Source organism: Pedobacter frigidisoli (assembly GCF_032678525.1).
Taxonomy (GTDB): domain Bacteria; phylum Bacteroidota; class Bacteroidia; order Sphingobacteriales; family Sphingobacteriaceae; genus Pedobacter; species Pedobacter frigidisoli_A.
Map to the genome: position 1 here is coordinate 115,343 of NZ_JAVTSE010000009.1, position 57,671 is coordinate 173,013.

Genomic DNA, 57,671 nt, shown 5'->3' on the forward strand with positions numbered 1-57,671 from the left:
CCCGAAGAGGAATATCAAACCTAAAGCGCCCTGAATGTTCAGGGCGCTTTTTCATTTTCTGCCAAAAGAAAATTAAGCCAACTCAAATGATGATTTCTTATTTATCATTCTATCTTTGAAAAAAATAAATTGTATCCATATGAAATGCGTATTTAAAGCCATTGTTTTCGCTGGTTTATTTTTCCTTACCCTTAATGCAACTGCTCAGAATAAACTCATCAGTCTTGATAAATTAATCAATAAAACTGATCCGGCCTGGCCGTTGGTACAAAAGTGGGTTGAGGCGGCAAAAAATAAGGTTGAGGTCTTGCCTGTTGATACTGCAAAAGCAAATGAAGTATTGTACAATGCGCAAATGACTACCTATGCCACCCTAGGGTCGGTAATTTACAACACCGGAGGGATAATGGTAGATAATGGCTGGATACGCATCCTGGGATCCGGCAGCGAAAGGTTGAACAGAAATATCGCCGAATGGAACAAAGGCAAAACGATAAAAGAATACGGAGACAATGTACCCTACCTCCTCATTGCTGATGATGCCGTTGGCGGATTTTTCGCAATTAACTACGGTGGTTTAGGCCCAGATATCAAAAATGTTTATTATCTAGAACCCAATACGCTTACCTGGCAGCCCATGGGTGCCGGCTATGGGGAGTTCCTGATTTTCTGCTTTGACAGCGACCTGTCTAAATTTTATAAGGGCCTGCGCTGGAACAACTGGAATCAGTTCATAGGCAATCTCGATGGGACCAAAACGTATAGCTTCCGCCCCTACCTGTGGCAGGAAGGTACGGATATCGATAAATGTACCAGAAAACTTGTAGGTATAGAGGAAATGTATCGCTTCAACGTCATGAAGTCTAAGGAAATAAACGCCGATAAAGGCATCAAGAAGGAGTTACCAGGGCAGTAATCGTCAGGGTTCAGCGCAGTAATCGTCAGGGTTAGTCCGCAGTCACTACGCAGTATGAGCGTACTTTGCCTGTATTTTCTTCGGTAACTTGGCCAGTACCATCGCACGTGAACCTGCAACAAGTGCCTTTAACTCCTTGTCATTTAAAACCTCCACACTGGCAACCTGTATCCACTGGCGTTTAGCCAGGTGATAGGCTTGTTGTATTCCGTCTCTCGCAGTTAGTGCATCGAAGTCATCTGGGTTACATTTGATAGAGAACCGGCTTCCCTCTTCAATGGCGATGATCACGTAAATCTTTTCTTCAATCATAAAGCATAAATGGTCCCACTTCATGCCTTCTGTTGTTCCGGGAAGACTTAAACAATATTCTCTGAATGATTCAATATCCATAAGCAGATTCTGGGGCCTAAGGCAACAGATTTATATGTTCAAAATTTTAGATAAACTCACCACGAAAATAATAATTTTGCCTCAGAAAATCTTTTTATATTAAAAAACCTGTACATGAATATTATCACACCAACTGCCGATGGCTCCAACACGCTCTATAATGAAACCATAGGCGAACATTACCATAGCAAGCACGGTGCGCTACAGGAAAGCAAACATGTTTTTATTGAGGCGGGTCTGAAATTTGCCTCCGCAGGGAAATCAGAAATAGCGGTATTGGAAGTAGGCTTTGGAACTGGTCTAAACTTCATCCTGAGCAATGAATTTGCTGCCAGCCAGCACATTAAATTAGCTTACACCAGCATTGAAGCTTTTCCCTTAAGTTTGGAGTTAATCAATCAAACAGGTTATGATGCCTATGTACCTGTTGGCATATGGAGCGATTTCACCTCTAAATATGAAGAAAGCTTAAATTCAGTGCAAACACTATCACCATTTTGCCAACTCGAAATCCCACATACCACCCTGGCACAATTTACAACAAACAAAACATTTGATGTAATTTATTATGACGCTTTTTCAGTGCAGCACCAGCCCGAGATGTGGAGCGATGAAATTATTGCCCATGCATGCAGTTTCCTGAAACCCCGAGGCACTTTTGTAACCTACGCCATAACAGGCAAATTGAAGCGCGCGGTGAAGGCCTGTGGTTTTAGTATTGAAAAACTTCCCGGAGCACCAGGGAAAAGGGAAATGCTGAGAGCACTGAAGATGCAGGAACAAACGGAAGATTTCCAAATCCTGAATCCATAACCCGCTCCTAAAGCATGACAATTACGCGACCGAATCTTAAAACTACAATATCCTTCATTTGTTAAGCTTATATTAAAATTCATATCATGGAAAAGAGAATATTAGGCAAAACAGATTTAAATATTGCACCCATTGTTTTTGGAGGAAACGTGTTCGGTTGGACCATCGATGAACAAAAATCATTTGAAATATTAGATCATTTCGTTGAAAGTGGTTTCAATTTTATTGATACGGCAGATGTGTATTCGCGTTGGGTACCAGGGAATAAAGGTGGAGAATCAGAAACAATTATCGGCAACTGGCTAAAAAAGAACAATAAACGCCGTGACTTGATCATTGCAACTAAAGTTGGGTCTGATATGGGTAGTGGAAAGTCATTGAAAAAAGACTACATCATTAATCAGGTGGAACACTCTTTATCACGCCTGCAAACCGATTACATCGATTTATACTTCTCTCATTTTGATGATGAAACCACACCAGTTGAAGAAACCCTGAGCGCTTACGAAACCTTAATCAAAGAGGGAAAGGTACGCTGGATAGGTGCATCAAACTTTTCGGCCGAAAGACTTAAAGAATCTTTACTGCACTCGGCTACAAATAACCTCCCCAGATACGAAGTTTACCAGCCAGGCTACAATTTGTTCGACCGTCAGGAATTTGAACAGGATCATGAGAAAATCTGCGTTGAACACGGACTGGGCGTGGTCACTTATTATTCCCTGGCAAGCGGATTCTTAACCGGAAAATACCGCAACGAGGATGATTTAAACAAAAGTCAGCGCGGCGGAGGAGTGAAGAAATTCCTGAATGACAGAGGTTTCAAAATTTTAAGTGCTTTGGATCAGGTTGCTGAAACACATAGCGTAGAACAAGCTTCGGTAGCCCTGTCCTGGTTAATCAACCACCCTTCAGTAACCGCGCCAATAGCCAGTGTTACCGACTTAAGCCAGCTGAAATCTTTTACCGAGGCCGCAAACCTGGATTTGTCACCAGCAGACATTTCACTTTTAAACGAAGCAAGCAGCTATTAAAAAATAATCCCCTATATTTAAGTGCCCGATTAATGAAACAATTACTCGGGCATTTTGTATTAAACAGGATTTAACAAACTATGAAAGAAAAACTATCTTTTCTCCCAAAACTCGCCCTCGTTCTTTTCTGCTTAATAAGTTTAACCTACATCGCCATTTTAGGCCAGTCTTTACTTGCGCCTTTATTATTTTCCTTCCTGATGGCGATTCTGCTGTTGCCTGTAGGTAACTTTTTAGAACAACGTTTTAAGTTTAAGAGAAGCCTCTCCACAATCGTGTCAGTCATCGTGATGATCGTAATGATTGGTGGTATTACATACTTCTTCGGCAATCAGTTAAGTGATTTGTGGGCAGACTGGCCTTTACTTAAAGATAAAGCCAATACGTCCTATCACGATCTTCAGCACTGGATATCTAAAACATTTCATGTAAACTCCGAAAAGCAACTCGCCTACCTTAATGATAGCACAGAAAAAGCTTTGGCAACCAGTGCCGCCATTGTCGCAACCACATTAGCAACCCTTTCCTCCACCCTGCTCTTTTTAGGATTTACACTATTATTTACCTTTTTCATTCTCAACTACCGTAGGGTATTATTCACTTTCCTGACATCGGTTTTTAAAGAAGAACATAAGGAGAAGGTTACTGAAATTGTAAGCCAGATTCAGTACATCATCAAAAAATATATCATCGGTCTGTTCCTGCAGATGCTTATTGTTACTGTGCTGATGATCACTGTTCTGAGTTTGTTAGGGGTTAAATATGCGGTACTTCTTGGCCTAGTAGCCGGAATTTTTAACGTGGTTCCTTATCTGGGTATCTTCTTCGCGCTTCTGGTCAGTTGTCTCATCACATTCGCAACCGCGGGAGCTGGTAAAGTCCTTTTGGTTTTAATCGCCTTTGTTGGCGTGCATGCCGTAGATGGAAATGTCCTGATGCCGCTGGTGGTAGGCTCAAAAGTCAAAATCAATGCCTTGTTTGCATTCATTGGCATTGTAGTGGGCGAAATGATCTGGGGCATCTCCGGAATGTTCCTTTGCATTCCCTACCTGGCTATGCTAAAAATCATTTTTGATCGCGTAGATACATTGAAGCCATGGGGGATTTTAATGGGCGAAGAGCACAAACCTGAAAAAAAGAAACGCGTTTACCGCATTACCAAAAAGATTCGATTAGAAGAGAAAGATTAAAATCTTATAATTTTACCAGATGAAACCCCTGTTCGTGTTATTGATCGTTTACGTGGCCTTGCTTGCTTTTGGCAGCCATACTGCGTTTGACAAAGGAAACATCTTTGCTGGCAATATTGCTATGGCGGTGATGTTGCTCTTTACAGCTATAGGTCACTTCAAATTTAAAACCTCAATGGCAGCGATGATCCCACTCTTTATACCTGCTAAAGTGCAGATTGTAATTCTTACAGGTGTGCTGGAAATCCTTTTTGCCATTGGTTTAGGCTTGGAAAGCACACGATTCTATACGGGTATTGCATTAATTATATTCTTTATAGCCATTTTGCCAGCTAATATTTACGCAGCAAAGCATCAGATCAATTATGAAGATTTATATAAACCGGGCCCGGGAATTAAATATTTATGGTTCAGAATTCCTTTTCAATTTTTCTTAATCGCCTGGGTTTGGTACTTTAGCATCCGATAAATCACATAATATGCCCAATAACCCCATTCCAGCTGTTGCAAACAACCCGGCAGATGCTTTTAATCGTTTGCTCACTGTTTTAGATACGCTACGCACACAATGTCCCTGGGATAAAAAACAGACCATGGAAACATTGCGCCACTTAACGATTGAAGAAACGTACGAACTAAGCGACGCCATTCTGGAGGGTGATATGAACGAAATTAAAAAGGAACTGGGCGATGTGATGATGCACCTGGTGTTTTACTCCAGAATTGCATCTGAAACAAATGATTTTAACATCGTTGATGTATTGAACGGAGTTTGCGATAAGCTGGTAAACAGGCATCCCCACATTTATGGCGATATTGAAGTACAAAATGAAGAGGATGTAAAACGAAACTGGGAACAAATTAAGTTAAAAGAAGGAAATAAATCGGTACTTGCCGGCGTCCCCTCCTCACTGCCCGCCTTGGTTAAAGCATCCCGGATTCAGGAAAAAGCACGTGGTGTGGGTTTCGACTGGGAAGACAAAAACCAGGTATGGGAAAAAGTTGAGGAAGAACTTCAGGAATTCAAAGCCGAATTTAACGTAACAGACAATACCGCAATCGATGTAGAAAAAGCTGAATCAGAATTTGGCGATGTGCTTTTCTCACTCATCAACTATGCACGCTTTATCAATATCAACCCTGAAAATGCTTTAGAAAAAACCAACAAAAAATTCATCAAACGTTTCCAGTACCTGGAAAATAAAGCCAAAGAAAGTGGCAAAGCACTGGCCGAAATGACACTGGCCGAAATGGATATTTATTGGAATGAGGCCAAGAAATTATAACTATGAGCGCAGCAGATAACAATGAACAGGCACCAAAAAACCTGATCAGCATCATTACTTTCAACGTTACGGCTACTCAGACCATTGATGGGGGTATTATTCCCTGGGTTAATATTGGCAAGGCAAATGAAGAAATCCTAAACCTCATTGATGCCGAAGAAATTGTCATTCCGGAACATGAAATTACTGTTGCTGTAGATTATCCCTTAAGCAACCCTACAAACTTTAAGCTCTATTCCTCCATCGGTTTTTCAAGAAAGTTGTTCCTGATAGAACTCAGGGAAAAATTCATAACTTTTGCGAAATCAGAAGAATTCGACATCAATACACTTGATCTGGTGGCATTGGATGTGTATAAGACTGAATCTGGTAGAATAGAGATTATCCTGGATATTGATTTGTAGGAAAAGCTGACCAACTAATAGAATACCCCATCTACATAATACCATTTCCCATCCTCCAGCCTGAAGTTCGATTTTTCATGCAACACCTCGGGACGATAGTGTTTACCCAAATAGTAGGCTTTAAACTCTATGGTATCGAAATCGGCAGTAACAATTTCCAGCTTCAACCATTTAGTATTTTTCGCACTTTTTAAATAAGCCTCTTTCGAATTTCCCTTTCTCTTGCTCAAATGTGTAGTGTCAGCTAAATAATCTGCATCCGCCACCACAAAGGCCGAATATCTCGAGCGCATCAATGCGAGTGCCGTAGGTGCTGTTTTCATTTTTAAATGGTAGGGTTGGCAACAGCTTTCATATTGTAAACCACTTCCGCATGGACAATTCATCGTATTGTAGATTAATTCTCTTTAAAATGATAAGAACTGTTCATTTTCCTACCTGCTTCAAAAGTATCTTAAATCATCTTAACATCATCAATAAATTTGTATTTAAGCACAGGCTTGGCTTTTAACCAGATTACAAAAATATTTTCCGTAAAATTGTGCTCAAAAAAATGAGGTATTTCTTTCACATTGCTTATCAGGGTCAACATTTTAGTGGATGGCAAAAACAACCTAACGTCAAAAGCGTACAGGAAGTCATCGAACAAACACTCTTCAGAATTCTTAAAACACCTACACCAGTTTTTGGTTGTGGCCGAACGGATGCACATGTCCATGCCAGCCAGTTTTTCTTCCATGCCGATATAGCACAGGAACTTGACTTCGATCTGCTTTACATCCTCAATAAAGCGCTTCCCTATAACATCTCAGTTTTTGATATCATTAAAATGGAAGGCAAACCTCATTCCCGTTTTGATGCTGTTCAACGTAGATACGATTATTTCGTACACACGCGAAAAGACCCGTTTTTAAGCAACCAGAGTTCCTTTTATCAGCTGGATAATCTCGATTTCGAAAAGATGAATACAGTGGTCAAACTGCTGCCTCAATATAAAGATTACCGGGCTTTTTGCACCCATCCCGATAAATATGAGCATACTATCTGTAATGTCATGGATGCCCGTTTATACCTTAATGCTAAAAGAGACCGGTTTAGATTTCACATTGCCAGCAACCGCTTTCTCGGCAAAATGATCCGCATTACAATGGGAAAAATACTGATGGTAGGCAAAGGTGAACTCAGTATTGATGAGTTTGAAAGCGAGCTGATTAATCTCAAAGCCACTAAACTATCTTTACCCGCACATCCTACAGGTTTATATCTCTCCAAAGTAACTTACCCCTATTTAAACCTCGAGCCGGGAACGGAAATTATTCCGGTAGTACAAGGCGCAGAGTGGGAATTGCTGTAGCCAGATTAAAAAATTGAGCCAAACCGGCAGATTAGAAAATTACTTAAATCTGATTGCCTTCAATGGAGATACTTTACTGATCAGAAACGAAGGAATAATTAAAACCAGCAAACATACAATCACAGTAATCAGATTCAGTCCTATAATATCGGTTACATGAAATTCAATCGGAGCGTATGCCAGAAAATAAGAGGTTTGGTTTAGTTTAAATATATGGGTCGACTGCTGAAACAAGCCCAATCCTATCCCTAAAATATTTCCGAGCAACAGTCCAATACCAATCAAATAAGCCGCATTAAAGAGAAATATCTTCATAATACTCCAGTTACTGGCTCCAAAAGATTTGAGCATTCCAATCATGTTTGTACGCTCCAAAATCATAATCAGTAAGGCTGTAACCATATTAATAACACCAACAATCAACATCAAAATCAAAATCACCCTCGTATTCACATCCAAAAGCCCCAGCCAGGTAAAGATATTAGGAAAGTTTTCTTCAATCGAATACGACCTCAGGTTCCGCGGAAGCTGCTCGTAAATCCCATCGGCCACAACTTTCAACCGGTTAAAATTTTTAGTCCTAATTTCAATTCCACCAATCTGATCAGGCTTCCAGTCATTCAGTCTTTTAATGATATTTATATTGCCCAAAACGAAGCCTTTATCGATATCCTCTACTCCGATATCATAAATGCCCACTATCTTAAACTTCCGTGGACGCAATTGGTTCTGGACAAAATACATGATAAAATCATCTCCCGTTTTTAGCTTCAGGCGATTTGCAGTATACTGGGAGATCAAAAGCTCCTGCATTGCTGCTACACTGTCCCTGAAGTCGATTATCGTTCCGCTGATGATGTGCTGCTTAATGTAATCCCATTTGTAGGTTTTGTCAATCCCTTTGAAATTAATACCCTCAATCTCGTTATTTGCAGATAAGATCGCCGGTTTGGTAGCAAATGGGTAATAATATTCGATATTTTGATTATGCTGAAGCTGCTTTTTGGTATCAGCATCAAGTACAAATGGCGAATGCTCAAAAGAATTGTTTAAATCGTATCGCGTAATCTGAACATCGCCCAGATACCCGCGCGCCTTATCCTGAATTTCTGTTTTAAATCCTTTGATGATGGCTATCGTCAAAATCATCACTGCCAGGCTCAGCATTACGCCCGCAATCGCAATACGCACAATGAGCTTTGAAAAAGTTCGTTCTGATTTTATGGCAATCCGCCCCGCTATGAAATATTCGAAATTCAATTTATAAAATTTGTTCTAGCAAAAATGCTCAAATCCTTTTTAAAAATGGCATTTTTGATGATAAATAAGCACCCGTAAAATAATCAATAGGCTAATAACAACAAGCAAAAAAATGCTAAATTGTTTAAGCTTTAATCCAAAGATTAAAATCTTCAAATATGAGAACAACCTTCAGCTTTTTGTTTACCAGTTTAATCGCTCTGAGCGCATGTGGACAGCCTAAACCTATTGAACAGGAATTAGGCAGGGGAATAAATGGTAAAACACATAAAACCGCGATCAGAACCATGCCGCTTCCGTCTTCTGTCAAAACCGGGGCCGAGCAAACTGAAAATTACCTGCCCTTATTAAAAGGCAAACGCATTGGTATGGTAGTTAACCCCACCTCCGTGATTGGTGATCAGACTTCGGTTGATAGTCTGCTGAAAAGGGGCGTTAAAATCCAGAAAATATTCGGACCAGAGCATGGCTTCAGAGGCAATGCAAGCGCAGGTGTATCTGTAAAAGATGATGTAGATATCAAAACCGGGATTAAAGCCATATCGCTATATGGAAAACACAGCACACCAACAACTGAAGATTTAGCCGATATTGATTTAATGGTTTTCGATATACAGGATGTAGGCGTTCGTTTTTATACCTATATCAATACTTTACAGCACGTAATGGAAGCCTGCGCCGCAAACAATAAAGAACTCCTGATATTAGATCGACCCAACCCTAATGGCTATCTCATTGATGGACCAATACTCGACCCTAAGTTTAAATCTGGAATCGGTATTCAACCCATCCCCATTGCCCACGGACTAACAGTTGGAGAATATGCGCAAATGCTGAACGGCGAAGGTTGGCTAAAGGATAAAGTGAAGTGCAAAATCACCATCATTAAAAATGCGGGTTACAACCATGATATGGAGTATACCTTACCTGTAAAACCATCGCCAAATCTAAATACTCAGCAGGCAATATTACTCTATCCCTCCACCTGCCTTTTCGAGGGCACTTATTTGAACCATGGCCGTGGAACCATGTTTCCATTTACAGTTGTTGGTGCACCTTACCTCAAAGAAAAATTCGCATTTAACTTTACCCCAAAAAGCATTAAAGGCATGTCTGAAACGCCATTGTTTCAGGATCAGGTGTGTTATGGATTGGATTTAAGACAATATGATGTTAGTGCACTCAGAAAATCTAAACAGGTAAATATTTCCTGGCTCATTGAGCTCTATAATGCATCACCAAGAAAGGAAGACTTTTTTAATACCAAGCTAAGTAAAGAGATGGGAACAATTGAAAGACTGGTTGGTGTGGCAGATTTCAGGCAGCAGGTTATTGAAGGAAAGAGCGAAAAGGAAATCAGGGCCAGCTGGGAACCGGGACTAAGCGCTTACAAAACGATGCGTAAAAAGTATCTGATTTATGATTAGTGAAACAACTTTAAAGCTTATGGTGTTCTGTTAAAGAGTTGGGAACTGACATTCAAATTCACTAATTCATTCATTTACTAATTCAATAAACAAAAATGATGAGCGGACCGAAAGAAAAAAGCGATAAACCTGGAAGCAATTATCAGGAGGAAGTACCAAAAGGCAGGAAACCTGTAGATCACCAGACCGTACGTAAGCCGGGAGACAGTACCCCTAATAAGGCGCCTAAAACAAATAACCCTGCACAACAGCGTGAAACAGAAGAACAGCCCGTTCAACCGATTAAAAAGGCGCCCAAAGAATAAATACTTACCAAAGCAGTCAACATCAATTGACTGCTTTGGTACATTAGCTTGTTTTGCTGTTTGCCTTCAGAAAAGATAACAGCACCTTTTCATCGTGATCCAGATTGATCTTTCCTAAAGTCTTAGCATTGTTCATTTTATTAAGATACTTACCCAACTCGTCATTCTCATACGCGGTTAGCAACAAAGGGTAAACATATGAGCTTTTACAAACGGCCCTGGTGTTCCCTAGCTTTTTTGCGACACAATCTAGCACAGACACAATAGCCTTTTTAGAGTTAAGATTAAAGTCTTTATCATTGCTACATTTGGCAAACTGCCTCAACGCTTCAAGCGTACCGCCCCAGGTTCTGAAATCTTTGGCTGTAAAATCATCACCGGTAATTTCTTTAATATAATTGTTGATCTTTCCGGAGTCAATGCCCCTGTGCTCTTTACCGTTAGTGTAGTACTGAAACAGTTCCTGACCTGGAATGTCCCTGCATTTCTTCACCAGCTTGGCCAGCGACCGGTCATTTAGCTCCAGCTGCTGCTTAACTCCTTTTTTCCCAATAAAATCCATCAGGATTTTGCTGCCATTTATCTTCACATGTTTGTCGCGCAGCGTCGTTAAACCGAAGGAACCGTAAAGCTGCTTGTAACTTTCATTACCCACTCTAATCAGGGTTTTCTGTAAAACGTCTACAGAAATAGCCAGTACCTTACGCTCATCCAATTCTTTTCTACGAAGGTCTTTTGCCAGGTTTTTCCTCGCCACTGGTAGCGCTCTTCCAAATTCCAGCAACTTGAAATATTTATCCTCCGAACGGCGGCTGGTCCATTTAGGATGATATTTATACTGTTTTCTCCCCGCAGCATCGGTACCCGTAACCTGCAGGTAGGCATTCGGCTTGTTTGCAATCCATACATTTTGCCATGCCGGAGGAATTACCAGTGACTTGATTCGGCTCAGGTGTTTTTCATCCGATATCCGAGCTCCGTTTTTATCCTCATAATGAAATTTCCCGGCTTTACCTTTCCGGTAAATACCAGGCATGGCATCAGTTACATATACCAATCCACTCTCTTTTACAACATCTTTGCCTTGTACCATTTTTACCTGTAACTATGGGGTTATTTTAGTTATTTTGTAAAACCTTAACGCCCCTGTTCACGTTAATTTTAGAAACACAACATAATATTTATGAAAATAGTTTTTATGGGTACGCCCGATTTCGCTGTTGCTTCTTTAGATGCCCTGGTACAAGCCAACTTTGATGTAGTAGCTGTAGTTACTGCACCGGATAAACCAGCGGGAAGGGGACAAAAAATGAATGAAAGCGCGGTAAAAAAATATGCTGTAGAAAAGGGAATCCCGGTTTTACAACCTGAAAAACTTAAAAACCCTGAATTTATCGAAGCGTTAAAGGCTTATCACGCTGACCTGCAGGTGGTAGTAGCATTTAGAATGCTGCCTGAATTGGTTTGGAATATGCCCCCGAAAGGAACAATTAACCTGCACGGTTCTTTATTACCTCAATATCGCGGTGCTGCACCGATAAATCACGCCATCATTAACGGAGAAAAAGAAAGCGGCGTAACTACCTTTTTCCTGAAACATGAAATAGATACCGGTGATATCATTCTAAGCGATACTGTTGCAATAGGAGACGACGAAACTGCAGGAGAGCTACACGATAAACTAATGGCCATCGGAGCCAGCCTGATTGTAAAAACTTTAAAAGCCATTGAAGCCGGAGAGGTAAAGGAGCAACCGCAGCAGCAAAGCAACGACCTGAAGCATGCACCCAAAATTTTCAAAGACGATTGTAAAATCGATTGGAACAACGATTCTCCAACCATTCATAACCTGATAAGAGGCCTGAGTCCTTACCCAACCGCTTTTACGATTTTGAACGATAAAACCTTGAAAATTTTCAAGGCTGAAATAGAAGATAAAGAATCGGCAATTGTAGCTGGTGGATTCTTAACAGATGGTAAAACCTATTTGAAATTTGCCACCAAAAATGGCTTCATCAAATTGCTCGATATTCAATATGAAGGAAAAAAGAGAATGCCAATCGCAGATTTTCTAAGAGGAATGAGGCTTTAATAACTCTGCCTGCACGGTAAGTTTATATTTGATTGAAGTGTAGTGACTCATTCAGCTAAAGATGATTCAACTTTTCAATCAAATATTTAGACACTTCATTGAAATAGCGCTTTCGCCCGTAACCCATTACCCACTGAATTCCCTGCGTGGCATTGGTAATAAAAACCTCCTCGGCTTCCTTCAATATCTCCGGATTAATTTGTGCTTCAATCAGGGCAATATCATTCATTTTTGCAATCTGCATAATCGCCGTTCTCATCACGCCACTTACACATCCTTCAGTCAATGCCGGTGTGTAAATCTGGTTATTGTAAACCACAAATACGTTGGCACTGATGCTTTCACATAAAAACCCACTCTGATTTAATATCATGGCTTCATCCAGTCTGTTCTGACTTTTAAATATTCCTGCCATCACATACAACAGGGCATTAGAAGTTTTGAAATTCGAAAGCTTGTTAATCGGCTTGGTAATTTCATCGTAAACATCAATAATCAATCCTTTATTGTTGAGCTGATACTGGGCATCTTTCAACGCAAAGCCTTCCAGAATATAACTGCCTTTATTTGTTTCAGGAGTATAAACACCACTCCCCTGCCGGTATACCGATAAGCGGAAGCGGGCATTCCCATTCCAACGGTTCTTTTTTGCCAGATCTGATGTTTTCTGGCGGATGAAATAATCATCCATCAGCGAGTGCCCGTCAATCTTCAGCGCTTTCATTCCCCCAACTAAACGGTCGGCGTGCAAATCAGCAAACTGAAGTTTATTGTCGATCATTCTCATGCTTTCGAAGAGACCATCACCAAATTTAAACCCTCGGTTTGAGGCGGTTAAAACCGGTATTTCTACATCATGAAATTCATCATTTAATAACAGATATTGTTGAGGCATATTTTATGATGTAGCAACGTAATTTTCCCATTTGTCCAGTCCGGCTTTAAAATCGGCAGGCAGAGGCGATTCAAAAAACATATATTCTTTTGTGGTCGGATGAATAAAGCCCAGACTCTGCGCATGTAAAGCCTGTCTGGGTAAAAGTTCAAAGCAATTATCTACAAATTGTTTGTACTTATTAAACGTAGTTCCTTTCAAAATCTTATCTCCGCCATACATCGCATCGTTAAACAGCGGATGACCAATGTGTTGCATATGAGCCCTGATCTGATGTGTACGCCCGGTTTCCAGTTCACAGCTGATCAGCGTTACATATCCAAGGCGTTTTAAAACCTTATAATGAGTAACCGACCATTTTCCTTTCTCTTCGTCATCATAAATATCCATTACTCTCCGGTCTTTCACACTCCGGCCAATATAGCCTGTAACCGTCCCATCATTTTCAATATCACCCCATGCAAGGGCAATGTATTTCCGGGTAATTGTATGATCAAAAAATTGTTTGGCAAGATGGGTAATCGAACGCTCATTCTTGCTGATCAGCAACAGGCCTGAGGTATCTTTATCAATACGGTGTACCAAACCAGGGCGCCCATCATTACCTGGCAACTGCGGCAACTGCTCAAAGTGAAAAGCCAGCGCGTTTACCAGGGTGCCGGTATAGTTGTTGAAACCAGGATGCACCACCATTCCGGCAACCTTGTTCACCACCAACAGATCATTATCTTCGTATACAATATCTATCGGTATGTCTTCAGGATAAACTTCAGTATCGCGGGGAGGATGGGGTAAAACAATAGAGATTTCATCAAATGGTTTAACCTTATAACTTGCTTTGATTTGTTTTTGATTCACCAGCACGTTGCCCGCGTCTATTGCATTCTGAATACGGTTCCTCGAAGCATTCTCGACACGCACCATCAAAAACTTATCAATCCGGAGTAAAGACTGCCCCTTATCAACAATAATCTTTAAATGTTCATATAATTCCTGCTCTTCCGACTCTTGCAATTCGACCACATTTTCCATTCCGCAAAAATAAACTTTTAAGGGCAAGATTTTAGAATTAAAAAAACACCATTATCTTTACTTTAAAATCAAACTATTTAAACTCATTAACATGAAGAAACGTTACTCACTAAAGGCATTAATTGCCTTGTCTCTGCTTGGCCTTACTCAAACGGCGAGCGCTCAGCAGGATGTTGGAAGCCTGTTTGTTTCAGGGCCTGCAGACGCAACAAAACTCATTAACGCTTACCTCGACCCACTATACAAAGGCCTGGGACAAGGACTTACAGATGGCTGGACAAACACAGCAAGGGCAAAAGGATTTTTAAAATTTGATGTCAGGTTTTCGGTATCCGGAGCTTCAGTTCCCACTTCAGCCAGAAGCTACGACGTAAATGCTTTAGGTTTAAGTAATATTAAACCGGCTCTTGGTGCGTCTTCAATTGGTCCAACTGCCTTTGGTGATGATCAGGATGGTGGACGAATGGAAGTGGTAGCCAATAATGGACTCAGAACCGGAAGGTTCTTTAATCTGCCCAAAGGTTTGGGATTTCACACGGTTCCCGCGGCACAGATTCAGGCAACCTTGGGTCTACCTAAAAATATCGACGTAACTTTGCGGGCCATGCCGAAAATTAAATTCGGTAGCGATTTGGGAAGCTTATCGATGATTGGAGTGGGTGCCAAAATTGAAGTTTTACCATTGATTATGGGTAAAGCGGATAAACTTGTTCCTGTAGATGTTGCACTATTCGCAGGCTTTACTCAATACAAATACAGCCTGGATCTGAATATAGATAACGTTGCAAACTCCGATCAACGCATCGACGCAAAATTTAACGGAGTAAATATCGATGCTATCGTCTCGAAGAAAATTGCTTTTTTTACTCCCTTTGCAAGCGTAGGTTACCAAACCTCAAATACAAATCTGAAAGCATTAGGAACATATCGTTTTGCAACCGGTACAGCCTCTAACGCAACCTACGTTGATCCAATCTCGGTAAAACAAACCGATATCGATGGAATAAAAGGAAGTATTGGCTTCCAGTTGAAATTTGGATTCTTCAAGTTTTACACCTCCTATACTCAATCCAAATACAGTATGTTTAATGGCGGTATTGGCTTAGGCATAGGAAACTAGTCAGATATTTATTCTGGAAAACAAAAAAACACCTGGATATTTCAGGTGTTTTTTACTTTTACACCGTGTTCGATAAGATAAACAGCCCTGTTGAGAAATTAAACTACTCGCCCTTTAGCAATTTATTTGTGAAGCGCGATGATCTGATTGATCCTTTCATTTCCGGGAACAAATGGCGCAAGCTGAAATATATTCTGGCAAAAGCTCAGGAAGCCGGCAGAAATCACCTGGTTACATTTGGGGGTACCTATTCCAATCATTTGGTGGCAACCGCAGCAGCAGCGGCAAGAACTGGCTTAAAGGCAACGGCCTTTGTACGCGGAGAAGCCGTTAATAACGAAATGCTCATGCTTTGCCGCTTATTTGGTATGGAGTTGATCTTTACCAACCGAGAAAGCTATCGCAATAAGGAAGAACTGTTTAGGAACTATTTTGCAGATGACTCCGAAGCCTATTTCATTGATGAAGGCGGCGCGTCGCCAGAGGCCGCAACAGGCTGTGCTGAAATCATCGATGAACTTCCTGCAATTTATGATCATATCTTTTGCGCTGCCGGTACTGGTACCACGGCAGCAGGTTTGCTTGCTGGCATACAAAAGCATGAGCTGGAAACCCACCTCCATGTCGTATCCGCATTGAAAGGTGGTAGCTTTCTAACAGATGAAATTAATAGTATCACGCCAGTTTCTGATCATTTGCATTTGCATACTGAATACCATTTTGGCGGATACGCCAAAACAACATCAGAATTGATTTCATTTATACAGAATTTCACCAGGCAAACAGGCTTACTCATTGATCCTGTTTATACAGGTAAAATGTTTTATGCCATTACAGATCTTCAACAGAAAGGTATCCTTCATCAGGATGATAGAATTCTGGCTATACATACCGGAGGATTACTGGGCATGTTTGGTATGAAAGATAAATTTTAAAAAAGCCCTCTCTTGTTATAGAGAAAGCTTTTTATCTTTTGCTAAGACAGCTTCCAGTCCGGGCGTTCAAAATGACAGGTATATCCATAAGGGACTTTTTGAAGATAATCCTGATGATCTTCTTCTGCATTCCAGAAATCTCCCGCAGGAACAACCTCGGTAACAATTTTACCTGGCCATTTGCCTGATTGTTCCAGCTCATCAATCAACTGCTCTGCAGTTTCTTTTTGAGCATCGCTGAGGTAAAATATAGCCGAACGATAGGATGTTCCGATATCATTCCCCTGCCTGTTTCTTGTGGTGGGATCATGAATCTGGAAAAAATATTCCAATAGTTTACGATAAGATAATACCGCTGGATCGAATTCAATCTCAATGCCTTCGGCATGCGTCCCATGATTTCGATAAGTGGCATTTGGCACATCGCCACCAGTATAACCAACAGTGGTATCAATTACCCCTTCTTGGTTGCGGACCAGGTCTTCTACTCCCCAGAAACAACCTCCCGCCAATATTGCTTTTTCAGTACTCATATATTCTACAAATTTAAAAGCGATGCATCACAGCGCTATAACACTAATATCGTGAACAAAATCGTCTTATTTATCAGGTAACTCAAAACCTGACATACAACTAACCATCCATTAAACCAACGGTCAGCGACTATTGTTTAAAATGTAGTTTAAAAAAGTGCCCTGTAGGTGGGTTTAAGGGGATTTTATCACCAAAAAGCGGGTTTAAATGGGTTTTACTTGGGTTTTCTTTGCATTTACCCAAACGAGATGCAAGGAATGTCCAAGGAATGTGCAAGCAAAACCCAAGCAAGTTAAGTGCGACGGTACTAGTAATCTACTGGTTAGGTCGAACTGCGGTAAAGCCGCAAACGATGATAAGCAATTAAAAAGTTTTCCACATTCGTGAAGTCCAAAACCCGATTTTGTCTATAATCATACTTTAAACAGTTTAAACCTGTTTTTCCGCTAATCGGTATAAAAAGCGCTTAAATTGTGATTCCTGGCGCTTTTTACTAAATTTGGTATACATCAAAATCAGATTTTATGTATCAGTTAACAGTCCCTGCCAATCGCGTTAAAGAATCTTTAAGTAAGCATATTCTGGCTGATGGTTTCGACCTCACTTACGATATGGAAAAAAGCCATGGTGCCTACATTTATGATTCCAAATATAACAGAAAACTCCTCGATTTTTTCACTTGTTTTGCTTCGGTTCCTTTAGGATACAACCATCCTAAAATGCTAAACGATGAGAACTTTAAAAAGAATTTATTATTGGCGGCCATGGCCAACCCATCAAATTCGGATGTATATACGCAGCAGTATGCCCAGTTTCTGGAGACTTTCGCCGAAGTTGGAATACCTGATTACCTACCCCATGCATTTTTCATCGCCGGAGGAGGCTTAGCGGTAGAAAATGCGATCAAGGTAGCCATGGACTGGAAAGTACAGAAAAACTTTGCGAAGGGATATACTGCTGAAAAAGGATATAAGGTACTTCACTTCGAGCGGGCATTTCATGGACGTACCGGTTACACCCTCAGTTTAACCAATACCCTGCCAGATAAGACAAAGTGGTTTGCCAAATTCGACTGGCCACGGGTATCGGTACCTGAAGTAAAATTTCCACTCTCCGGTGATCATTTACAAAAAGCCATCGAAACCGAAGAAACATCAATTGCACAGATCAAAAAAGCTTTTACCGAGCATAAAGATGACATCTGCGCCATCATCATCGAGCCCATCCAGTCTGAAGGTGGGGATAATCATCTGCGGGAAGAATTTCTGATTCAGCTGAAATCGCTGGCAGATGAAAACGAGGCCTTTCTGATTTACGATGAAGTACAAACCGGTGTGGGTTTAACAGGCAGATTTTGGTGCCACGAGCATTTTAGTGAAAGAGCCAGACCTGACATTCTTGCTTTCGGCAAGAAAATGCAGGTTTGCGGAATCCTGGTTGGAAATAAGGTAGATCAAATAGAAAAGAATGTTTTTAATGTACCCAGCCGGATTAACTCTACATGGGGTGGAAACCTGGTTGACATGGTGCGGTCAACACAGATTTTACAGATCATTGCCGAAGACCAGCTGTGTGAAAATGCAGATCGGGTGGGAACATACCTTAAAGAAAATCTCCAGTCGTTAGCCCATAAATTTGATAAGATGACCAACGTTCGCGGCCGGGGTCTGCTGTGTTCTTTCGATTTCCCGAATAAGGATATGCGAAATGAATTTATAGCTAAAGGACTCGAAAACAATGTGATGTTTTTGGGCTGTGGCGAAAAAACAATCCGCTTCCGCCCGGCACTCTGTATTGAACAGAAACATATTGACCAGGGACTGACCGTTATGGAGAAAATATTGCCTTTATTGTAGGCATGAACAAAAAATCAACAGTATATCTCATTACTGCAGGTGTTTTAATCTTAGTATTTTTCATGGTTAAGGATATTTTTGATCAGCCTGGAATCGGTGACATGAAAGCTGGGTTTAAGGAAATTGCAAAGTTTAGAAATGCAAACAACACAGGGCCGATACAGCGTATATATGTGGTAACTGTTGAGGATTCTATATGGAAAGAACTGGAGGATTATGGCAACATGATGCCACATACCAAATATGGCAACACCAAAGTTTATTTCTTTATGGCTGGAACCGATGTGCCTACCCAACTCGAACCAGGTGACGTAAATTTTAATCCGTCATTCAATACCCGATGTATTGCGCTTTACGAGAAAAGCGCCATGAGCCAGGTTGCTTTTAACAAACACCCGCTGAACTAATCCAAAATACAACAATTAAAAGAGGGCACCACTATACGAAAGCAGAAAACCCGGTTATTGCCCTTCCCACAATTAGTGTATTAATTTCTTTGGTTCCCTCGTACGAGTAGATGGCTTCAGCATCAGCCACAAATCTGGCTACATTATATTCGAGCAGGATGCCGTTACCCCCCATCACTTCGCGGGCTTTACTTACTACATCCCGTGTACGAAGTGAGCAGAATACTTTTGCCAGCGATGCATGCTCATCTTTCAGCAAACCCTGATCCTGCAGTTGCGATAACCTGAAGCAAAGGGTTTGCATGGCAGTAAGGTTTGATAGCATTTCCACCAGGTGATTCTGGATAAGCTGAAATGAGGCAATGGGTTTTCCAAACTGCTTACGTGTTCTGGTATATTCCAGCGCACTTTCATAAGCCCCCCGGGCGCAGCCTACAGCCTGCCAGGCCACTCCGGCACGGGTCATTTGTAATACCTTAGCCGTATCTTTGAATGAATTCGCATGTTGTAAACGGTCTTCCTCCTCAACTTCGCAGTTGGTTAAAGTAATTAAGCCATTCTGTACAATGCGGAGCGCCATCTTATCCTGCATTTTCTCCACCGCAAAACCTGGATTATCTTTTTTAACGATAAAGCCCTTTACCTCATTACTTTCTTCGTCCCGCGCCCATATAACCAGTATATCAGCGAAAGTGGCATTGCCAATCCATTTCTTTTGTCCATTTAACACCCATTTGCCATTCACCAGCTTACAGGTCGTGGTCAATCCGCCGGCAGCAGCAGATCCCACTTCCGGCTCCGTAAGTCCGAATGCACCTATAATTTTGAATTGCTGCATCAATGGAAGCCATTGTTGCTTTTGAGCTTCTGAACCACATAGATAGATTGACCCCATAGCCAAGCCGCTCTGTACCCCGAAAAAAGTAGAAATTGAAGTATCAATTCGTGCCATTTCCATGGCCAGAATTCCTTCCATCAAGTTCGATTTACCCGGACATCCATAGCCTTTATAAGTAAGACCACAGATATTTAACTCTGCCAGTTTAGGGATGATTTCGTAGGGAAACTCTGCCTTATTCCAGTAATGGTTCACAATCGGCTTAACTTCCTTTTCTAAGAATGCACGAACCTTAAGCTGTAAGGCCCTGTCTTCATCTTTAAGTGCTTCATCACCCAGGTGGTAAAAATCACCTTCAATTGGTGGAAGTTCTTTCTTTTTACCCGATCCACCCATCATTTTCATCATTCCCTGAATCTGTTTTTCATCCAGACTGGAAATGGTTTCGACCATTTTGGGTAAGTCAACTTTTTTCGATAGCGCTTCGAGTTTATCAAAATCTACATGCTTGAATAGATTATATGCATTTTTAAGAGAAGAAAATATGTTCGCCATTATTACTCGTTTTGAGAATAACAAATGAGCGGCAATTTTGTTGTCCTGCAGTTAACGCGGGTTTACCTCAAGTCAAACAAATTATCAACACCAAGTAGTTTTCTGGATGTAAAACCTTCTCCGAATGTTGCCCCTATGCTTTTACCAAATTCCCTTGACCGGCCGGCAATGGTTTCAAAGAACTCCGGGGAAGAGATATAAGTCTGTAGTCCGTCGACATCCGGATTATAGAATTGTGTTCTGAAAGCCTTTATGGATTCGATTTTCTTGTCCATATGATCCGTAATATCCACAATAATGTCTGGTTTGATATAGCGATCCTGGATATATTGCAATAATAACCTCGGGCGATGGGCCTGCTGGGCGACCCCATCTGTTTCAGTTTCTATTTTAGGTAAACCTGAAAGAAAAACCGAATCATAAACTAAATCTCCGGCCCTGCCATGGTCCGGATGGCGGTCTTCCAATGCATTACTGAGTATAATCTCAGGCTGATATTTCCGAATAACTTTGATTACTTCCAGGCGGTGATGTTCATCATTCTGAAAAAAACCATCTCTCATCTTCAGGTTTTCTCTCACATGCAGTCCCAATACCTTTGCTGATGCTGCGGCTTCCTCATCCCGGGTTTCTGCAGTTCCACGTGTACCCAGTTCACCCCGGGTTAATTCTACAATTCCTACTTTTTTACCTAGCGCAATATGCTTTAAAATAGTTCCCGAACAGCAGAGTTCTGCATCATCAGGATGAACGGCTATAACTAAAATATCTAATTTCATCTTAAAGTTTTATTACGGCTGCAGATACGACAAAATCGGTCTATCATGCATTTTCATGAAGTAACGACTGAATTTTCTTTTTGATTTTTGCATTTAATGGCTTGGTGAATGGATAGTAGAAATCTACCAGCTCACCTTTCTTGTTTACCAGATATTTGTGGAAATTCCAGCGCGGCTTAGCCGTTAATTTAGTGTTTTTCTTTTTATCGCTCAAAAATTGATATAGCGGATGGGCTTGAACGCCACGAGATACGATTTTATCAAAAACGGGAAACTTTACGCCGTGATTAATTTCACAAAAGCTGGTGATTTCGGATCCGTTTAAAGGTTCTTGTTTACCGAAATCATTGGTAGGAAAGCCCAGGATTTCAAACTCGGGACTGTTTATCTCGTTTTTTAAGCGTTGTAATTCCGAAAGCTGGGGGGTTAAACCGCAGCCAGAAGCAGTATTTACAATCAGAACAACTTTATTTTGATATGCTGACAATGACACTTCATCACCATTAACCTTTTTTACTTTGAAAGAATAAATATTCGGAATATTTTCCTGCATCGTGTCTCTATTGGTAAAATCCTGAGGTCCGGATAATGGATTCAATATCCCTATCCTCACGCGGATCGTAAGTACTTTTTAAATTATGCCCCACTACACGCGCTACAATCTGATACGAAAATGCGGCAAAACCGCCTTTTGTTTGCTTTACGATGTCGTAAGTCGTTCTGCCTACCTCCCTGTCAATCAGTTTTGTTAAAATTTGCCCCTGTGTAATGGTCAATTCCTTTATCTCACGGTTAAACATGTCTTTGATTTCTTTGTCGCATTGTTTAACCAGTTGTTTCTGTTCTTTCTTTTCGGGTGTACGGGCAATATCCTGCTCCAATTGCTCGTATCTGCGTTTGGCAAACAAGGCATATGGCATCACCTTAAGCACATTGTACCGCAATCTGTTAAAGGCAGCCTGCTCCGCCGGCGATTTCCAGATCCGGGCAGCATAAATGCTAACTTCCTGCAGTTGCATCCATGGAATCATCACTCCGTTATCATTTGTAGAGGCTACCTTAATGGTATCTGCTTTGCCAGGCTTTGGGAAAACAGGTGCAGCCGGGTCCTGAGCTTTTAGCTTTACGCCAAAAATCATGACAATAAACAGAATGATTAGCCCTTTAAATTTCATAAATTTATACTTTTACAAAGTTAGGTGTTATTTCATATATTAGTTGTTCTACAAAACTAATATAGGTTTTATTCAGAAATAAGACGCAAATTTTTACGCAAAAAAAACAAATGAAAACAGAGTTAGTGATTGATTTAGAGGCGGAAAAGCAAGAGATTCTTAAAAGATACAGGGCATTATTACGGGCAAGCAAATCTACCCTGCAAAAGGGCGATAAGAAAGAAATCCGAAAAGCTTTCGATATGGCGCTCGAAAGCCATAAAGATATGCGCCGCAAATCAGGCGAACCCTATATATACCATCCGATTGCGGTAGCACAAATCGCTGCAGAAGAAATTGGACTAGGCACCACCTCTATCGTTTGTGCATTATTGCACGATGTAGTGGAGGATACTAACATCACACTGGAAGATATCGAACGTGAATTCGGTAAGAAAACAGCCAAAATTATCGATGGTCTGACGAAGATATCAGGGGTTTTCGACACCAATAGTTCTTTACAGGCCGAAAATTTCAGAAAGATGCTGCTTACCCTGGCTGATGATGTGAGGGTAATTCTGATTAAACTTGCCGATCGGCTGCATAATATGCGCACAATGGACTTTATGCCACGCCATAAGCAGCTTAAAATTGCATCTGAAACCATTTATCTATATGCTCCTCTAGCCCATCGTCTGGGCTTGTATGCAATCAAATCCGAGCTCGAAGATCTTTCGATGAAATATCTCGACCCTGATACGTATAAGTTCATTGCTAAAAAGCTGAATGAGAAAAAAGCTGAACGTGCCTTGTTTATCAAAAAATTCGTAGAGCCCATTGATGAAATTATCCATGAACAAGGTCTTGTAGCTGATGTATACGGAAGGCCAAAATCCATTCATTCCATCTGGAATAAAATGAAAAAGAAAAATATCCCTTTTGAAGAGGTTTATGATCTTTTTGCCATCAGGATTATCCTCGACAGCCCTTACGAAAATGAAAAAGCAGATTGCTGGAAAGCGTACTCCATAGTAACTGATCTGTACAGGCCCAACCCCGATCGTTTGCGTGATTGGGTTTCATCTCCAAAAGGTAATGGCTACGAAAGTTTGCACACTACCGTAATGGGACCACGCGGGCAATGGGTTGAAGTTCAGATCCGTACACAACGGATGAATGAAATTGCTGAAAAAGGTTTCGCAGCGCACTGGAAATACAAAGAATCAAGCAACGATAATGGTTTGGATCAATGGATACAAAAGGTTAGAGAAATGCTGAATAACCCGGAAGCAAATGCACTTGATTTCCTTGATGACTTCAAGATGAATCTGTTTTCTGATGAGATTTTTATCTTTACGCCAAAAGGTGCTTTGATTCAGTTGCCATTAGGTGCTACGGCACTTGATTTTGCTTTCGAAATTCATACCGACGTGGGAGCTACCTGTATCGGAGCCAAAGTAAACCACAAACTTGTTCCTATCTCCTATAAACTACAAAACGGAGATCAGGTCGAGATTATCACATCCAGTAAACAAACCCCAAAGGAAGACTGGCTGAACACTGTTGTTACCGCCAAAGCGAAATCAAAAATCAAATCTTCATTAAAAGAAGAAAAACGGAAGATTGCTGATAATGGTAAGGAGATTCTGGAGCGCAAGATGAAATCTCTGAAAATCACCTACAATACCGAAAACATCCAGAAACTAAGTTACTTTTTTAAGCTTCCTTCAACACAGGAGTTGTTTGTGAATGTAGCACTGGGAAAGATCGAGTTAAAAGACATTAAAGAATACCTGAATACGGATAAGGAGCATGAGCCTAAAGGCCCTGAGCGTCCGGAAAACTTATCGGTTGATGGTATTAAAAATAAAATTAAGGGCGGTGATTCGGATATACTTCTGATTGGCGAAGACATGCAGCGCATAGATTATACATTGGCCGCCTGCTGTAACCCTATACCTGGCGATGATGTATTTGGATTTATCACCGTGAGTGACGGAATTAAAATTCACCGCACCAATTGTCCCAATGCAGCTCAGCTTATGGCCAACTACGGTTATCGGGTAGTAAAAGCAAAGTGGAACAAGCAAAAAGAGCTCACTTTCCTTACCGGGTTGCGCATTGTAGGAATTGATGATGTTGGATTGATCAATAATATTACAAGGGTAATTTCGACTGATTTCAAGGTCAATATGCGATCAATAACAGTTGATACCAACGAAGGTATATTTGAAGGCTCTATCATGATTTTTGTGAACGATACCGAGCACCTGGAAAACCTGATCAATAATTTGTTAAAGGTACGTGGTGTGACAGGAGTAACGAGGTTTGATGCTTAATAATTACAACATTTCAACAATCAAACGCTGTAACAATCAAACAATTTAACTACCTTTGAACGGAGTTTAAAACTATGTCTGAACAAAATACAAATGAGCTTGTTCGCAAGATTTTTGAAGCTTATTTAGAAAACAAAAATCTACGCAAAACACCTGAGCGTTTCGCAATCCTGGAAGAAATCTATTCAAGAAACGACCACTTTGATGTTGAAACACTTTATATTCACATGAAAAACCAGAAGTATCGGGTAAGTCGCGCTACGGTTTACAATACTTTAGAGTTATTGGTTTCATGTGATCTGGTTACCAAACATCAGTTTGGTAAAAATATGGCGCAGTTTGAAAAATCCTACGGCTACCGCCAGCATGATCATGTGATCTGCATTGAGTGTGGTAAAGTAGTAGAATTCTGTGATCCACGTATCCACCAGATTCAAACCATGGTTGGCGACCTGTTAAAGTTTGATATCAAACACCACTCTTTGAATCTTTATGGGTTCTGCTCTGATTGCAGTGTGGCGCGAAAAGTAAATGAAACTGCCGCAGTCGCAGCAGCCCAGCTAAAAGCAAATTAAATCAATAACCAAAATAAAACCAGCTTAAATTTTTAATAATGACGCAAGTAGATGTACTTCTCGGCCTGCAATGGGGTGATGAAGGAAAGGGAAAAATCGTTGATGTACTCAGTCCGAAATATGATCTTATTGCCCGTTTCCAGGGTGGCCCAAATGCCGGACATACTTTAGAGTTCGATGGTAAAAAATTCGTTTTAAACACCATCCCATCAGGAATTTTCAACGAAAAAACCATGAACCTAATCGGAAATGGTGTAGTTATCGATCCAATCATTTTAAAAAGAGAGCTGGATAATCTGAAAAAAGCTGGTCACGACCCTGTTGCAGAAGGCAAACTTGTTATTGCCCGTAAAGCGCACTTGATTTTACCTACTCACCAATTGCTGGATGCAGCAAATGAGGCACGAATGGGCAAGAATAAAATCGGATCAACCTTAAAAGGTATTGGCCCGACATATATGGATAAAACCGGCCGTAATGGTTTACGTGTGGGCGATACCACCCTTCCTGATTTCAAAGAACGTTACACTAAACTGGTAGAAAAACATACGGAAATCCTTTCTCATTATGAGGGATTTGAATATGAATTAGCAGAAAAAGAGGCTTCATTTTTTGAAGCAATTGAGTTTTTGAAAAGTATTCCCCATGTTGATAGTGAACATTTCGTTAACGCATACTTAAAAGAAGGCAAAGCTGTTTTAGCTGAAGGTGCACAGGGTACTTTGCTGGATGTTGATTTCGGATCATATCCTTTCGTTACTTCAAGCAATACAACCACTGCAGGTGCCTGCACAGGTTTAGGTATTGCACCTAATAAGGTTGGCGCTGTATATGGCATTTTCAAAGCTTACTGTACACGCGTTGGCGGGGGGCCTTTCCCGACAGAATTAGATAATGAAGTTGGAGAAAATCTACGTAAACTAGGTCATGAATTTGGTGCAACAACCGGACGTGCCCGTCGTTGTGGCTGGATCGATTTACCAGCATTAAAATATGCCATCATGTTAAACGGTGTAACCGAATTAATTATGATGAAAGCCGATGTTTTGGATACTTTCGATACCATTTATGCTTGTACCCATTACGAATATAATGGCGAAACAATCGATTACATGCCTTACGATATTATATCTATCGAACCTAAGCCAGTATTAAAAGCGATAGATGGCTGGGCTACAGACGTTACCAAAATTACTTCTGTTGAAGAAATCCCGGCTAAACTAACGGAATATATCGCGTTCCTGGAAAAAGAATTAGAAGTACCGATCAGGTTTCTTTCTGTAGGACCAGACAGGGCACAGACTTTAGAATTGCGTTAATCTGTATTCAAGATTCAAAGCAACGCATTTCTGCAAAGAATAAATGAAGAGCAACCCTTAAAGGGTTGCTTTTTTTTTGACATCGTTTAGTTACCTTTGCAGCAGCTTGAAAACCCTGCAAAACACATCCGATTTCAAAAAAAAAGCACTACACTGGGCAAATCAGTTCGATGTTTGCTGCCTTTTAGATTCCAATGAATACAAGGATAGTTATTCAGAATACGATTTCATTATTGCCGCCGGCCTGCGGGAAGATTTAAAATGTTTTGGGGGTGCTGCATTTGAAAAACTGAAAGCATTCTACGAAACTCATCAACAGTGGCTTTTTGGTTTTTTCAGTTACGACCTTAAAAATGAGCTCGAAAATTTGCAGTCCGAAAACAGCGACTATCTGAGTTTTCCTGATCTGTACTTTTTTGTCCCTGAATACCTCATAGCGGTTAAACACGGAAAAATAGAGGTTCTGCTAGGCGATCCATCTCTTCTGGCAGAAATCGATGCCTTCAAGCCGGCACTTAGCACTAAACTTCCAGCTCTGGATGTTAAGCAAAGAATCACAAAGGGTCAATATATATCCAAAGTTGAGCTGCTTAAAAGCCACATCATTCGTGGCGATATTTATGAGGTTAACTTCTGTCAGGAATTTTTTGCTGAGCATGCGGCAATTAATCCGGTACAAACTTTTGAAATATTAAACCAGGTTTCCCCTACCCCATTTGCCGGATATTTCAAATTCCATCACCAATATATTTTATCAGCAACACCTGAACGCTTTTTGTGTAAAAGGGGGTCAAAGCTTATTTCACAGCCTATCAAAGGTACTGCAAGAAGAAGCGATATGCCGGAAGAAGATGAACAGATCAAAACTGCGCTGAGGAATGATGCTAAAGAGCAGTCAGAAAACGTAATGATCGTTGATCTGGTACGACACGATTTAACCAGGTCGGCTGTTAAAGGCTCTGTAAAAGTCGACGAACTATTTGGCATCTACACCTTTCCACAGGTACACCAGATGATCTCCACGATAAGCTGTGAGCTCGATGCAAACCTTCATTTCATTGATGCAATTAAAAATGCTTTCCCAATGGGATCGATGACAGGCGCGCCGAAGGTTAAAGCAATGGAGTTGATTGAACAATATGAGGAAACCAAAAGAGGTGTTTATTCCGGGTCTTTTGGCTGTATTAGTCCATCCGGGGATTTCGATTTTAATGTGGTGATCCGCAGCATTATTTACAATGCTGTAAACCAGTATTTATCTTTTCAGGTCGGCGGTGCAATCACCTACCATTGCGAACCCGAAAAAGAATATGAGGAATGTTTACTTAAAGCCAGTGCGATTTTAAAGGTGCTAGGGGTTGAATCGTATCAGAAATAGCATTTAGTAAAGTACAGGATAGTTCTTTTGAAAAAAAAAAGGTGGAATTTGCCTGAAGCATAATTCCACCTTTATCCCTGAAAGCTAAAAGCCTATTTTTTGTAATACTGTTGTGCTTCAGGTAAATATTTTTGTATTTGGGCAATACGTGTGGCATCGCTTGGGTGGGTACTTAAAAACTCCGGTTGCTTAGCTGCTCCCTGCGATGCAGACGCCATTCTATTCCAGAAACTTGTTGCGCTTTGTGGGTTATAACCAGCCATGGCCATAAAGATCAAACCTAAACGATCGGCTTCCAGCTCTTGATTACGACTGAATTTAAGCATGGCAACAGGGGTTCCTACGCCATAAAGTGTATTGAAAATAGATTGCGTTTTCGGATTCTTGGACAATGCTACTCCCGCTGCTGCACCTACACCCTGAGCTACCATTTCCTGCGACATGCGTTCAGCCGAGTGTCCGGCAATAGCATGGGCAATTTCGTGCCCCATAACAGTAGCTAAACCAGCATCGTCCTGAGTTACCGGGAGGATCCCAGTGTACACGACAATTTTCCCACCCGGCATACACCAGGCGTTCTTTTCGTTATTCTGGACCACGTTTACTTCCCACTGGTAGTCAGCAATTAAATTTCCGTAATTGTTACTGTTCATATATGATTTTACAGCAGTAATCAGGCGGCTTCCAATTGTTTTAACCTTTAAAGCCTGTGCATTTGAAGCCGGTAAAACTGTACTCTTATTTTCGTTAAGGAAGGTACTGTAGGCCTGGAATGCCATCGGCAATACCTGATCGTTACTGACAAGATCAAACCTGCTACGTCCGGTTAACGGAACGGTAGAACATGAGTTAAAGAGGAGAACTCCGGCAACGCTTGCTGCTAAGAATAACTTTTTCATCTGTTAATTTTCTTTTAATGACGAAGCAATCGCAGCGTTCTGCAAATCAGGATGCAGAAACCAGACGGCTTCTTAAATTTTTGTCGTTAATGATTAGTAATCCTCATATGGGATTGTGATATTAACAGCAATCCGGCAAATAAGTTTCGAAGATTCTGTTTTGTTAATTTATCCAGTTTTCTTCTTAAACAAATACACTTTTGATTCCTTGCCTTTTAGCAAACGTTCCAGATTTTTTTGGTGGGTAACCAGGATTAAGATACAAACAACCATTCCGTATAGCACCTCCGATTTGATCGAAACCTGAAACAGGAACACCACACTTAATGGAAAAGTAAATCCGGCACATATGGAGCTTAGTGAAACATATTTAGTTATTAACAGTACCACCACGAAAACCAGAACACAAAGCATAGATGCTTCGAAGTTGACTGCCAAAATCATTCCAAAAAGTGTAGCTACACCTTTCCCTCCTCTAAATCCTGCAAACACAGGAAAAAGGTGTCCCATTACGGCTGTAACGCCAAGGGCAAGCTGATAGTTAACAAATACGGCGGAAGTGTGCGGGCCGGTTACAGACATGCCAATGAGGAAGGCGAGATTTGTGGCGGTATAGCCTTTGGCAATATCGATAATCATCACCGCTATACCGGCTTTTTTACCTAAAACACGAAAAGTATTGGTTGCACCGGCATTACCGCTTCCGTACTCCCTCACATCAATACCGTAAAAAGCCTGGCCAAGCCATACAGCTGTTGGTATTGATCCAAAAAGATACGCAACTAATAAGGCGCTGAGCGAATAAACCGTAACCATAGCCTACAATGATACAAAAAATAAGCTTTTAATTTTATAGCAAATCACTTTAGTATGCTTTTAAACTGATATCCAAGCTTTTTACAGAATGGGTAAGTGCACCCATCGAAATAAAATCTACTCCGCACGCTGCGTATTCGGCAACATTTTCTTCTGTTATACCTCCCGAGGCTTCAGTGATAAACCGGTTATCGATCTGTTTTACCGCACTGCGCAAGTTATCAAAGCTGAAATTATCGAGCATAATCCGATCTACACCGCCAATTGAAAGTACCTGAGAAAGCTCTTCGAGGTTACGTACCTCGATTTCGATCTGCAAAGATTTATGATTTTGCGCAATATATTGCTTCGCAGCCTGAATAGCGTTTACAATACCACCGGCATAATCGACATGATTATCCTTAATCAGAATCATATCGTAAAGACCGATCCGGTGATTGACTCCCCCACCAATCCTTACAGCCCACTTTTCCAAATAACGTAAACCGGGAGTCGTTTTCCGGGTATCAAGAATTTTTGTACTGGTATGCTGAAGAAGAGAAACGATACGATGCGTTTTAGTTGCAATGCCACTCATTCTTTGCATGCAGTTCAAAACCAGACGCTCGGCAATTAAAATAGCATGCGTATTCCCCGAAACGGTGAGACCAATATCCCCAACCTTTACTTCAGCCCCGTCGTTAATGAAAACCTCCACTTTAAGATCAGCATCTACCACTTTGAAGATCTCCACCGCGAGTTCCATCCCGGCCAAAATACCGTCCTCTTTAATAATAAGTTGAGCTCTTCCCTGGGTTCCTGTTGGAATAGTGGATAAAGAAGTATGATCACCATCACCTAAATCTTCGGCAAGGGCATTTTTTATGAATTGGTGTATAAGTTGAATATCCAAAATCTAGTTTTAAGAGCCACAAAAATAACAAATATTTGTGAGCTGCCAATTAACAGAAATGCATTATATACCCGGCTGGATACGATAAGAGACGAAAGAGAATTTACAAAACCTGCCTACTCTTTAGCAGCCTCAATCCTTAATTCTGTGATCTGAAAGCTATTGTTAAACTTTTTCATGGTTACAGATACCCTGAAATTCTCTTTAGATGTATTCAATAGAATAACTCCGAAACGATAATTGGGATTGGTATTTATTTTGTGAAAAATACTTGCCTTTACGGGTGGATGTTTGGTAAAAAAATCCTTTAGAATCTGCTCGCCCTGTGCTTTTGAGTATACATCTTCCTCGTCAACAATGATCAGCTCAATGGTAGAAGCAAAGTTCTTTGCAACCTCTTTGGCATTACCAGACCTGAAATATGAGGACAAATCATCAATAATATCTGCCTGATAAGCGTTAAGGCTGTATAATGATGACAAACTGATAATAAGTAAAAATAAGCTTCGGACCATTTCTGTATTTTATACAGAACGCTATAGCTAAAATTATGCCATTAGCTTATCAAAAAAAGGAATATTAATTTATTTAAGCATCAAGAAAGCTATATTTGCCTTATTAATAAAAGCAAGAACAAGACTTTTGCAGATTTGTTTTTAAGCTGTTCAATTATTTTTTTAAGAAGATGACAAACAATAAAAAACTCGCACTTATAATTTTAGATGGCTGGGGATATGGCAGGAAAGATCAATCTGATGCTGCTTATGCTGCCAATACACCTTTTTTTGATTCCTTGTTACAGCAATACCCAAACTCAAAACTGGAAGCCTCAGGCGAGGCAGTAGGTTTACCAGCGGGCCAGATGGGTAACTCTGAAGTTGGACACATGAATTTAGGTGCAGGTAGGGTTGTTTATCAGGAACTTGGAAGAATAAACAAATCCATTGCAGATAGAGAATTACATACTAACCCGGTTTTGCTGGCTGCTTTTGACTATGCAAAACAAAATAATAAAGCTGTTCATTTCATTGGTTTGGTTTCAAATGGTGGTGTACATGCGCACATTGAACACTTAAAAGCCTTGTGTGATGCTGCTACTGAAGCTAATGTAGAAAAAACTTATGTGCATGCATTTCTGGATGGCCGTGATACTGATCCTAATTCGGGATTGGGTTTTATTGATGATCTTCAAAATCACATAAAAAACGGAAATGCAAAACTGGCTACGTTGGTGGGTCGGTACTATGCTATGGATCGCGACAACCGATGGGAACGTGTTAAGCAAGCCTATGATGTAATGGTGAATGGTGTAGGTGAAAAAACCCAGGATGCCCTGGCTACCATTCAAAAATCATATACCGATGGGATAACAGATGAGTTTCTCAAACCAGTAGTATTAACTGATGCCAATGGCAACGCTATTGCCACGATTCAGAACGATGACGTAGTGATTTGTTTTAACTTCCGTACCGACAGAGGAAGGGAAATTACCACTGCGCTAACACAAAAGGATTTCCCTGAGCAACATATGCACAGACTTCCGTTATACTATGTTACCATGACTACTTATGACGAGAGTTTTGAGAAAGTAAATGTTGTTTTTACAAAAGATGATTTAACCAAAACAATTGGTGAAGTTTTATCTTTAAACAACAAAAATCAAATCCGTATTGCTGAAACTGAAAAATATCCTCACGTGACATTCTTTTTTTCAGGTGGAAGAGAGACAGAATTTAACAACGAAAAGCGGATTTTAATTCCTTCGCCAAAAGTTGCGACCTATGACCTGCAACCCGAAATGAGTGCTGCAGGAATTACCGAAGCCATAACTGCAGAGATGGAAACACGCTGGGCTGACTTTATTTGTTTGAATTTTGCTAACCCGGATATGGTTGGACACACCGGGGTTTTTGAAGCTGTAATTAGAGCGGTAGAAACTGCAGATAAATGTGCTGAAACAGTTGTAAAAAAAGGACTGGAAAACGGATATTCATTTATTTTACTGGCCGATCACGGTAACTCTGAATATATGGTAAATGCAGATGGTTCAGTAAACACCGCACACACGACCAATCTGGTACCGTGTATCCTCATTGACAATGACTACAAATCGATTGCTGATGGAAAACTGGGAGATATTGCCCCTACTATCTTGAAAATACTAGGTGTTGCCATTCCTGAAGAAATGACAGGAAATGTTCTGGTATAATGATTAGAAAACTCTTAATACTTGCATTGGCATTCGGATTCACCTCTTGTAATCAGGAGAGGGAAACCAACGCTAATGCAAGGTTATCCTATTTTGATGTTAAAGGTTTTTTCAGCAAAGAAATTAACCGCTTACGCTTGAGCAACCCAATCGTTGAAAAAACTGTTTCAGTAAATGGTGTTTCGGAAAACAGGAAAATCAAAATTGCCGATTGGGAAAAAGAACTGGCTGTATTTACAAATGCAGATATTAACAAAGCTTCATGGCAGGGCGAATTTAAGGTAACTGTAGATCATCAGTTAACCATTTACAGCTCTGCCAATAAAAAGATTCCGGTAAAGAAAATTTTAATCACACATCAGCAGGCTAAGGTTGCTAAGATTGAAATTATTGTGGAGAATAAAAACATTTTGTTTCAGTCAGTTGATACGCTGAGGTATGCGCCAGGCCTTTTTTACGAAATTAAAAAACTCCAGAAAATACGATTCCTTAAACAGAAATCATACCACATTGTCGGTAAGCTGGAATAAAAAAAGGAGTCCCGAGGGATCAGGACTCCTTTTTTTTAATGTTATAATTGCCGTTACTTCATACTCGCAATCTGTGCTTTATCGTAAGTAATCCAGTCGATAATATCTTTTCTTAATGGCTGCATGGTTAATACCTTCTGAAAATCTGCAATTGAATTATTAAATAATGCTACACAAGCTAACTTTTCTTCTTTCTTCTTAGCCTTATACGACCTGAAAATAGCATAATCTTTGTAAGCGATTGCTCTGTTTTGCAACATCTGTGAATCTTCATCACCTGTGATTTCGATCGATTTCGAAAAATCTTTCAAGGCAGCGGTATAAAAATTCTCCCTCAAACTGTTCAGTGATTCTTTTGGGTCGTTAGCAATATTTAACCTGGCTTTGCCACGGTAATAGTATGCCGAAACTTCAGAGGGCTTAATATTAATTAAACGGCTGTAAGTTGAAATACATTTTTCATATTCCCCGTTCTGAAAGTACGAGTAACCCAGCATCTGTAAAATTTTAGCATTATCGGGTGTTTTGGTATCGGCTTTTTCTAGTTGAGTAACAGCAGATTTGTAATCACCGTTCATCATTGCCTGCATACTCTTCTCATAATTTCCTTGTGCAAATGTGCTTGTAGATGAAAAAATGATTAAGCCCAGGATAGCCCTTTTAAAATAGTTCATGTAATGGATAATAGTTTTATAAATTTATACCTAATGGTTGAAATTTTTTGCAATATAATCGTATTCTTATAAATTAAAAGTTTTTAATTTTCATTAACGCAAAACCAATCCCGCTAAACAATAGCAATAACGTTAAAAAACCGTTTATATGATAGAGGCACAAATATTTAAATTATTCTGCCGTTTTAACATAACATTAATGTAATTTCCACTTTGGCACAAGAGTTGAAATTGTGAGTAGAGAAACAAAACTAAAAATGTGAAGGCGACAGCACTGCCAGTTTGTCGTTTGAGGAAACGTGATAATGAGTAAACAAGATATATTTGATTTCCATTCAGCAATGCCCATAATAAACGAGGATACCGAATTTTTCCCATTAATGTCTCAACAGGACGAAGATGAAATGAACAATGAGGAAACCCCTGAAACATTGGCCATATTGCCTTTGCGGAATACCGTACTTTTTCCTGGTGTAGTTATCCCAATAACTGTTGGAAGAGATAAATCAATAAAATTAATTAAAGAAGCTTACAAAGGAAATAAAATTATTGGGGTAGTATCTCAAAAGGATGTTTCTATAGAAGATCCTACATTTGAGCAACTTAACACTGTGGGCACCGTTGCCAATATTGTGAAGTTATTGCAAATGCCGGATGGCAATACCACTGTTATTATACAAGGCAAACAACGTTTCAGCTTAATTGAGGAAGTACAAAATGAGCCTTATATCAAAGCAGTTGTTAAAAAGTTTGAGGAACAGAAACATAAAACGGATAAGGAGTTTAAAGCACTTATTGCCTCAATCCGTGAGATGTCTGCCCAGATTATTCAGCTCTCGCCTAATATCCCTAGCGAAGCCAGTATTGCATTAAAAAATATCGAAAGCAATTCTTTTCTGATCAACTTTATATCGTCGAATATGAATGCCGAAATGGCCGATAAGCAAAAAATCCTTGAAATGGATAAATTGCAGGATCGCGCTCAGAAGGTAATGGAGCTTTTGATGATTGAATTGCAGATGCTGGAACTGAGAAATCAGATTCAGTCGAAAGTGAGAACCGATTTAGACAAACAGCAGAGAGATTATTTCCTGAATCAGCAGTTAAAAACTATTCAGGAAGAATTAGGTGGAAACTCTGCCGACCTGGAATTCGATGCCTTGCAAGAAAAGGCTAAACTTAAAAAATGGTCGAAAGAGGTTTATGCCCATTTTGATAAAGAACTCGACAAACTGGGCAGGATGAATCCTGCAGCCCCTGATTATTCCGTTCAGTTGAATTATCTTGAGCTTTTACTGGATTTGCCCTGGAGTGAGTTTACCAAAGATAACTTCGACTTAAAGCGTGCTCAGCGGATCCTGGATAAGGATCATTTCGGCCTGGAAAAAGTGAAACAAAGAATCATTGAGTATTTAGCTGTTTTAAAGCTAAAACGCAATATGAAAGCGCCTATTTTGTGTCTTGTAGGCCCTCCGGGAGTTGGTAAAACTTCACTTGGAAAGTCAGTTGCGAAAGCATTGGGACGCAAGTACGTGAGAATGGCCCTGGGTGGCATTCGTGATGAGGCCGAAATTCGCGGTCACCGTAAAACCTATATCGGCGCAATGCCTGGTCGGATCATTTCGTCAATCAAAAAAGCAGGTGCTGATAATCCGGTTTTTGTTTTGGATGAAATCGACAAAGTAGGAACTGATCACAGAGGTGATCCCTCTTCTGCACTTTTAGAAGTACTGGATCCGGAACAGAACAATGCTTTTTATGATCATTATGTGGAAATGGATTATGATTTATCCAATATCTTATTTATTGCCACTGCAAACTCATTAAGCACCATACAACCCGCTTTACTGGATCGTATGGAAGTTATTGAGGTAAACGGATATACGATTGAAGAAAAGATTGAAATCGCAAAGAAATATCTTTTACCTAAACAGAAAGAAAATCACGGTTTACAGTCAAAGGATATTAATTTGAAGCCTGCATTAATCGAAAAGGTAATTGAAGATTATACCAGGGAATCAGGTGTGCGTGGTTTGGAAAAACGGATAGGTTCAATTGTTCGTGGTGTGGCAACGAAAATTGCGATGGAGGAAAGCTATGAAGCTACCCTAACCCCGGCAGACATAGAACGTATTTTAGGTGCACCCATCTACGACAAAGATCTGTATGAGGGGAATGAGGTTGCGGGTGTGGTTACTGGTTTAGCGTGGACAAGCGTTGGTGGTGATATTTTATTTATCGAAGCCAGTTTAAGTCCGGGAAAAGGAAAATTAACTTTAACGGGTAACCTGGGTGATGTGATGAAGGAATCGGCAGTAATTGCCCTGGCATATCTCCGGGCGCATGCAGCAGAATTCGGCATTGACTATTCTTTATTTGATAACTGGGATGTGCATGTACACGTTCCTGCAGGCGCCACGCCTAAGGATGGCCCTTCTGCAGGCATAACCATGTTAACTGCGCTTACTTCAGCATTTACACAGCGTAAAGTTAAACAACACCTGGCCATGACGGGTGAGATTACTTTAAGGGGAAAAGTTCTTCCTGTTGGTGGAATTAAAGAGAAGATATTGGCAGCAAAACGCGCTAATATCAAGGAAATCATATTGTGCAAAAGCAATAGAAAAGATATTCTGGAAATTAAGAAAAGCTACATCAAAGACCTGCAATTTCATTATGTAAGTGAAATGAGCGAAGTTATTGATATGGCACTAACTAAAAACAAGGTTAAAAAACCACTGGATTTGACGATAAAGATCAAGCCCATCGTTAACTAATTTGTAATCTTTTGGTTTTTAAATCAAATATTCAATTACAATAAATACATTTATAGCCCGGATAAATCCGGGCTTTTTTATGAAATCTTTCTTTACTACGGCATTTTTATGCTTTGTGTTTCTATCTGGCTTTAGCCAGTCATTTAAAAACGAATACGGCTTTAAAACAGAGAATGATGCCTATCTGGCAACATTGAATGATCGCTACTACACCAATGGCTTGTTTATATATTTCAGAAGGGCTTTAAATTCTGAGAAATTTTCTGAACAGATAGAGAAGAAAACTTATGAAATATCGGCAGGGCAAAAAATGTATACCCCCTATTGGGGTCAGGTACCGAAAAAAGAAAATCAGGACCGCCCCTTTGCCGGCTATTTATACGCGGGTGCGGCGTATTCCATATTTTACAAAAATGAGAGCGTTCTGAAAACAAGCGTAGAAATCGGAACCGTTGGTCCCAATTCACTCGCTCAGGATGCACAGGAATTACTACATCGAACCGTTGGCTTTTATACCCCGGCAGGCTGGGAATATCAGATCAAAAATGAATTAGCTGTTAACCTGGCTGCAACTTACAGCAAACTCTTTATTCGTTCAAACGATCAGGTAGTTGACCTCAGCGGTCAGGGATATGCAAATATCGGCACAACGTTTTCAGGTCTTGGCGCATCAGCATTGTTGAGGGCAGGCAGACTAAATCAGCTTTTTAACAGTACCACATATAACGCTGTGATCGGTAATGCCAAAACAGCCAGTTTAAATAAATCGGAGTTTTTTGTTTACGCTAAACCACAACTCAATTTCGTTGCTTACGATGCAACCATTCAAGGTAGCCTGTTTAATAACAACAGTCCCTTAACATTTGGAGTTAAGCCCATCGTTTTTGAACAGCAATTTGGTGTAAATTATAGTTCCAGACGGTTTACTATAGATTTCAATATCATCTTCAAAACAAAAGAAATCAAGAGTGTTGCCCAGGCACAAAATTATGGCGGCCTGAGTTTATACTACAGGTTTGGGAAATAATTTGAATGATTAAACTCGGGAGAAGGTTTATTTCAACTGCAGACTAATCAACTTGGGGCTTTCTTCTCGCCTCTTTTCTCAACGAGTTGACCGATTTATTCTTTAATCGGCTTTCAATGACTCCTTTAGGAATCCTGGTTGGCTTTCTTTTCCTGTCAACTTTAAGCGATTTTTTAAACAAGTCGATTAATTTAGCAATGGTTTTCTCTTTATTCAAGAGCTGGCTCCTATCTTCCTGAGAAACAATATGCAGCAAACCATCAGTATCCAACCTGTTTGCTAACCTAACCTTCAGTAACGTTTTTTCATTGTCATCAAAAAAAGAAGCATTTTCAATATTAAAAACCAACTCCACTTTACTGGAAACTTTATTTACGTTTTGCCCACCTTTCCCACCGCTCCTGGAGGTTTTGAATATCACTGACCTTAAAATTTCTTCTCTCGTGGGTAACATGTCACAAAAGTATGAAGAATAGTAATCTAAAAAAATTTAATAAGTTCACCGCCTTTTCTACCTTTGTACACAATGAAGAAAAACTTGGTTATAGCTATTGATGGCTATTCATCTTGCGGGAAAAGCACATTAGCAAAGGCACTGGCTAAAAAATTAGGTTTCATTTATGTAGATAGCGGCGCCATGTACCGCGCGGTAACCCTATATTTTTTGCGGAACCATATTGAGGTAAACAGTGATGAAGCGGTAACCGATGCATTGCAACATATTGAACTGAATTTCCACTCACGTGACTACGAATCGCACATCACCCTGAACGGTGAAGAAGTTTCTGATGAAATCCGTTTAATGCCCGTATCTGAAAATGTGAGTGAAGTTTCTGCCCATAAAATCGTTCGCCATGAAATGGTAAAACAGCAGCAACGCATGGGGAAATCCAAAAACATTGTGATGGATGGCAGGGATATAGGAACTACTGTTTTTCCTGATGCTCCTCTAAAACTTTTCATGACGGCCGATCCGAAAATCAGGGCTGAACGCAGATTTAAGGAGCTGGAAAGTAAAGGAAATAACGAAACTATGCTGGAAGAGGTTTTTGAAAACCTTGCACACCGTGACTATGCCGACACTACACGGAAAGAAAGTCCACTAGTAAGGGCTGATGATGCAATTATTCTGGATAACACCAACCTGACTCAGAAAGAACAACTGGAATTTGCATTAGAAAGGGTAACACCGCTATTACCCCATTCATAAAAGTTTAAATACAGGGTTTAATTTAAATTTCCTATTTTTAGCTGCTAACCAATCAGGCAACCATGAAATTTAAACACACATCTGCTCTATTTATATTTTTTGCATTTATTTCGCTTAATACCAGCGCCCAAAAAGGCTGGATCAATCTTTTCAACGGAAAGGATTTAAAGGATTGGAATGTCAAAATATCCAAACATGAATACAAAGATAATTATGCCTATACCTTTCGCGCAGAAAATGGTTTAATGAAAGTGAGTTATGATGGTTATCAGGAATTTGATAAACAATATGGTCACATCTTTTATAAAAAGGCTTTCTCTTACTACTTGTTAAAGGTTACCTACCGTTTTATTGGTGATCAGGCTAAAGGCGGTGAAGGATGGGCAACCCGTAACAGTGGTGCGATGTTGCATTGCCAGGATCCGGCAACCATGCTAAAAGACCAGGATTTTCCCATTTCGATTGAAGGACAAATTCTGGGTGGTGATGGCGAACACGAACGACACACAAGCAATGTATGTACACCCGGAACTTTAATTAATTACAAGGGTGAACTATTTACACCACATTGTCTCGATTCGCAGTCAAAAACCTATGCAGGCGACCAATGGGTAACAGCAGAATTTCTGGTACTTGGAGATTCAGTGATTAAACATATCATAGATAACGAGGTAGTGCTGGAATATACCAGGCCTCAGATTGGTGGTGGAAATGTTTCTAACTACGACCCAAAAGTCAAAACCGATGGTAAAGCACTCAAATCCGGTTATATTTCTCTGCAAAGTGAAAGCCATCCGATAGAATTTAAAGCTGTACAACTTTTCGACCTTGCGCCTTATGCAAAAGACAAGAGAAAACTCGACACGGTTATTGATCGCATTTTGAAGGAATAAACGGTACTGTATTTGCACGGAGAATTTAATCTAATCGTTAAATGATCATCTACAATGCACCACCAACATCTCTCAAAAGCTCTTTTTATTTTCCTACTTGTTATTTTTTCCGCACCGTTACTTGCTCAAAAAGCTTACTCTGTAGCTGAGATACCAGATCCGAAGAAAACCGACGGAGGCTGGGTGAGTAACCCCGACGGGATACTTAGCGCCGGAGATGTTGCAAGTATTAACGACACCATTTCGAGCTTTGAACGAAAAACAAACGTTCAGGTAGCGGTGGTAATTGTTAATGATTTTGATCCAGATCAGGAAGATTTTGATTTTGCCTATACGCTTTTTAATACCTGGGGAATAGGACAAAAAACCAGTAATAATGGAGTACTGCTCTTTATTGCCAAAGATCGGAGGAAATATCGCTTTATCACCGGCACCGGCGCTGAAGGCTTATTACCGGATGTAAAACTCAAACACATTGCCGAACAAAACCTCCATCCTGCCTTCAGAAAAAACGACTATGGCACAGGCATTATCAATACCCTTAATGCCATGGGCACCATCATCCTGAATCCGGAAAACAAATCTGAACTCAATCAGTTTTTTACCCAGCGTGGTTATAACAGTAACCTGGAAAAGGTCTGGCTTCCTGCTATTGCTATTTGTCTCGCATTCTTCGGATTGTTTAAATTGTTGGGGCGATATCCGGCGAAGCAAGTCAAACCAGGCAAAGGAAATAAAATTTTACAGCAGTCAGCCCCGAACATAGGCTGCGTAGTGATAATCTTTACCGCCATTTTTGTGGGCATCATATCTATTGTCGCAGGTGGGTTCGGTTGGTTTAAAAACATTTCACTCTCAAGCCTACCATATATTTTAGCAACTATTTTTAGCATTTGTCTATTTTTCCGCTATCTTTTTTTAATTGAGCACATCAGAAGTTCATATCATGATGATGAAAACTTTTCAAATGCAGTAACCTCTTTTCATAAAAAATACGGATGGATGATCCTCTTTTGTCCACTGATCATTTTTGTGATCATCCGTCAGTTCTTCCGCAAAGCTGAAGGAAATAAACGTTTTAAACCGGTATTGGACAGCCGACAGCAGCCTATGCTTCGTTTAAACAGAGAAGAGAATATTGAAGGTACGCCATTTTTAACAAAAGGGCAGCGAAAAGAGGAAATGGTGAAAGCGTATGATTATGATATCTGGCAAAGCGTTGATCAGAAGGAGCATATCATAAAACCATGGCCCGCGGAAAAACATAATCACTTTGCCGCTTGCCCATCCTGCGGATTCAGAACTTATGAAACCGATAAGCAGGTAACTGTGAAAGCTGCAACATACAGTCACGATGGGCAGGCAAAACGGGTTAACGAATGTAGTTTTTGCAAACATGTCGAATTTATCCGTTGGGTAACCCTCACGATGCTGGTAAGAGAAAGTTCAGGAAGCTCATCAGGTTCGTCATCGTCTGGCAGTTCATCATCCTCAAGCAGTTGGGGTGGCGGAAGCAGCAGCGGAGGTGGCAGTGGCGGAAGCTGGTAGCTTAACAATCGCATGGGTTATACCCTATCATTTAAATTATTTCCTAATTTTGGCACAGTAGCACGATGTTTGCTCTTAATGTCGTTGCAATTTTATTATAACTGCCTGCAGAAATCCTATAACTATGATCAGATTTTTTCTCTTATTACTTGTCTTTTTTATATTCTCAAACCGTATAAATGCTCAGGATAACTACCGGGTTACTGCTGATAAGCTAAGGGTTAGGGCAACGAGCGACCAGAAAAGCAAGGTGATAACCACGCTTTCCCAAAACGAAAAAATCATGGTCTTGGATGCCAGCAATGCTAAGTTTTATAAAGTAAAATTGAAAAATGGCGAAGGTTGGGTAAGTAAAGACTTTCTGGAAAAGGTTGCTCCCGCTGCACCTGCCAGCCCCGCCCCAAACCAAACTAACACGCCCGCAGCAGCAACAAATACCGCACAAGCAACGTCAGCAAATGCTGATCTTTATCGCGTTACTGCAGATGATTTACGGGTTAGGGAGAAAGCAGACCCAAAAAGTAAAATTGTCGGATACCTGCCTAAAGACGAAAATGTAGCAGTTATCGACTCTTCCAGTGCAAGCTTCTTCAAAATCAAAGTGACCAATGGTGAAGGCTGGGTAAGCAAAGAATTTCTGGTTAGAATTTCTCCGGTAAAAACAGCCCCAGAAAAAACAACTGTTGAGGCTTCCGTTCCTCAAACCAAAACTGATTACACAGCAATAATTTTTATTGTTGTTGTTGCGCTCATCCTTTTTACCATCCTTTATTTTTCGCTGAAATATGCCAGCAGTAATAAATTTATTATTGGCTTTTCGGTAGTTGTAATTCTGGTGGTAGGCTACTTATGCTATATCACTTTTGTACAGCAAAAAGTGGTAACCGGAAGTTTCGCCAGTAGTGAGGATGTGCAGTACAAAACCTTCGATTTTAAATCTAAAGATTCTGTTACCGTTTCCGATGCTTATAATGACTCGACATTTACCTCCAAATACGTAATCGACGGCGATATGATCAAGTTGTACGATCAGCAAAATACCATTATGCTGCTGATCAGAGATGAAAAAACACTGATTGGAGAAGGTTTCACCAGGGGAACGTTTGCAAAGAAATAACGGATAACAGGCTATATTGTTCTACCATTAGTGCTGACGCTGATAATGGCAGGATTCTCATCACGACTTATACGTTTAATACTTACTGCTAATTATTTTAAGTGTTGCTGCTCGCCACATTACTGCTATTTCATCTGGAAATCCCGGTAATCCCCATTAAACGGATAATGCGCTTTATTATAATCCATTAAAAATCAGCAACATTTATTAAAAAAATCTTTTCTATTAATTAAAATATTTTTACCTTTGCAGTCCCTAAATAGGGAAAAAAGGAGATAATTAATTAATGGCTAAAAAACAAGTAGCAGAAAAAGAATTAGCAGCTAAAACAGCTGAGCTTCAGGGAGAAGGCGGACGCCTGACTGAAAAAGAAACTATTGAGTCAGAAGCTGATTCAGTTTCGATCGAATCGATCAAATCATCATTAGCAACACCAACGGAAGATTTCGATTGGGATGCAGATGAAAAAGTTTTCGGTAATTACAATGACGCAGACCGTAAAAAGTTTGAAGATATGTATGCCGGAACATTTAACCAGATCACTAAAGGTGAAATCATCAGCGGTATCGTTGTTTCAATCAACAGCAAAGATGTAGTATTAAACGTAGGTTTTAAATCTGACGGTTTAGTTTCGACTTCAGAGTTCCGTGATACACCAGATCTAAAAATCGGCGATTCAGTTGACGTTTTCGTTGAAGCACCAGAAGATGCTAACGGTCAATTGATCCTATCTCGCAAAAGAGCTAAAACCCAAAGATCATGGGAAGCAATTAACGAGGCTCTTGAAAATGATAGAATCATCAATGGTTTTGTTAAGAGCCGTACTAAAGGTGGTTTAATCGTTGATATCATGGGCGTTGAAGCTTTCTTACCAGGATCTCAGATTGATATTAAACCTATCCGCGATTACGATGTATACGTGGGTAAAACAATGGAATTCAAAGTTGTTAAAATTAACCATGAGTTTAAAAACGTTGTAGTTTCTCATAAAGTGTTAATCGAAGACGATTTAGAGTCACAAAAAGTAGAAATCGTTTCTAAATTAGAAAAAGGTCAGGTACTTGAAGGTACGGTTAAAAACATTACAGATTTCGGTGTATTCATCGATTTAGGAGGTGTTGACGGTTTACTTCACATCACTGATATTTCTTGGGGCCGCATAGAGCATCCAAAAGAAGTATTATCATTAGATGAAAAAATCAACGTTGTTGTTTTAGATTTCGATGATGAGAAAAAACGTATCGCTTTAGGCTTAAAACAATTAACTCCACACCCTTGGGAAAACCTAAGTACTGACATTCAGGTTGGTTCTAAAGTAAAAGGAAAAATCGTAACTGTTGCAGATTACGGTGCTTTCTTAGAAATCATCCCAGGTGTTGAAGGCTTAATCCACGTTTCTGAAATGAGCTGGTCACAAAACTTGAGAAATCCACAGGAATTCTTAAAAGTTGGTGATGAGATCGAGGCTGAAGTTTTAACTTTAGACAGAGACGAACGCAAAATGAGCTTAGGTATTAAACAACTATCTAACGATCCATGGCAAGAAGTTGCTGCTAAATTCCCAGTTGGAAGCAAGCACCAGGCAACTGTTAAAAACATGACTAACTTCGGCGTTTTCGTTGAAATCGAAGAAGGTATCGATGGTTTAATCCACATTTCTGACTTATCATGGTCTAAAAAAGTAAACCACCCTAATGAATTCACTAAAGTTGGTGATGTATTAGACGTAGTTGTTTTAGAATTAGATGTTGATAACCGTAAATTAAGCTTAGGTCACAAACAATTAGAAGAAAACCCTTGGGATACTTTTGAAACTATCTTCACTTTAGATTCAGTTCACCAGGGTACAGTTGTTAAAGTAACTGATAAAGGTGCTGTTATTGCTTTACCATACGGTGTAGAAGGTTTCGTACCAACTAAACACATGGTTAAAGAAGATGGTACTTCAGTTAAAGCTGAAGAAACTAACGACTTCAAAATCATCGAGTTTAACAAAGAAGCTAAACGCATCGTTGTTTCACACGCACGTATCTGGGAAGAAGTTAAAGCTGAGGCTGTAGCAGAAGAAAGAAATGCTAAGAAAAAAGAAGCTAAAGCTGCTGTAACTGCGGTTAAAAAAGTTAAAGATTCAGTAGAGAAATCTACTTTAGGAGACTTAGACGTATTGGCTCAATTGAAATCGCAATTAGAAGGCGAAGAAAGCAAAGCTAAAAAAGGCTAGTTCTTTTTAACTAAATATATTAATCCCGATAGCGAAAGTTATCGGGATTTTTTTTTGTCAATGGAAACAAAGAACATATGGAATTCTTGATTCATCGTCATTGCGGAAAAGCTTCTTCAGCTAACGAAGCAATCTTTTGTTATCTATCTGGAATCAGTATTTTTGAAAAACGTAACCCACTCTATTCATTATGAGAAAAATCATCTTTTTGTTTCTGACCATTATTTCGTTCAAAATCTCTGCTCAGGAAATCAGTATTATCCCACAGCCTGTGTACCTCGAAATTAAAAAAGATCAAAAAGATTTTGTAATAGATTCAAAAACACAGATTGTAGTTGTTGATACCTCTTTAATTAACTCGGCTAAATTTCTCTGTGATTACTTACAAAAATATTATCAGATCAAGCTAAATGTAACGAACGTAACGCCCAATAAAAACTTTATTACTTTGGTTCTAAATACCAGAATTAGCGAATTTGATGACGCCTACGTAATCAACAGCTCAGATAAAGCAATTTCAATTGCAGGAACTTCTAAGCCAGGAGTTTTTTATGGCGTACAATCACTCATTCAATCATTTCCTGTAAACGACACAGAAATCCTAAATATTCCAAATTTAAATATTACCGATTACCCTCGCTTCGGTTACCGCGGAATGCACCTCGATGTAAGCCGTCATTTTTTCGATGTAGCTTTTATAAAACAATACATCGATTATCTGGCGTTACATAAAATGAATTACTTCCACTGGCACTTAACCGATGATCATGGCTGGAGAATCGAGATTAAACGATACCCAAAACTTACCGAAATTGGCGCCTGGCGCAAAGGAAGTATCGTGGGCTTATGGCCTGGTAAAGGAAATGAAAACATTAAATATCAGGTTTTGCCCAATGAAGTTAAAATTACGCCAAAGGATGCCGTGATTAAAACAGATGGGATTAAGCATGGTGGTTATTATACGCAGGAACAGATCAAAGATGTAATTGAGTATGCGGCTAAACGATACATTACCATCATCCCTGAAATTGAAATGCCAGCCCACAGCATGGCGCTATTAACCGCATACCCTGAACTGGGTACTGAGCCCGACAAAAAATATGAAGTGGCACAAACCTGGGGAATGATGAATAAATACAATAATGTTTTGCAGGCGACTGATACCACTTTCAAATTCCTGGAAAATGTTTTAACAGAGGTGATGGAGTTATTTCCATCTCCATATATCCACATCGGAGGCGATGAAGCATCAAAAATCTGGTGGAAACAATCTTCCGTTTCGCAACAGTTTATGAAAATTAAAGGATTGAAAAATGAAAGTGAACTTCAGAGTTATTTTATCCGCAGAGTGGAGAAATTTGTAAATAGCAAGGGCAAAACGATTATCGGATGGAATGAAATATTGCAGGGCGGCCTGGCACCAAATGCCATTGTGATGAGCTGGCAGGGTGAAAAAGGAGGAATTGAGGCGGCAAAACAAAGCCATAAAGCCATTATGACTCCTGAAAACAGAATGTACTTCAACCATGGTCAGTTCTTGAAAGAAGACAGTTTAACGGCAAGCACCCCCTCCTTCCTTGCCGATGTTTATAACTATGAACCCGTTCCGGCAGCGTTAAATACAGAACAAGCAAAATACATCTGGGGTGGACAGGCTTGCTTATGGACAGAGTACATCACCAATCCCGCAAAAGTACAATATCAGCTTTTCCCACGGTTAGACGCCCTAAGCGAAATATTGTGGACACCAAAAGAAAAGCGTAACTATCCTGATTTTAAAAAGCGATTGAAAACACAACTCAAACGCTATGATTTGATGGGCATTACCTATTCAAAAAGATATCTTGAAGATTAGTGGATTAATTGTTTTGCCACCTGCATTTGATAGGCACCCGGAGTTATCCCAACCAACTTTTTAAAGGTTCTGATAAAATAGTTGGCATCATTGAAGCCCAGCTCGAAGCTAATCGAAGCAACCTTCGACCCAGGTTGAGCCAATAACATTTTAGCTTTGTTGATCTTCTCAGCGAGAATAAAATCGTTCGGACTGATGCCCAGCTCCCTTTTAAATAAGCGGTAAAATGTAGCTTTGCTCATGCAGGCCTTATCGCTTAAGTTATTGATGCTAATCTTCTCATTCAGGTTCGATTTAATATAGTTTAATACGAAGGCCAATGGATTCTGATTTAAATTGTAGGAATCGTCAGTGATCGTCTTCAGGTTTTGGGTTTGCATAATTCTTACCAGAAGCTCCTTCAGAGTCAAGTCGGCAAGCACATCTTTTTCTTTAGATCGTTCAGCACAAATCCTGATTACTTTGTTAATTAAATAAGCAATCTCTTCATTGTTGTAAAAGTGATATTCATCGTAATTCAAAAGCCATTTCTCATTACTTCCCTCTTTCGGAAAAAATTCATTTAAATAGGCAATTGTTTTTCTAATTTGCTCCTGATCTATAGCTAAAGCAATGCATTGTGTCGGGTTTAGGTTAGTAGCTTCAGGAAAATCTATCTTCATCGTTACATCAGGAGGTACAATAACCGTTTGGCCAGGATAATAGTCAAATTCTTTCCGATCTAAAAGATGCATCACCTTTTTACCACGTAACATACTGGTAATTACAAAATCATTGAATGTAAGCGGAACTTTATAGGATTGAGTATAGGTTTCATAAACATTCAGTTCACAACGTTCAAGCGTGTAGGAAGTCCTGTTTTCAACCAAGGTCTGTAAATTTTCAGTTTTGCTTAAACTGACCTGATCTAGTGTATGTGGCATAGCAATGAAGATTTTGGTTAGAGAGAATTACTGACTAATCAAATATATAAGTATTTCGACAACGTTCAATAGCCTGAAACAATAATGCTACCGATTGATGTAATTATACTATCTGCCCACAGTACTTTGCCATTAGGTTTGTAATAACCAAATCTTAATTCCCGAAAAATATTATGAGCAATATTGACCAAATTGAATTACGTACAAAAGCTTATGGTGTTTTTCAAAACTTAAAACATTAATAATTATGGAAAATTTAATTGAAAAACCATCATTTAAACCCCAGTATGATAATTATATCGGAGGAACGTTTGTACCACCTGTTAAAGGAAATTACTTTGACAATATCTCTCCAATAGATGGTAAAGTGTTTACAAAAGCGGCACACTCTACTAAAGAAGATTTAGAATTGGCAGTGAACGCTGCACATGAGGCCTTCAAAACCTGGAGCAAAACTTCATCAACAGAAAGAAGCATCATCCTGAACAAAATTGCACAAAGGATGGAAGACAATCTCGAGTACCTGGCCACTGTTGAAACCATTGATAACGGTAAGGCTGTTAGAGAAACCCTGGCGGCCGACTTACCTTTGGGCGTTGACCATTTCCGGTACTTTGCCGGCGTCATCCGTGCCGAAGAAGGTTCACTTTCAGAACTGGATGCCAACACCGTTTCGTTGATTGTTCATGAGCCTATCGGGGTTGTCGCCCAGATTATCCCCTGGAATTTTCCTTTGCTAATGGGCATCTGGAAGCTGGCTCCGGCCCTTGCAGCCGGCAACTGCGTGGTACTGAAACCAGCTGAAAGCACGCCGGTTTCGATCATGGTACTTATGGAACTGATTGGTGATTTGCTGCCTCCGGGTGTGGTAAATGTGGTCAACGGCTTCGGCTCAGAACTCGGTCGTGCACTGGTTACTAATCCAAAAGTTTCGAAAGCCGCATTTACCGGATCTACCCCTACAGGCAGATTGGTGATGCAATATGCAACAGAAAATATCATACCCGTTACTTTAGAACTAGGGGGCAAATCACCCAACGTTTTCTTCAGCTCGGTAATGGATGAAGATGATGCCTTTTTAGATAAAGCGGTTGAGGGTGCGGTGATGTTTGCTTTAAACCAGGGAGAGATTTGCACCTGTCCATCCAGACTATTAATCCAGGAAGACATTTATGAAAGGTTTATTGCCAGGGTAATTGAAAGAACTGAGGCAATTAAAATCGGTAGCCCGTTAGACAGGACAGTAATGATGGGTGCACAGGCGTCAAAAATACAATATGAGAAAATTGCCCAATATATTAAATTGGGTAAGGAAGAAGGTGCCGAAGTATTAACGGGTGGCCAGGTAAACGAACTACCAGGCGAACTAGGCGGAGGCTACTACATTAAGCCAACCATTTTCAAAGGCCACAATAAAATGAGGATTTTTCAGGAAGAGATTTTTGGTCCGGTGCTGGCAGTTACTACCTTTAAAACGGTTGAGGAAGCGATTGAAATTGCAAATGATACCTTGTACGGTTTGGGTGCAGGCGTTTGGACACGCGATGCCCACGAGCTTTATCAGGTGCCCAGAGCAATTCAGGCAGGACGCGTATGGGTAAATCAATACCATGCTTACCCGGCAGGAGCCCCATTTGGAGGGTATAAGCAATCCGGAGTGGGTAGAGAGAATCATAAAATGATGTTGGGGCATTATCGCCAGACAAAAAACATGCTCATCTCATATGATAAAAACAAACTGGGATTCTTTTAAACTTAATTATAACTAAATAAATATTAAGACGTTTGCTATAGTATGCACGAAAGGCACCTACCCTGCCAGATTCATTTCAATATTGATCAATAAACAATTTGTAAACCATGGTATGCAGAATAGACAGTACAGACAAAGCGAAAGAACTGATTGCCGTTTTGAAGGACAAACATGGAGAATTAATGTTCTATCAGGCTGGGGGCTGTTGCGAAGGTACGCAACCACAATGCTTTGAAAAAGGCGGCTACTACTTACGCATGAACGATGTGTGCCTGGGGGAGATTGAAGGATGCGAATTTTGGGTTGACAGAGACCTTTTTGAATACTGGAAATACTCGCATTTTACCCTCGATGTGTTAGATGGTTTTGGTGTTGGGGGCTTCTCTCTTGAAACCCCTTTACAAAAAACATTTAAAGTGCATTACCGTCTGTTCAGCAGCGAAGAACTGGAAAACCTGGTACCCGTTAAAACCGCAGATTAATTTTATATTTGATTAGATAAAGTCAGCATGGAGCTATCCTGCTGGCTTTTTTGGTTTATACCTGATGCGTTTAAAAAATAAATGCAATCTTTGTTGAAATAATGATCATGAAAAAAGTTTTTGCCATATTATCCACGCTTATTACCCTCTATATACTAAAAGAAACCTATGTTATTTTCACATCTTTAGAGCCCGACATTGTGAAGCAAAGGCCAATATTTATTGTTATTTATCTAAGCATTCTTATTCCTCTGATCGTATTATCGTTCTGGTTATGGTCGCCAAGAAGAAAAGATGATTAAATAAATCAGGATCATTTTTTAATTAACAGGAAGGCTTATTTGAAATTCAACTTTCCAAGCTTCGAACATTTTTATATATTTGCCCAATCCTTCTTCCATGCAAAAGAAAACACTTCTTGACGGACAAAAAATTCAGATTACAATTAAGCGGCTTTGCCATCAGTTAATTGAAAACCACGACGATTTCAAAAATACCGTTCTCATTGGTATTCAGCCACGTGGCATTTATCTGGCCGATCGCATTCATCAGGAACTTCAATCCATATTAAAAAGTAAGAAAATTTTAAAGGGCAACCTTGATATTACTTTCTTTAGAGATGACTTTAGAAGAAAAGATGGACTGGTTACCGCAAACAGCAACTCAATTGATTTCATCATTGAAGGAAAAAAAGTTGTGCTGATTGATGACGTGCTTTGGACGGGTAGAACCATCAGGGCCGCACTTGATGCTTTACTCGCATATGGCAGACCAGAAAAAGTAGAATTGCTCGTCCTTATCGATCGCCGCTATAGCAGACATTTACCAATTGAACCCGATTATATCGGTCATCCGGTAGATAGCCTCAACTCTCAACAGGTGAAAGTTACATGGGCAAGTGAAGGAGCAGAAGACAAAGTTATATTATTATCGGAAAACAATAAATAAGAAATGGCAGCAGACAAACTATCAACCCGACATCTTTTAGGCATTAAAGATATTAACCGGAATGATATCGAATTAATTTTCGAAACTGCAGATAATTTTAAGGAAGTGATTAACAGGCCAATCAAAAAGGTCCCCTCACTTCGTGATATTACTATTGCCAATATCTTTTTCGAAAACTCTACACGCACCAAACTTTCCTTCGAGCTTGCAGAAAAAAGGCTTTCTGCAGATGTGGTAAATTTTGCAGCATCCTCTTCATCAGTAAGCAAGGGTGAAACCCTGATTGATACCGTAAACAACATTTTGTCAATGAAAGTTGATATGGTGGTGATGCGACATCCTTACGCAGGCGCTGGCCAGTTTTTGAGCAAACATGTTAAGGCCCAGATTGTAAATGCCGGCGACGGGGCCCATGAGCATCCAACACAAGCACTACTTGATGCCTTTTCCATCCGCGAGAAACTTGGCGATGTGGCGGGTAAAAAAGTAGTTATCGTTGGCGATATTTTACACTCGAGGGTAGCCATTTCAAATATTCTTTGTCTGCAGCGCTTAGGTGCAGAGGTAATGGTTTGCGGCCCTACCACCCTGATTCCAAAACATATCCACCAACTGGGCGTAAAAGTTGAACATAACCTGATTAAAGCCTTAAACTGGTGTGATGTGGCCAATATGCTGCGCATTCAACTGGAGCGCCAGGATATTAAGTACTTCCCTACCCTAAGGGAATATGCGATGATGTATGGCCTTAACAAACAGATTCTGGATAGCCTTGATAAGGAAATCATTGTCATGCACCCCGGACCAATAAACCGTGGCGTAGAGATTACCAGTGATGTTGCAGACAGCAAACAATCTATCATTCTTGACCAGGTAGAAAATGGAGTGGCCGTACGGATGGCTGTCCTTTATTTACTGGCAAGCCAGGGATAAACTAAAATTATTGTTTTTTTTATTGGTAGCTGGATGAATATCCAGCTTAATTTTCCACATTTCAACATTACCATACCATTTCCACAATACCTTCGTTTAAGTGTGTTGTTAACAGATGTTAATTACTTCTGTTGATAAACCCTGATACTATTTATAATTTAGTACCAACCATATTTGAAACCGATGCAGAAAAAATACTTATTAATTCCGCTATTCTTGGCAGGAAGTTTTACCAGCTACGCGCAGGTCAGCGCGGTGCAAAACCTCAATAAGAACTACCAGACTGGCTTAGAATTATTAGAAAAAGAAAAATACACTGCGGCAGCGCAACAGTTTAAGCTGGTAGAGCAATTGCGCTTTAAACCTTCAACACAAACCGAAAGTAATGCCGAGCTGTCTACATTAAAAGAAAACGCTAAATTTTATGCCGCAGTTTGCGCGCTGGAATTAACAAACAGTGATGCGGAAAGTTTATTTCAGTCATTTATCCGCGACTATCCGCTAAACCCAAATACCAAACTGGCTTATTTTTACGTAGGTAAAACCTATTTCGGGCAAAAAAATTACACCAAAGCATTGGAGTGGTTCGAAAAAACCGACCCTTCAACCCTGTCCGGAAAACAAAGAAATGAGTATCAGTTTAAACAAGGCTACAGCTATTTCGAACTTAAAGATTACGAAAAAGCTGAACCTTTATTTGAGTTAGTTAAAAAAGATAAAGGTGATTTTCAGGAAAGCGCAACTTACTATTTTGCCTACATTAATTACTTAAACAAAGAGTATAAAACGGCACTTGCCAATTTCGAAAAGCTAAAGGGCTCTCCTACCTACGAGGCTAGTTATCCTTACTACATCACATCAATGTATTACCTTGATGAGCGCTATGATGATGTGATCGAATATGCCCTGGCTTCAATTCAGAAAACAAAGCAACAATTCGAACCGGAAATGTTAAGCCTTGTCGCGGCATCTTACTTTGCGAAATCAGAATTTAAAAACGCTGAGAAATACTTTGCGGAGTTCTATGCAAAGGATAAAAGCGAAACGAAGAACAACCTCTTTATCTACCAATACGGATACTCACTTTTCCAGAATAAAAAATATAAGGAATCCGTTGCCGTATTAGAAAAACTTAACAATGATGATGTTTACCTGCAAAATGGTATGCACACTCTGGGTAAAGCATTTATTCAGTTAGGCAACAAGCAAAAAGCACAAAGTGCATTTTTCAGGGCCTCACGTCTGGATTTTGACAAAACCATACAGGAAGAAGCCTGGTTAAGTTATGCTAAGCTGAGTTATGAGCTCGACTTCCATCAGCAGGCATTGGAAGCCACGCAAGGCTTCCTGAAAGCCTTTCCGAAATCAAAAAAGCTAAACGAGGCCAAAACGCTGCTAGGGGAAGTGTTATTAACAACCAAAAACTATCAGGCCGCTGTTGATATTTTAGAGCCTATTCCGGATAAAACCTTGGAAGCAAAAGAAGCCTATCAAAAGGTTACTTACTTCCGCGGACTTGAGTTCTACAATGAAAGGGCATTTCCAAATGCACTCTCTATGTTTTTACGTTCGGAAAAATACACAGAGGATGCCGAAATCTATGCACTAAGCACCTACTGGAAAGCAGAATCAATGTATGAACTGCGCAAATTCGGCGAGGCAGTTTCTACCTTCGAAAAATTTCTAAAAATGCCCGACGCTGATAAAACAGGTGTTTACAACTTCGCCAACTATGCACTTGCATATGCTGCTTTTGAGGATGAAAAGTATAGCAAGGCAGCCAGCTATTTCGAAAAATTCCTGGCGGGTAGTGATAAAGACCAGAAAACAATTGACGATGCAACTATCCGGCTGGCCGATTCATATTTTGTAAATAAAAGCTATGGAGATGCCATGTCTAATTACAATAAAATCATTGCCAGACATACCTCTTCTGAAGACTACGCTACTTTTCAGAAAGGAATGATCCAGGGCCTGGAAAATCAATATGATGCCAAGATAGGGACCATGCAGTCTCTATTATCAAAGTTTCCAAACTCCAACTATGCTGATGATGCAGGATTTGAAACGGCCTATACTTATTTTACAAAAGGCGACTTCGATAAATCAAAATCAGATTTAGTTGACCTGGTAGCTAAATATCCACGCAGTAGCTACGTGCCTAAGGCATTAGTTACCATTGGTCTGGTTCAGTATAATCAGGATCAGGATGATGCCGCTCTGGAGTCATTCAAAAAAGTGGTGCGTGACTATCCGACTACAGATGAAGCTAAGCAAGCCATGGAATCGACGAAAAATATTTATGTGGATCGTGGGGATGCAAACGGATTTATCACCTATGCGAACTCTACGCCGCTTGGCAACTATTCATCAAACGATCAGGATAACATTGTATTTGCGGCAGCCAATAATCTTTACCTTAAAGGCGATGCGAATGGTGCCTTTCAATCGGTAAACGCCTACTTTGATAAATTCCCTAAAGCCATCCACGAGAAAGAGGCTAAATTTATCAGAGCCGAATCATTGGTGAAATTAGGTCGCCCGGAGGATGCAATTGCTGATTATGAATTCATACTGAACGACTGGACCAGCGATTACACAGAGCGTTCACTGGTGAGCATTTCACAGGTTTTCCTCAACCAGAAAAAGTACAATGAAGCTATTGTATATCTGAAAAGGCTGGAAACAACCACCGATTACAAATCGCACTATAGTTTCGCCATCAATAACCTGTTAAAGGCTTACACCGCGCTTAACATGCCTGATGATATGCTGAAATATGCGCAGTTAACCAAAGATTCCGAGAAAGCATCCGAGGAAGAAAAAAATAGCTCAGGATTGTACTCAGGTAAAGCCTATTTGTTAAAAGGTGATACCACCACAGCGGTAAAGGAATTTAAAAACGTTGTAGCAAAAACCAAAACCATTGCTGCAGCAGAGGCAAAATATAACTTGGCTTTATTAGAATATAGTAAAGGCGATTTTAAAACATCATCAAAAACATGCTTCGATCTGATCAATAACATGGCTTCTTATGATTACTGGGTAGCGAAGGCATTTATTCTCCTATCTGATAATTATGTAGCCCTGAAAGATAATTTACAGGCGAAAAGTACTCTTCTCAGTATCATTGATAATTACGAAGGCAAGGATGATATCATCCCTACAGCCAAAGAAAAACTAGAAAAACTAAACCAGAAGAAGTAGCATTATGAAGTCAATTAAATATATATACAGTACCCTTTTCTTATTAGCTGCCGGGATAGTCACGGTGCAGGCACAAGAAAAGAAACAGGATGAGAAGGGTGTGGTTACTGAAGAGGTCGAGGTGGTTCGCCCATATAAACCAATTTTAGCTGAAGCGGTAAAACTGAGAAGAAGTCCGAATCTGGACGATGTAAAAACCTATAAGGCAAAGTTCAACTACAGCATTACCGACCGGAAGCTCGAATTAAACAGCGATATTCAAAAGCTCCAGGCACAAGCCCTGGCCGATGAAAAGGCGAGTGTTCTCGTTAATAATTATGTTAAAGGAGCATTTGGCTCGCAGGCTACATTACTGGGTGAAGCTTATTTTAATACGGGCAAAGATGAGGGCTTACAACTTGGTGGTTATTTCAAACACTTCAGTCAGGAAGGAAAGCTCAATAAACAAAACAGCAGCAGTCAGCAGTTGAGTGTGTTCGGTCGCAGTATTCTCGAAGAAAATACAGTGAGCGGACGGATTAACTTTGAGCGCAACGGAACCTATTTTTACGGTATCGACGATGCCCGCCCAACATTCAATACTGACCCGCAGAAGCAGGCATTGACTTTTGTTGAACTGGAAGGTGAACTGGTTAAAAACTTTACCGAAGATCAGGATGCATTCAGCTACGCACTGAAAGCAAACGGTTACCTGTGGGGAGATAAATACGATGCAAAAGAAAGCTACTTCACACTGAACGGATATGTAAATAAACGAATCAGTTCATTTAACCTGGGCTTAGCAGCCTCAACAGAGTTTGGCAATACTAAAGACGCACTAACGAGTGTGGGTAACAATTTACTTCGCTTAAACCCTTACATTCGTTTACAGGTTAAGGGTGCTAAAGTAACAGCCGGTATTAACTTCGTACAGGAGTTTGGAGCCTTCAGCAGCACCAGGATATTCCCTGCGGTAACAGCTGATTTCACTTTGATTCCCGATTACCTACAAGTTTTTGGTGAAGTGAAAGGCGATGTGAACAGAAATTCGCTAAAAGGCTTTACAGACGAGAATCCATGGCTGAATAATAATATCCTGGTTAAAAACACAGTAGAGAAGCTGAGCTTTAGCGCAGGTATTAAAGGCACTGGTGGTCCGGGCTTCGGCTACAAGGCTAAGTTATACATCAGGCAATTTGATGATATGCCTCTGTTCGTCAACAATTTTGCTGATTTCAATAAATTTGATGTGATTTACGATTTCGGTAAAACCAAGTTAACCGGATTAGAAGGAGAGATATCCGTTCAGGTTAGTGATGCATTAAAGTGGACAGGCAAACTAAACATCGATGATTGGAAACCTGCCCAGGAAACCTACAGCTGGTTTAAACCAGGTTTAAAAGTAAGTTCCAACTTTGTGTATACATTCAACAAGAAACTAAGTTTTAATGCAGGTGTTGTCATCCAGGATGATGTGAAAGCAAAACTATACCTGAGCGCACCAGTTAACCCGTTACAATATGTGGTTCCAAATACCAGCATAGAAGAAATTGTTACTGTGAAAGGCTATGTAGATTTAGGTATTGGTGCTGACTATAAAATCAATAACAAATTCTCTGTCTTTGCTAAAGCGAACAACCTGCTGAATACAAACTACAGCAGATACCTGTATTACCAGGTAAATGGATTTAATATATTCGGTGGATTAAGCTACTCATTCTAGCCTTTAATCGTCTTTACACAAAAAAACCACAGCTTACAGCCGTGGTTTTTTTGTGTAAATATTTTTTGATATTTATGCGGCAACCTTCTTTGCTTTTTCATGCTGCTTCATTTTAACAAGCACTACAACAGCAATAACCGATAAGATCAGGAACAGCAAATCAATGAACAAAATGTCAAATTTACCCTGATCGAATGTAATCCACAACCAGTTGTTACGTTTAATCCCATCCATTAAAGGTAAAAGGAAGCATAGCACAGCAGATAATGTCAGGCTCTGATGATTAGTAATCGCCAGGTTTCGTCTTACAATAAAATAAGCAGACAGCAACAACCAGGAATAGAAATAAAGATGGAAGATATCTGACTGACCTGGTTTGCTGATAAACAATAAACTAATCAGCGTAAATGCCGTAACCGGCAGCATGCTTAAACAGGATGCCATAAAAATATTGGCCGTCCAGAAATTAAACACACGTTTCTTTTTTGGAACATTATTTTTATCCCTCGCTACCAGCCAGATCAGGATCCCTGAAATAATGACCAGGCAACCCATTACGCCAAGTACAAAGAAAATAACCTTCAAAGGCCTTCCACCGAAATCGCCGAAGTGCAGGTGATAAATCATACTCTTTACCTTATCAACATAGCTCGATTGTTTTACAGGTGATACTTCATTTAAAACCTTTTGATCTCTGACTCTATACACAAGATGTCCGGTTCCAGAGAAGCTCTCCTTAGCCTCCGGTTTAGCCTCCAATATCACATGCATATTTGCATCTCCATAGTTCTTAATCTGAACAGCAGTGATTCTGCTATTTTGCCACTTACTTTCGGTTTTTGATAGCAAATCATTAATATTGAAT

Annotated in this window: 55 protein-coding genes (1 of these 55 cut by a window edge); 36 read left to right on the plus strand and 19 right to left on the minus strand. The window is 40.0% G+C overall.

The window, feature by feature from the left end; translation table 11 throughout:
- Window positions 1-139: 139 nt before the first annotated feature.
- Window positions 140-916 carry a DUF2625 domain-containing protein gene (locus tag R2Q80_RS20070; protein WP_316801317.1) on the plus strand — a complete coding sequence of 259 codons (777 nt, stop codon included), beginning with the start codon at window positions 140-142 and terminating at the stop codon, window positions 914-916.
- A 45-nt stretch (window positions 917-961) separates the two neighbouring features.
- On the opposite strand, the gene R2Q80_RS20075 is transcribed toward R2Q80_RS20070, so the two are convergent.
- A complete protein-coding gene (locus R2Q80_RS20075) occupies window positions 962-1,309 on the minus strand; it encodes an MmcQ/YjbR family DNA-binding protein (protein ID WP_316801318.1) in 348 nt (115 codons plus the stop codon).
- A 114-nt stretch (window positions 1,310-1,423) separates the two neighbouring features.
- On the opposite strand from R2Q80_RS20075, the gene mnmD reads away from it, so the two are divergent.
- The 6 genes from mnmD to R2Q80_RS20105 all read left to right on the plus strand — a co-directional run bounded on the left by mnmD (window position 1,424) and on the right by R2Q80_RS20105 (window position 6,036).
- Window positions 1,424-2,122 (plus strand): tRNA (5-methylaminomethyl-2-thiouridine)(34)-methyltransferase MnmD, encoded by a 699-nt coding sequence (gene mnmD, locus R2Q80_RS20080; RefSeq protein ID WP_316801319.1) that lies wholly within the window; start codon window positions 1,424-1,426, stop codon window positions 2,120-2,122.
- A gap of 86 nt (window positions 2,123-2,208) precedes the next feature.
- Window positions 2,209-3,156, plus strand: a complete 948-nt coding sequence (locus R2Q80_RS20085) for an aldo/keto reductase (RefSeq protein ID WP_316801320.1) — start codon at window positions 2,209-2,211, stop codon at window positions 3,154-3,156.
- An 80-nt stretch (window positions 3,157-3,236) separates the two neighbouring features.
- Entirely contained in the window at window positions 3,237-4,346 is a 1,110-nt protein-coding gene (locus R2Q80_RS20090) for an AI-2E family transporter (protein ID WP_316801321.1), read from the plus strand.
- A 19-nt stretch (window positions 4,347-4,365) separates the two neighbouring features.
- Entirely contained in the window at window positions 4,366-4,815 is a 450-nt protein-coding gene (locus tag R2Q80_RS20095; RefSeq protein ID WP_316801322.1) for a hypothetical protein, read from the plus strand.
- A 10-nt stretch (window positions 4,816-4,825) separates the two neighbouring features.
- Window positions 4,826-5,632, plus strand: a complete 807-nt coding sequence (gene mazG / locus R2Q80_RS20100; protein WP_316801323.1) for a nucleoside triphosphate pyrophosphohydrolase — start codon at window positions 4,826-4,828, stop codon at window positions 5,630-5,632.
- A 2-nt stretch (window positions 5,633-5,634) separates the two neighbouring features.
- The gene (locus R2Q80_RS20105) at window positions 5,635-6,036 is read left to right on the plus strand and encodes a hypothetical protein (protein WP_316801324.1); all 402 of its coding nucleotides are present in this window, start codon (window positions 5,635-5,637) and stop codon (window positions 6,034-6,036) included.
- Between the two features lie 14 nt (window positions 6,037-6,050).
- Here R2Q80_RS20105 and R2Q80_RS20110 read toward each other — a convergent pair whose 3' ends face one another.
- The gene (locus R2Q80_RS20110; RefSeq protein ID WP_316801325.1) at window positions 6,051-6,422 is read right to left on the minus strand and encodes a YchJ family protein; all 372 of its coding nucleotides are present in this window, start codon (window positions 6,420-6,422) and stop codon (window positions 6,051-6,053) included.
- 167 nt (window positions 6,423-6,589) lie between these two features.
- Here R2Q80_RS20110 and R2Q80_RS20115 point away from each other — a divergent pair, with 167 nt between their 5' ends.
- The gene (locus R2Q80_RS20115) at window positions 6,590-7,390 is read left to right on the plus strand and encodes a tRNA pseudouridine synthase A (RefSeq protein WP_316801326.1); all 801 of its coding nucleotides are present in this window, start codon (window positions 6,590-6,592) and stop codon (window positions 7,388-7,390) included.
- 39 nt (window positions 7,391-7,429) lie between these two features.
- Here the strand turns inward: R2Q80_RS20115 and R2Q80_RS20120 are convergent, their stop codons facing one another.
- Window positions 7,430-8,650 carry an ABC transporter permease gene (locus R2Q80_RS20120; RefSeq protein WP_316801327.1) on the minus strand — a complete coding sequence of 407 codons (1,221 nt, stop codon included), beginning with the start codon at window positions 8,648-8,650 and terminating at the stop codon, window positions 7,430-7,432.
- A gap of 287 nt (window positions 8,651-8,937) precedes the next feature.
- Here R2Q80_RS20120 and R2Q80_RS20125 point away from each other — a divergent pair, with 287 nt between their 5' ends.
- A complete protein-coding gene (locus R2Q80_RS20125) occupies window positions 8,938-10,077 on the plus strand; it encodes an exo-beta-N-acetylmuramidase NamZ domain-containing protein (protein ID WP_410478773.1) in 1,140 nt (379 codons plus the stop codon).
- Between the two features lie 95 nt (window positions 10,078-10,172).
- Window positions 10,173-10,382: a hypothetical protein gene (locus R2Q80_RS20130; protein WP_047799487.1), complete on the plus strand. Its 210-nt coding sequence runs from the start codon at window positions 10,173-10,175 to the stop codon at window positions 10,380-10,382.
- Between the two features lie 43 nt (window positions 10,383-10,425).
- Here the strand turns inward: R2Q80_RS20130 and R2Q80_RS20135 are convergent, their stop codons facing one another.
- Window positions 10,426-11,475, minus strand: a complete 1,050-nt coding sequence (locus tag R2Q80_RS20135; protein WP_316801329.1) for a DNA topoisomerase IB — start codon at window positions 11,473-11,475, stop codon at window positions 10,426-10,428.
- A gap of 90 nt (window positions 11,476-11,565) precedes the next feature.
- Between R2Q80_RS20135 and fmt the strand changes: the two genes are divergently transcribed.
- Complete coding sequence (gene fmt, locus R2Q80_RS20140) at window positions 11,566-12,474, plus strand: methionyl-tRNA formyltransferase (RefSeq protein WP_316801330.1); 909 nt, start codon at window positions 11,566-11,568, stop codon at window positions 12,472-12,474.
- Window positions 12,475-12,529: 55 nt separating this feature from the next.
- On the opposite strand, the gene R2Q80_RS20145 is transcribed toward fmt, so the two are convergent.
- Window positions 12,530-13,369: an aminotransferase class IV gene (locus R2Q80_RS20145; RefSeq protein WP_316801331.1), complete on the minus strand. Its 840-nt coding sequence runs from the start codon at window positions 13,367-13,369 to the stop codon at window positions 12,530-12,532.
- A 3-nt stretch (window positions 13,370-13,372) separates the two neighbouring features.
- Entirely contained in the window at window positions 13,373-14,401 is a 1,029-nt protein-coding gene (locus R2Q80_RS20150) for an RluA family pseudouridine synthase (protein WP_316801332.1), read from the minus strand.
- Window positions 14,402-14,492: 91 nt separating this feature from the next.
- Here R2Q80_RS20150 and R2Q80_RS20155 point away from each other — a divergent pair, with 91 nt between their 5' ends.
- Both R2Q80_RS20155 and R2Q80_RS20160 read left to right on the plus strand, forming a co-directional pair.
- On the plus strand, window positions 14,493-15,521 hold the full coding sequence (locus R2Q80_RS20155) for a DUF6588 family protein (RefSeq protein ID WP_316801333.1): 1,029 nt from the start codon (window positions 14,493-14,495) through the stop codon (window positions 15,519-15,521).
- Window positions 15,522-15,586: 65 nt separating this feature from the next.
- The gene (locus R2Q80_RS20160; RefSeq protein WP_316801334.1) at window positions 15,587-16,456 is read left to right on the plus strand and encodes a 1-aminocyclopropane-1-carboxylate deaminase/D-cysteine desulfhydrase; all 870 of its coding nucleotides are present in this window, start codon (window positions 15,587-15,589) and stop codon (window positions 16,454-16,456) included.
- 41 nt (window positions 16,457-16,497) lie between these two features.
- Here the strand turns inward: R2Q80_RS20160 and msrA are convergent, their stop codons facing one another.
- Window positions 16,498-16,989, minus strand: a complete 492-nt coding sequence (msrA, locus tag R2Q80_RS20165) for a peptide-methionine (S)-S-oxide reductase MsrA (protein ID WP_316801335.1) — start codon at window positions 16,987-16,989, stop codon at window positions 16,498-16,500.
- 525 nt (window positions 16,990-17,514) lie between these two features.
- Here msrA and lat point away from each other — a divergent pair.
- Complete coding sequence (gene lat, locus R2Q80_RS20170; RefSeq protein WP_316801336.1) at window positions 17,515-18,846, plus strand: L-lysine 6-transaminase; 1,332 nt, start codon at window positions 17,515-17,517, stop codon at window positions 18,844-18,846.
- A gap of 2 nt (window positions 18,847-18,848) precedes the next feature.
- Entirely contained in the window at window positions 18,849-19,253 is a 405-nt protein-coding gene (locus R2Q80_RS20175; protein ID WP_316801337.1) for a hypothetical protein, read from the plus strand.
- A 31-nt stretch (window positions 19,254-19,284) separates the two neighbouring features.
- On the opposite strand, the gene R2Q80_RS20180 is transcribed toward R2Q80_RS20175, so the two are convergent.
- The 4 genes from R2Q80_RS20180 to R2Q80_RS20195 all read right to left on the minus strand — a co-directional run bounded on the left by R2Q80_RS20180 (window position 19,285) and on the right by R2Q80_RS20195 (window position 22,600).
- Window positions 19,285-20,646, minus strand: coding sequence for an acyl-CoA dehydrogenase family protein (locus tag R2Q80_RS20180; RefSeq protein WP_316801338.1), 1,362 nt, complete (start codon window positions 20,644-20,646; stop codon window positions 19,285-19,287).
- Window positions 20,647-20,708: 62 nt separating this feature from the next.
- Complete coding sequence (bshB1, locus tag R2Q80_RS20185) at window positions 20,709-21,425, minus strand: bacillithiol biosynthesis deacetylase BshB1 (RefSeq protein ID WP_316801339.1); 717 nt, start codon at window positions 21,423-21,425, stop codon at window positions 20,709-20,711.
- Between the two features lie 43 nt (window positions 21,426-21,468).
- Window positions 21,469-21,978 carry a glutathione peroxidase gene (locus tag R2Q80_RS20190; protein ID WP_316801340.1) on the minus strand — a complete coding sequence of 170 codons (510 nt, stop codon included), beginning with the start codon at window positions 21,976-21,978 and terminating at the stop codon, window positions 21,469-21,471.
- Between the two features lie 7 nt (window positions 21,979-21,985).
- Window positions 21,986-22,600 (minus strand): DUF4294 domain-containing protein, encoded by a 615-nt coding sequence (locus R2Q80_RS20195; protein WP_316801341.1) that lies wholly within the window; start codon window positions 22,598-22,600, stop codon window positions 21,986-21,988.
- Window positions 22,601-22,710: 110 nt separating this feature from the next.
- Here R2Q80_RS20195 and R2Q80_RS20200 point away from each other — a divergent pair, with 110 nt between their 5' ends.
- From R2Q80_RS20200 to R2Q80_RS20215, 4 genes are all read left to right on the plus strand, one after another.
- Window positions 22,711-24,918, plus strand: a complete 2,208-nt coding sequence (locus R2Q80_RS20200) for a bifunctional (p)ppGpp synthetase/guanosine-3',5'-bis(diphosphate) 3'-pyrophosphohydrolase (protein ID WP_316801342.1) — start codon at window positions 22,711-22,713, stop codon at window positions 24,916-24,918.
- Window positions 24,919-24,992: 74 nt separating this feature from the next.
- Window positions 24,993-25,493 carry a Fur family transcriptional regulator gene (locus tag R2Q80_RS20205; protein ID WP_047799501.1) on the plus strand — a complete coding sequence of 167 codons (501 nt, stop codon included), beginning with the start codon at window positions 24,993-24,995 and terminating at the stop codon, window positions 25,491-25,493.
- Window positions 25,494-25,531: 38 nt separating this feature from the next.
- Window positions 25,532-26,812 (plus strand): adenylosuccinate synthase, encoded by a 1,281-nt coding sequence (locus R2Q80_RS20210; protein ID WP_316801343.1) that lies wholly within the window; start codon window positions 25,532-25,534, stop codon window positions 26,810-26,812.
- 106 nt (window positions 26,813-26,918) lie between these two features.
- Window positions 26,919-28,190: an anthranilate synthase component I family protein gene (locus R2Q80_RS20215; RefSeq protein WP_316801344.1), complete on the plus strand. Its 1,272-nt coding sequence runs from the start codon at window positions 26,919-26,921 to the stop codon at window positions 28,188-28,190.
- Window positions 28,191-28,282: 92 nt separating this feature from the next.
- On the opposite strand, the gene R2Q80_RS20220 is transcribed toward R2Q80_RS20215, so the two are convergent.
- From R2Q80_RS20220 to R2Q80_RS20235, 4 genes are all read right to left on the minus strand, one after another.
- The gene (locus R2Q80_RS20220) at window positions 28,283-29,089 is read right to left on the minus strand and encodes a M48 family metallopeptidase (RefSeq protein WP_316801345.1); all 807 of its coding nucleotides are present in this window, start codon (window positions 29,087-29,089) and stop codon (window positions 28,283-28,285) included.
- Between the two features lie 168 nt (window positions 29,090-29,257).
- Entirely contained in the window at window positions 29,258-29,905 is a 648-nt protein-coding gene (gene plsY, locus R2Q80_RS20225) for a glycerol-3-phosphate 1-O-acyltransferase PlsY (protein WP_316801346.1), read from the minus strand.
- A gap of 49 nt (window positions 29,906-29,954) precedes the next feature.
- The gene (gene nadC / locus R2Q80_RS20230) at window positions 29,955-30,797 is read right to left on the minus strand and encodes a carboxylating nicotinate-nucleotide diphosphorylase (protein ID WP_316801347.1); all 843 of its coding nucleotides are present in this window, start codon (window positions 30,795-30,797) and stop codon (window positions 29,955-29,957) included.
- 116 nt (window positions 30,798-30,913) lie between these two features.
- Window positions 30,914-31,279: a DUF4783 domain-containing protein gene (locus R2Q80_RS20235; RefSeq protein WP_316801348.1), complete on the minus strand. Its 366-nt coding sequence runs from the start codon at window positions 31,277-31,279 to the stop codon at window positions 30,914-30,916.
- 203 nt (window positions 31,280-31,482) lie between these two features.
- Between R2Q80_RS20235 and gpmI the strand changes: the two genes are divergently transcribed.
- Both gpmI and R2Q80_RS20245 read left to right on the plus strand, forming a co-directional pair.
- Window positions 31,483-33,006: a 2,3-bisphosphoglycerate-independent phosphoglycerate mutase gene (gene gpmI / locus R2Q80_RS20240; protein ID WP_316801349.1), complete on the plus strand. Its 1,524-nt coding sequence runs from the start codon at window positions 31,483-31,485 to the stop codon at window positions 33,004-33,006.
- A complete protein-coding gene (locus R2Q80_RS20245; protein ID WP_316801350.1) occupies window positions 33,006-33,536 on the plus strand; it encodes a hypothetical protein in 531 nt (176 codons plus the stop codon). The genes gpmI and R2Q80_RS20245 overlap by 1 nt, the downstream gene beginning before the upstream one ends.
- A 53-nt stretch (window positions 33,537-33,589) precedes the next feature.
- On the opposite strand, the gene R2Q80_RS20250 is transcribed toward R2Q80_RS20245, so the two are convergent.
- Window positions 33,590-34,210 carry a tetratricopeptide repeat protein gene (locus R2Q80_RS20250; protein WP_316801351.1) on the minus strand — a complete coding sequence of 207 codons (621 nt, stop codon included), beginning with the start codon at window positions 34,208-34,210 and terminating at the stop codon, window positions 33,590-33,592.
- Between the two features lie 305 nt (window positions 34,211-34,515).
- On the opposite strand from R2Q80_RS20250, the gene lon reads away from it, so the two are divergent.
- Window positions 34,516-36,987, plus strand: a complete 2,472-nt coding sequence (gene lon, locus R2Q80_RS20255; protein WP_316801352.1) for an endopeptidase La — start codon at window positions 34,516-34,518, stop codon at window positions 36,985-36,987.
- Between the two features lie 79 nt (window positions 36,988-37,066).
- A complete protein-coding gene (locus R2Q80_RS20260) occupies window positions 37,067-38,014 on the plus strand; it encodes a lipid A deacylase LpxR family protein (protein WP_316801353.1) in 948 nt (315 codons plus the stop codon).
- Between the two features lie 43 nt (window positions 38,015-38,057).
- Here R2Q80_RS20260 and arfB read toward each other — a convergent pair whose 3' ends face one another.
- A complete protein-coding gene (arfB, locus tag R2Q80_RS20265) occupies window positions 38,058-38,468 on the minus strand; it encodes an alternative ribosome rescue aminoacyl-tRNA hydrolase ArfB (RefSeq protein WP_316801354.1) in 411 nt (136 codons plus the stop codon).
- 72 nt (window positions 38,469-38,540) lie between these two features.
- Here arfB and cmk point away from each other — a divergent pair, with 72 nt between their 5' ends.
- The 6 genes from cmk (at window position 38,541) to R2Q80_RS20295 (ending at window position 46,858) form a co-directional block, all read left to right on the plus strand.
- Window positions 38,541-39,224: a (d)CMP kinase gene (gene cmk / locus R2Q80_RS20270; protein ID WP_316801355.1), complete on the plus strand. Its 684-nt coding sequence runs from the start codon at window positions 38,541-38,543 to the stop codon at window positions 39,222-39,224.
- Between the two features lie 62 nt (window positions 39,225-39,286).
- Entirely contained in the window at window positions 39,287-40,117 is an 831-nt protein-coding gene (locus R2Q80_RS20275; protein WP_316801356.1) for a DUF1080 domain-containing protein, read from the plus strand.
- A gap of 54 nt (window positions 40,118-40,171) precedes the next feature.
- Window positions 40,172-41,665: a TPM domain-containing protein gene (locus R2Q80_RS20280; protein ID WP_316801357.1), complete on the plus strand. Its 1,494-nt coding sequence runs from the start codon at window positions 40,172-40,174 to the stop codon at window positions 41,663-41,665.
- Between the two features lie 124 nt (window positions 41,666-41,789).
- On the plus strand, window positions 41,790-42,782 hold the full coding sequence (locus R2Q80_RS20285; protein WP_316801358.1) for an SH3 domain-containing protein: 993 nt from the start codon (window positions 41,790-41,792) through the stop codon (window positions 42,780-42,782).
- 286 nt (window positions 42,783-43,068) lie between these two features.
- Window positions 43,069-45,003 (plus strand): 30S ribosomal protein S1, encoded by a 1,935-nt coding sequence (gene rpsA, locus R2Q80_RS20290; RefSeq protein ID WP_316801359.1) that lies wholly within the window; start codon window positions 43,069-43,071, stop codon window positions 45,001-45,003.
- Window positions 45,004-45,193: 190 nt separating this feature from the next.
- Window positions 45,194-46,858: a beta-N-acetylhexosaminidase gene (locus tag R2Q80_RS20295; RefSeq protein WP_316801360.1), complete on the plus strand. Its 1,665-nt coding sequence runs from the start codon at window positions 45,194-45,196 to the stop codon at window positions 46,856-46,858.
- Here R2Q80_RS20295 and R2Q80_RS20300 read toward each other — a convergent pair.
- Window positions 46,855-47,781, minus strand: coding sequence for an AraC family transcriptional regulator (locus tag R2Q80_RS20300; protein WP_316801361.1), 927 nt, complete (start codon window positions 47,779-47,781; stop codon window positions 46,855-46,857). The genes R2Q80_RS20295 and R2Q80_RS20300 overlap by 4 nt on opposite strands.
- Before the next feature lie 247 nt (window positions 47,782-48,028).
- Between R2Q80_RS20300 and R2Q80_RS20305 the strand changes: the two genes are divergently transcribed.
- The 7 genes from R2Q80_RS20305 to R2Q80_RS20335 all read left to right on the plus strand — a co-directional run bounded on the left by R2Q80_RS20305 (window position 48,029) and on the right by R2Q80_RS20335 (window position 56,806).
- A complete protein-coding gene (locus tag R2Q80_RS20305) occupies window positions 48,029-49,534 on the plus strand; it encodes an aldehyde dehydrogenase family protein (protein ID WP_316801362.1) in 1,506 nt (501 codons plus the stop codon).
- A gap of 107 nt (window positions 49,535-49,641) precedes the next feature.
- Window positions 49,642-50,016 (plus strand): DUF779 domain-containing protein, encoded by a 375-nt coding sequence (locus R2Q80_RS20310; RefSeq protein WP_316801363.1) that lies wholly within the window; start codon window positions 49,642-49,644, stop codon window positions 50,014-50,016.
- A gap of 107 nt (window positions 50,017-50,123) precedes the next feature.
- Window positions 50,124-50,318 (plus strand): hypothetical protein, encoded by a 195-nt coding sequence (locus R2Q80_RS20315; protein ID WP_316801364.1) that lies wholly within the window; start codon window positions 50,124-50,126, stop codon window positions 50,316-50,318.
- Between the two features lie 97 nt (window positions 50,319-50,415).
- Window positions 50,416-50,964 (plus strand): bifunctional pyr operon transcriptional regulator/uracil phosphoribosyltransferase PyrR, encoded by a 549-nt coding sequence (pyrR, locus tag R2Q80_RS20320; RefSeq protein ID WP_316801365.1) that lies wholly within the window; start codon window positions 50,416-50,418, stop codon window positions 50,962-50,964.
- 3 nt (window positions 50,965-50,967) lie between these two features.
- Entirely contained in the window at window positions 50,968-51,897 is a 930-nt protein-coding gene (locus tag R2Q80_RS20325; protein ID WP_316801366.1) for an aspartate carbamoyltransferase catalytic subunit, read from the plus strand.
- A 183-nt stretch (window positions 51,898-52,080) separates the two neighbouring features.
- The gene (locus tag R2Q80_RS20330; RefSeq protein ID WP_316801367.1) at window positions 52,081-55,104 is read left to right on the plus strand and encodes a tetratricopeptide repeat protein; all 3,024 of its coding nucleotides are present in this window, start codon (window positions 52,081-52,083) and stop codon (window positions 55,102-55,104) included.
- A gap of 4 nt (window positions 55,105-55,108) precedes the next feature.
- A complete protein-coding gene (locus R2Q80_RS20335; RefSeq protein ID WP_316801368.1) occupies window positions 55,109-56,806 on the plus strand; it encodes a hypothetical protein in 1,698 nt (565 codons plus the stop codon).
- A gap of 72 nt (window positions 56,807-56,878) precedes the next feature.
- On the opposite strand, the gene R2Q80_RS20340 is transcribed toward R2Q80_RS20335, so the two are convergent.
- Window positions 56,879-57,671, minus strand: the 3' portion of a protein-coding gene (locus R2Q80_RS20340; protein WP_316801369.1) for a PepSY-associated TM helix domain-containing protein. Its footprint extends 854 nt past the window's final position; 793 of the gene's 1,647 nt are visible here — the last part of the coding sequence; the start codon falls outside the window, past its right edge; the stop codon is at window positions 56,879-56,881.

Coding starts and splice junctions, on each gene's coding strand:
- R2Q80_RS20310 (WP_316801363.1), top strand. CDS start 49,642: ATGGTATGCAGAATAGACAGTACAGACAAAGCGAAAGAACTGATTGCC.
- R2Q80_RS20280 (WP_316801357.1), top strand. CDS start 40,172: ATGCACCACCAACATCTCTCAAAAGCTCTTTTTATTTTCCTACTTGTT.
- R2Q80_RS20110 (WP_316801325.1), bottom strand. CDS start 6,422: ATGAATTGTCCATGCGGAAGTGGTTTACAATATGAAAGCTGTTGCCAA.
- R2Q80_RS20305 (WP_316801362.1), top strand. CDS start 48,029: ATGGAAAATTTAATTGAAAAACCATCATTTAAACCCCAGTATGATAAT.
- R2Q80_RS20275 (WP_316801356.1), top strand. CDS start 39,287: ATGAAATTTAAACACACATCTGCTCTATTTATATTTTTTGCATTTATT.
- R2Q80_RS20315 (WP_316801364.1), top strand. CDS start 50,124: ATGAAAAAAGTTTTTGCCATATTATCCACGCTTATTACCCTCTATATA.
- R2Q80_RS20145 (WP_316801331.1), bottom strand. CDS start 13,369: ATGCCTCAACAATATCTGTTATTAAATGATGAATTTCATGATGTAGAA.
- R2Q80_RS20260 (WP_316801353.1), top strand. CDS start 37,067: ATGAAATCTTTCTTTACTACGGCATTTTTATGCTTTGTGTTTCTATCT.
- R2Q80_RS20175 (WP_316801337.1), top strand. CDS start 18,849: ATGAACAAAAAATCAACAGTATATCTCATTACTGCAGGTGTTTTAATC.
- R2Q80_RS20210 (WP_316801343.1), top strand. CDS start 25,532: ATGACGCAAGTAGATGTACTTCTCGGCCTGCAATGGGGTGATGAAGGA.
- R2Q80_RS20070 (WP_316801317.1), top strand. CDS start 140: ATGAAATGCGTATTTAAAGCCATTGTTTTCGCTGGTTTATTTTTCCTT.
- R2Q80_RS20115 (WP_316801326.1), top strand. CDS start 6,590: ATGAGGTATTTCTTTCACATTGCTTATCAGGGTCAACATTTTAGTGGA.
- R2Q80_RS20205 (WP_047799501.1), top strand. CDS start 24,993: ATGTCTGAACAAAATACAAATGAGCTTGTTCGCAAGATTTTTGAAGCT.
- R2Q80_RS20190 (WP_316801340.1), bottom strand. CDS start 21,978: ATGCAGGAAAATATTCCGAATATTTATTCTTTCAAAGTAAAAAAGGTT.
- R2Q80_RS20220 (WP_316801345.1), bottom strand. CDS start 29,089: ATGAAAAAGTTATTCTTAGCAGCAAGCGTTGCCGGAGTTCTCCTCTTT.
- R2Q80_RS20095 (WP_316801322.1), top strand. CDS start 4,366: ATGAAACCCCTGTTCGTGTTATTGATCGTTTACGTGGCCTTGCTTGCT.
- R2Q80_RS20075 (WP_316801318.1), bottom strand. CDS start 1,309: ATGGATATTGAATCATTCAGAGAATATTGTTTAAGTCTTCCCGGAACA.
- R2Q80_RS20180 (WP_316801338.1), bottom strand. CDS start 20,646: ATGGCGAACATATTTTCTTCTCTTAAAAATGCATATAATCTATTCAAG.
- R2Q80_RS20085 (WP_316801320.1), top strand. CDS start 2,209: ATGGAAAAGAGAATATTAGGCAAAACAGATTTAAATATTGCACCCATT.
- mnmD (WP_316801319.1), top strand. CDS start 1,424: ATGAATATTATCACACCAACTGCCGATGGCTCCAACACGCTCTATAAT.
- R2Q80_RS20195 (WP_316801341.1), bottom strand. CDS start 22,600: ATGAAATTTAAAGGGCTAATCATTCTGTTTATTGTCATGATTTTTGGC.
- rpsA (WP_316801359.1), top strand. CDS start 43,069: ATGGCTAAAAAACAAGTAGCAGAAAAAGAATTAGCAGCTAAAACAGCT.
- arfB (WP_316801354.1), bottom strand. CDS start 38,468: ATGTTACCCACGAGAGAAGAAATTTTAAGGTCAGTGATATTCAAAACC.
- R2Q80_RS20295 (WP_316801360.1), top strand. CDS start 45,194: ATGAGAAAAATCATCTTTTTGTTTCTGACCATTATTTCGTTCAAAATC.
- R2Q80_RS20330 (WP_316801367.1), top strand. CDS start 52,081: ATGCAGAAAAAATACTTATTAATTCCGCTATTCTTGGCAGGAAGTTTT.
- mazG (WP_316801323.1), top strand. CDS start 4,826: ATGCCCAATAACCCCATTCCAGCTGTTGCAAACAACCCGGCAGATGCT.
- R2Q80_RS20335 (WP_316801368.1), top strand. CDS start 55,109: ATGAAGTCAATTAAATATATATACAGTACCCTTTTCTTATTAGCTGCC.
- R2Q80_RS20130 (WP_047799487.1), top strand. CDS start 10,173: ATGATGAGCGGACCGAAAGAAAAAAGCGATAAACCTGGAAGCAATTAT.
- R2Q80_RS20150 (WP_316801332.1), bottom strand. CDS start 14,401: ATGGAAAATGTGGTCGAATTGCAAGAGTCGGAAGAGCAGGAATTATAT.
- R2Q80_RS20135 (WP_316801329.1), bottom strand. CDS start 11,475: ATGGTACAAGGCAAAGATGTTGTAAAAGAGAGTGGATTGGTATATGTA.
- R2Q80_RS20105 (WP_316801324.1), top strand. CDS start 5,635: ATGAGCGCAGCAGATAACAATGAACAGGCACCAAAAAACCTGATCAGC.
- R2Q80_RS20200 (WP_316801342.1), top strand. CDS start 22,711: ATGAAAACAGAGTTAGTGATTGATTTAGAGGCGGAAAAGCAAGAGATT.
- R2Q80_RS20155 (WP_316801333.1), top strand. CDS start 14,493: ATGAAGAAACGTTACTCACTAAAGGCATTAATTGCCTTGTCTCTGCTT.
- R2Q80_RS20090 (WP_316801321.1), top strand. CDS start 3,237: ATGAAAGAAAAACTATCTTTTCTCCCAAAACTCGCCCTCGTTCTTTTC.
- gpmI (WP_316801349.1), top strand. CDS start 31,483: ATGACAAACAATAAAAAACTCGCACTTATAATTTTAGATGGCTGGGGA.
- bshB1 (WP_316801339.1), bottom strand. CDS start 21,425: ATGAAATTAGATATTTTAGTTATAGCCGTTCATCCTGATGATGCAGAA.
- pyrR (WP_316801365.1), top strand. CDS start 50,416: ATGCAAAAGAAAACACTTCTTGACGGACAAAAAATTCAGATTACAATT.
- msrA (WP_316801335.1), bottom strand. CDS start 16,989: ATGAGTACTGAAAAAGCAATATTGGCGGGAGGTTGTTTCTGGGGAGTA.
- lon (WP_316801352.1), top strand. CDS start 34,516: ATGAGTAAACAAGATATATTTGATTTCCATTCAGCAATGCCCATAATA.
- R2Q80_RS20285 (WP_316801358.1), top strand. CDS start 41,790: ATGATCAGATTTTTTCTCTTATTACTTGTCTTTTTTATATTCTCAAAC.
- R2Q80_RS20245 (WP_316801350.1), top strand. CDS start 33,006: ATGATTAGAAAACTCTTAATACTTGCATTGGCATTCGGATTCACCTCT.
- R2Q80_RS20325 (WP_316801366.1), top strand. CDS start 50,968: ATGGCAGCAGACAAACTATCAACCCGACATCTTTTAGGCATTAAAGAT.
- lat (WP_316801336.1), top strand. CDS start 17,515: ATGTATCAGTTAACAGTCCCTGCCAATCGCGTTAAAGAATCTTTAAGT.
- cmk (WP_316801355.1), top strand. CDS start 38,541: ATGAAGAAAAACTTGGTTATAGCTATTGATGGCTATTCATCTTGCGGG.
- plsY (WP_316801346.1), bottom strand. CDS start 29,905: ATGGTTACGGTTTATTCGCTCAGCGCCTTATTAGTTGCGTATCTTTTT.
- R2Q80_RS20250 (WP_316801351.1), bottom strand. CDS start 34,210: ATGAACTATTTTAAAAGGGCTATCCTGGGCTTAATCATTTTTTCATCT.
- R2Q80_RS20300 (WP_316801361.1), bottom strand. CDS start 47,781: ATGCCACATACACTAGATCAGGTCAGTTTAAGCAAAACTGAAAATTTA.
- fmt (WP_316801330.1), top strand. CDS start 11,566: ATGAAAATAGTTTTTATGGGTACGCCCGATTTCGCTGTTGCTTCTTTA.
- R2Q80_RS20125 (WP_410478773.1), top strand. CDS start 8,938: ATGCCGCTTCCGTCTTCTGTCAAAACCGGGGCCGAGCAAACTGAAAAT.